Raw genomic sequence first — 55,679 nt, forward strand, 5'->3', positions numbered from 1 at the left:
TTCCACGCAGTTGCGAATTCGCATTGCACAATGGTGGTTTTGATAATTTAACATTTTTCTTTCCCGCATCCATCAGCCATGCTAGAGGTCGCCGGCGATGAAAGCGGAGGAGGAGGCCGCCGACATGTTCGAGCCGGACGGCGACATGCAGCACCTGTCCAAGGCCGACCAGCGCCGCGCCGAGATCATAAGGCTGCTGATGGAAAGCCCGTCGGTGCAGATAAAGGATCTGGCGACGCGCCTCGACGTCAGCCTGATGACCATCCACCGCGACTTGAACGACCTACAGAACCAGGGGCTGGTACGGCGGCTGCGCGGTTCGGTGTCGGCGGAAAAATCGATGCTGTTCGAAAGCAGCTATCTCTATCGCGCCCGCCAGCACGTCAGCGAGAAGCGAAAGCTGGCGCGCGCCGCGATTGCCCATATCGAACCCGGCAACGCCATCGTCTGGGACGACAGTTCCACCACGTTCCATGTCACCGAATTCATCGAGCAGGTGGCGCCGGTGACGATCATCACCAATGCGCTTCCCGTGCTGGAAAAGCTGCGCGAAGCGGCCGAGATCGACCTGATCGCGCTCGGCGGCAAATATCATCGCGCCTATAACGGCTTCTTCGGCCTAGCCTGCGAGCGCTCGATCCGCTCCTACCGGGTGGATGTGGCGCTGATGTCGACCACCACCATCCAGGGCCTGTCGATGTTTACGCAGGACGAGCAGGTGCTGCGCGCAAAACAGGCGATGATCGAGATTGCCCGAAAACGCATCCTGCTGGTCGACGAGAGCAAATTCCATTTCTCCGCGCTCAACCACGTCGCCGACCTGTCGGCCTTCGACGTGGTGCTGATCTCAAGCTCCGTCGAACAGTCGATCATCGCACAGCTGCGTGATGGCGGCGTCAAACTGCAACTGGTCTAGGCCCGGCTCTTGGCGGGCGGCAATCGAAGGAAACACCATGTCGGAAACCGGTAAGGCGCGCCGCCTAGCGCGCATGTTCAACGCGCGGTCGGGACGTATGCTCTGCCTGGCCTTCGACCATGGCATGCAGGTCGGCACCGTTCCAGGCACGGAGGATCCGGCGCGGGTGCTCGATGCGGCGGCGGAGGCCGGCGTCGACGCGGTGATCCTCAATCCCGGCATGATGGTCCGCCACGGCCATCGGCTCGCCGGCGGGCCGGCGGTCATCCTGCGCATTGACCAGACGACCATGTGGCGGCACGGCACGCCGAGCGGCTATCCCGACACGCACAACCGGCTCGTCTCCTCGGTCGAGGAGGCAGTGTCGATGGGCGCCGAGGCTGTCATCACCTACCTCTTCACCTGCAACAACCGGCCGGAAGAGGAAACGCGCACGTTCGAGATCTGCGGCGCGGTCGCTGCTGCCTGCCGCAGATGGGGCATGGTCCATGTCATCGAGGCGATGGCCGCCAAGGGCGGCTTCGCGCGTCACGACGATCCGGACGTCATCTCGCTCAACTGCCGCATGGCAGGCGAGATCGGCGCCGACATTATCAAGACCGACTGGTGCGCCGATAAAACGCGTTTCTCGGCGATCGCCACGCAGTCGCTGGCGCCGATCGCCATCGCCGGCGGGCCGGCCCGCGCCGGGATCGAAGCGGTCGCGGACTATGCGCGCGCCGTCATCGCCTCCGGCGCGAAAGGCCTGATGTTCGGCCGCAATGTCTTCGAGCAGGACGATATGAAGGCGACGCTACGCCTGCTGCGCGAGATCGTTCACGGCTAGGGCAGGCGAGCGCTTCGGTTCAAATACCAATGTAGCGGCTTCGCGCCGGTTTCTGATCCGGCCCATTCCGGCCTGATTCTCGACTGACCTCGGACCGCTTCACCACCGTTTCCACCGACGCCGATCCAAACGCTCAGCCTTCTGGTCACGCGCCGGACAGGCCGGCTCCTGTTTTTCGGCTGTCATCCATGACCGGCATATTGCCGACCGGTTCCCACCCATGGGCAGTCGGCGAGGTCGGATCGGCATGAAGAAGCAGATCATCTGCATCAACTGGGGCACAAAATACGGCCCGGTCTACATCAATCGCCTCTACGGCATGGTGGCGCGCAACATAACGCCTCCCTTCACCTTCACATGCTTCACCGACAACGACCAAGGCGTGCGTCCAGAAGTGCGCTGCGAGCCGTTGCCACCGCTGAACGCCGAACTGCCAAAACATTCGCGCGGCATCTGGGGCAAGGCAAGATTGTGGAATGCCGAACTGGCCGATCTCGAGGGTCCGGTGCTTTTCCTCGACCTCGACCTTCTGGTGACGGGTTCGCTCGACGACTTCTTCAGCCGGGGTGACCCAGACGACGTCATCCTCGCGGTCAATCCGGTGCGCCCGCTTGAGCGGCTCGGCCAGACCTCCATATACCGCTTCCCCGTCGGCAAACTGCTGCCGCTGCTCAAGGCATTCGAGGCGGATTCGCTCGGGATCGCCGCGCGTTATGAATTCGAGCAACGCTTCGTGACCCGCAATGCGCCCGGCGGCATCAAATTCTGGCCGCGCGCCTGGGTAAGATTGTTCCGGCATGACCTGATCCCGGCATTTCCCCGCAACTATTTCGAAGCGCCGCGCCTGCCGCGCGATGCGAAGGTCGTACTGTTTGCCGGACATCTCAATCCGCCGGAGGCGGTATCAGGCCGATGGACGAAAAGAAGCGAGGCCAGGAGCCCGGCTCAGCACATCGCCGCGACTTTTTCCGGGCAACGCCGTGAAAGCGTGGTCAGGCACCTCGGCCACTACTTCCGGCCGGCCGGCTGGATCGCTGAGCACTGGCGCGAATAAGGATTCGTCCGGAGCCTTGCTTCCGAGGCAGAGGCGCTAAGTTCAACCCGCTCCGGCCCGGATAGCGGCAGCCCTACAGCAATCCCGCCTTCTCGGCCTCAATGCGAAGATTCTGGCGCGGGCGCGGGCCGATCTGCTGGATGACGAGGCCCGCGGCCAGCGAACCAAGGTCGCCACAGTGCTGCAGGTCGCGGCCGGTCGTATAGCCGTAGAGGAAACCGGCGGCGTAGAGGTCGCCAGCGCCGGTGGTGTCCACGATCTCGCGGACGGGAATAGGCTTCACGACAACCGTCTCGTCGCCGCGCACTATCACCGAGCCTTTTTCCGAGCGGGTGACCGCCGCGATCCGGCAATCCCGGCGGATCAAGTCCAGGGCTGTCTCGAAGGAGCTCGTCTGGTACAGCGACTTGATCTCATGGCTGTTGGCGAAAACGATGTCGACCGTGCCCGACCGCATCAGGTCGAGGAATTCGCCGCGATAGCGGTCGACGCAGAAGGAATCGGACAAGGTCATCGACACCTCGCGTCCCGCCTCGTGCGCCAGCCGCGCGGTCATGCGGATCGCGTCCTTGGCACGCGGCGGGTCCCACAGATAACCTTCGAAATAGGTGACCAGCGCGCCCTTGGCCTTTTCCGGCTCGACGTCCTCGGGTCCGAGTTCGACGCAGGCGCCGAGATAGGTGTTCATCGAGCGCTCGCCGTCGGGCGTCACGAAGATCATCGAGCGCGCGGTCGGCGGCGGTCCCTGGAGAGGTTTTGTGTCGAAGGCGACGCCCTGGGCGCGGATGTCGTGGTAGTAGATCTCGCCAAGTGTGTCTTCCGCCACCTTGCCGAAGAACGCCGCGCGGCCGCCAAAACTGGCGATGCCGGCGGCCGTGTTGCCGGCGCTGCCGCCCGACGCCTCGATCGCCGGCCCCATGCGCTCATAGAGCAGGTTGGCGCGGTCGGTGTCGATGAGATTCATCGCCGCCTTGATGATGCCGTTCTCCGCGAGGAACGCCTCGTCGGCTTGCGCTATGATGTCGACGATCGCGTTGCCGATGCACAGCACATCGTATTGGCTCATGAAGGAACTCCGGCGGGCAAATCCTCGGCGTTCTTGCACAGGCAGCGCGGCCCGGTCCAGAGAAGGAGTGCCGCGCTGCGCAAGTTTCTTGCCGGCGCGGCCTGCAATCCCCATGTCGATCGCACTATGACGCCGAACATCATGGAGACCGGCACAGCATGATCCTCGATTCCGCCCGCGCCGCTGCGGGCCATCTGTTCAGTGCGCCATTCCGCGGGGTGTTCCTGAAGACGCTCGGGTTGACGTTGCTTGCGCTCGTCGCGCTGTGGTTCGGCATGGCCGCATTGTTCGAATGGCTGGCCTGGCCTTGGCTGGACGCCCTGTTGCCTGGCCTGCCCAGTTGGGCCGGTTGGCTGGGCGTGGTCGCGGCAATCGTCGCCGGCATCGGGCTGGCGCTGGGGCTCGCCCTGCTGATCGCGCCGGTGACGGCTGTTGTCGCCGGTTTCTTCCTCGACGATGTCGCCGAACTGGTGGAGCGCAGCGAATATCCATCGGACCCGCCAGGCCGCCCGATACCCGCGCTTGCCAGCATAGTGCTGTCGCTCAAGTTTTTCGGCATCGTGATCGTCGGCAACCTGCTGGCGCTGTTGCTGCTGCTGGTGCCGGGGGTCAACATCGGCGCCTTCTTCGTCGTCAACGGCTACCTGATCGGCCGCGAGTTCTTCGAATTCGCCGCCATGCGCTTCCGTTCCGAAGCCGAGGCGAAGGCGTTGAGGCGGCGCAACGCCGGCACGGTTTTTCTCGCCGGCCTGGTCATCGCCGCCTTCATGGCCGTGCCGTTGCTCAACCTCCTGTCGCCGTTGTTCGCCTGCGCCATGATGGTGCATCTGCACAAGGCGGTGGCTGCCGAGGAACGGCGGCGGGGCTGAGCAGGCCGGCTTCGCCAGCGGACGGGCAACGGTATTGTCTGACGGCACGGAACAGGGCAAACGCCGGGGACAGTTTACTTTTTCCGTCTGCGCCAGCCTTGAAGCGGCTGCGCCGTTCTGCGGAAAAAGTAAACTGTCCCCTGCATGTAGCCGCCCGCGCCGCCGGGCCGCGAAAAAGTCCGCGCCGGCAATCGACCTTCGCTTTTCGTCCGTCAGGCCGCCGTCAAGACGTATTCCGCCGCGGCGGCTGCAGCGCGTAGTAGGCCATCGCGTTGGCATGCGCCAGAATCTCGTCGACCTCGCGGATGTTTTTGCGTTTCGGAACATCCGGATCGAAACGCGGCAATCTTCCGCCGGGCGGACGGCCGCGCCGCAGCGGCGAAAAACGCCGGAAGCGGACCGGACCCGGCTTGCCGCCTGCCGCCGCCGCGTCGCGGGCCGCTTTGTCGCGTGCAAGGCCTGCGTCGTTGCGCGCCTTCCAGCGGGCGAAACGCTGCGCCTGGCCGGGCAGATCGTCGAGTGCCTGACCCAGCGCATCCAGCCTGAGCGTCAGCTTTGCCGCATTCATCGGATCGTTCTGCGATGGCGGCGGCGGCAGGGGGATGCGTGGCGCATCGTCGTCGAGTGACCGGATGCGCGGCACGGCACGCGCCGGCACATAGTTGCGGCGGATGCGGAAGGGATATTTCAGAGGATCGAGCAGCGAAAGGTTTTGTCCGCGCGGGCGAGATGCGCGCCGTTCGGCAGCTTTCCGCTCGGCTTCATAGCGGGCAAAGTCTGCCTTCGACAGATTGACGGCGAGGCCGAGGCGGCGCATGGCGGCCACCGTGTCGGAAATTTTTGGCTTGAGCTTTCGCGGACGAAACGGCGGCAAGGTGACCACGATGCCTTGCGCCGCCGCGATGATGAGGCGCCGGGCGGCGGATTCGGCCGGGCGCAGCAGCAGAAGAATGGCGCGATAGAGGTGGCGCGGCAGGCAGAGCGCCGCGGACGGTTTTTTCCGCCCCGCCCGTCCCTGCCTTGGGGCGACGGCGGCCTCCCCGAGCACCAGGGACAGCGGCCTGCCGTACCCCATCTCGGCCATGCCGACCAGCGTCAGCACGATGTGCTTCAGCGCTCCCCGGTATCGCTCGATTGTCGCACTCGCGTCTCCAAACTCCACCGCCGCCTCCTTCGGATAAGGCCGACATTCAATATAGAACATATCAGGAACAAACGCAAAGGTCCTAAGAAAATAATCCTTGATGGCGGGCGAATGACGAGCCTGCCATCGCCGCCGACACAACACATTGAAAAGGCTTGATTTTTCGAGAGGCGGCGGCCTGCGTCAGGGGCTTCACGGCCAGGGCGTAAGGCCGTTCGAAAGGAATGTCATGCTTGTAAAGCCAAGCAGAAACAGATGGTTAGCTGCAACCCGCGTGGATTTTCGCGAAACAAGCATGACCAAGCGGGCTGACAAAAGCCGCGATCGGGACAACCCGTGGCGCCGGGCATCGTATGACAAGCGGCGGCTTCCGTCGCCTCTTACCATCCCTGCCCTTGCCCCGGTCATGTTCACGTATCCTGGATTTTGGCTGCGGCTCGCCGGTCATACGGCGCAGCAGATTCCGCACCGGCTTTGTAGCTTCGAATCCGAGGCATGGATTCCCGACACTCTCCGCTCGCTGCGCTCGCTCACGAGGTCGGGAATGACGACAGTCATGGTCTGCCTTAGCTAATCTCCGACGTTGACGCTTCGCTGAAACGGAAGACATCGACGATTAGCTGAAACGGCCCGTGAGTGTCGTCATTCCCGACCTCGTGAGCGAGCGAAGCGAGCGGAGAGTGTCGGGAATCCATGCCTCGATGGTGGCCGAATCAGAGCCGATGCAGAAAGTCTTCCTCCGTACGCCGGTTGAAACCCGATCGTGAAATGTGTGAATCCGATAGCCGTAAAGGACGGGGAGAAGGGACAAGCGGCCACGTTGCGGCCAGCCTCCTTCTTCCCGTCCTTCACGGGGAGAAGGTGCCCGAAGGGCGGGTCCGAAGGACGGGCGGCGCGACGGTCAAGGCAAGCACCCACTGGTACAATTGCCTCGGCCGTGCCGTCCGTCGGCGAAACCGGCACCACCCGATCAGCTTCTGCTGGAAAACAGCGTCACCAGCTCGGCAAAGGACATGCCGTCGCGAGAAAATTCGAACGAGCCTTTTTCGAGGATTTCCGTTGCCGCCCGCCGGACCGCGCCGAAGGCGTGGTTGGTGAGCTTCGAGCCCAGCGAGATGCGCTTGACGCCGGCTTCCGCCAGTTCAGCCACGGTGAGCCCCGGCACGGCGAGAAAGTTGACCGGGCGTGGTACCGCCGAACAGATCGTCCGCACCGTCTCTATGTCAGAAATGCCGGGCGCATAGACCACGTCCGCTCCGGCCGTGGCGAAGGCCTGCAGGCGCTTGATGGTGTCGTCGAGGTCTTTTCGGCCCCAGAGGAAATTCTCCGCCCGCGCCGTGAAGACAAAACCGTGCTTGACCGCCCGCGCCGCCTCGGCCGCGGCGGCGACCCGCTCGACGGCAAGCGAGAATTCGTAGATCGGATCGCCGGCGTCGCTGGTATGGTCCTCGATCGAACAGCCGGCCAGCCCGGCCGCCTCGGCGGCAAAAATGGTCTCGGCCGCGCTGTCCGGGCTGTCGCCCTTGCCCTTTTCGAGATCGGCGTTGACCGGCAGGGACACCGATCCGACGATGTCGCGGCAATGCGCGATCATCGCCTCGAAGCCGACCGCGCCGTCAACCAGGCCGCGCGAGAAGGCGAAGCCGGCACTAGTGGTCGCCAGCGCCTTGAAGCCCAGCGATTCCAGCAGTTTCGCCGTGCCGGGGTCCCACGGATTGGGCATCACGAAGGCGCCAGCCGCCTGATGAAGGTCCCGGAAAATTCTGCCTTTGTCCATGATCGCACCTGTTGTGCCGGAAAACCGACCGTCGGGCGATCCTACCGCGTGTCGGCGGCGGGGCAAAGCAGGATCGACGGAAGGAACGTGGCTCGGCCTATTCAGAGAGTCGGCCCGTTCATGCAAGACGACCGTGGCTCAAGCCGTTCCCGTCGAACCGAAGCCGCCAGCGCCGCGCAGCGTGTCGCCGGCGAGGTCGCGTTCCTCTATCGCGGCGCGCGTCACCGGCGCTATGACCAGTTGCGCAATGCGCATGCCGCGCGTCACGGTGAAATCATAGTCGCCGAGATTGATCAGCAGCACCTTCACCTCGCCGCGATAATCCCAGTCGATGGTGCCCGGCGTGTTGAGGCAGGTGATGCCGTGCTTGAACGCCAATCCGGATCGAGGCCGTACCTGACCCTCGAAATTTTCGGGAATCTCCAGGATCAGGCCGGTCGGCACCAGCGCCCGCTTGCCCGGCAGGATGAGGATCGGCCGGTCGTCAGCGACCGCGGCGCGCAGGTCCATGCCGGCGGCGCCGGCGCTCTCATAGGCCGGCAGGTCGAGGCCATGGGCGTGCGGCAGGCGGACAACGCCGACAAGCGGGGCAGGCTGGGATGTGGTCATGAGCGCGATCTATCGGGCGGACGTGCCGGGCGTCAATCGCCAGCAACGGCGTTCACCTGATTTCCACCGGCACGACAGTCGTCTCACGGATCTCCTCCATGACGAAGGAGGCCGAGACGTCGTTGAGCGGCACCTTGGCGATCAGCCGCTGGTAGAGCCGGTCATAGGCTTTCACGTCGGCGACGCGCGCCCGCAGCACATAATCGAGGTCGCCTGACATACGGTAGACGCCGGTGATCTCCGGCAGGCTGGTCACGGCGGCACGGAAGCGCGTCAGCCATTCGGGATCGTGGTGCGAAGTGCGCACCAGGATGAAAACGGAGAGACCGAGGCCGAGTTTTTCCGCATCGACCAGGGCCACGCGGCCGGTGATGACGCCTTCGTCCTCCAGCCGGCGGATGCGCCGCCAGCAGGCATTGCGCGACAGGTTCACGCGTTCCGAAACATCGTCGACCGACAGCATGGCGTCGCGCTGCAGCTCGGCGAGGATGCGGCGGTCGATGGCGTCGAGTTCAGTCGTCATTTTTGGGATGATTGTCCCAATGCGAGCGCGTTGCAAGGGACGGATTGGGACAAAATCTCCTGGAGATGAGGTAAGATTGGGATAATCGGACAACAATGAGGGAACCGCAGCCATGACCACCCGCATCGCCAGACTGTTCGTCGAGCACCCCGCCTCGGTCGACGAGACCTATTTCGGCCACATGGCCTTCGCCGCGTGGTTCTCGTCAAGACTGTTCATGGCCGCAGGCGCGGCGATCGTTCATGCTTTCTTACCCTTCCTTTTCGAAACTACGGCGAGCCGAATCGTCCGCGAGCTTGCCGAACGGACGCATAACAGGCGCGCCAAGGCTTGAGCACGAGCCTCAGCCCGCGAGAGGGGATATTCAGATGTGCCGCTGGGCGGCCTATATCGGGCCGGAACTGTTTCTCGAGGACATCGTCACCGCGCCCTGCCATTCGCTGATCGCGCAGAGCCACAATGCGCTGGAGGCCAAGACGCCGACCAATGGCGACGGTTTCGGCATCGCCTGGTACGGCGAGCGCGACGAGCCCGGCCTCTATCGCGACATCCTGCCCGCCTGGTCCGATCCCAATCTGAAAAGCCTGTGCCGGCAGATTCGCTCCGGCCTTTTTCTCGCGCATGTGCGGGCATCCACCGGCGGCTCGACCAGCCGCACCAACTGCCATCCCTTCGCGGTCGGACGTTGGGCCTTCATGCACAACGGCCAGATCGGCGGGTTCGAGCAGTTGCGGCGCCGGCTGGAGGCAAGCCTGCCCGACACGCTCTATGAGCGGATCGACGGCACGACCGATTCCGAGTTGTTCTTCCTGATGATGATCGAGGAAGGCCTCGACGCCGACCCGCAACGCGCGGCCGAGCGCGCAGCCATGCGGGTGATCGGAGCGGCGCGCGCCGCCGGCATCGAGCCGCATCTGCGGCTGACGGCGGCCTTCAGCGACGGCACGGCGCTGCATGCCATTCGCTATGCCACCGACGCCTTCGCACCGACGCTCTACACGGCCGAGTTCAAGAAATCGGGTGGGCGCTGCGTGGTCTCCGAACCGTTCGACCGCGAGGGGCCGAACTGGCAGGCGATCCCGCCGTCGAGTTTTGTCACCATCACTGATGCGGGAGTCGCCATCCGCCCCTTCGCGCCGGCCGAACCGGCAAGGCTGGCGCTGGCCGTCTGACCAGCTATTCGGTTTTCGCGGCGGGCTTGTAAAGCAGTTCCGGCCCGGCGTCGGTAATCAAACGCTTGCCGCACAGCGCCAGCGTCACGTCCAGTTCCTTGCGGATGATGCTGAGCGCCAGCGTCACGCCATCCTTGCCGCCGGCCCCGAGGCCGTAGAGGAAAGGCCGGCCGATATGGGTGCCCTTGGCGCCGAGGCAGAGCGCCTTCAGCACATCCTGGCCGGAGCGGATGCCGCCGTCGACATGCACCTCGATCCGGTCGCCGACCGCCTCGACGATCTCCGGCAACACCGAGATGCTTGACGGCGCGCCGTCAAGCTGGCGGCCGCCGTGGTTGGAGACGATGATGGCGTCCGCCCCGGTCGCCGCCGCCAGGCGGGCGTCCTCGGCATCAAGGATGCCCTTCAGGATCAGCTTGCCGCCCCAGCGCTGCTTGATCCACTCCACATCTTTCCAGGACAGTTGCGGGTCGAACTGCTCGGCCGTCCAGGACGAAAGCGACGACATGTCGCCGACGCCCTTGGCATGGCCGACGATGTTGCCGAAGGTGCGGCGTTTGGTGCCCAGCATGGCAAAACACCAGCGCGGGCGGATCGCCATGTCGAGCATGTTGAGCAAGGTCAGCTTCGGCGGGGCCGACAGGCCGTTGCGGATGTCCTTGTGGCGCTGGCCGAGGATCTGCAGGTCCAGCGTCAGCACCAGCGCGGAGCACTTCGCCGCCTTGGCGCGGTCGATGAGGTTGAGCACGAAATCCTTGTCGCGCATGACGTAGAGCTGGAACCAGAACGGCTTTTTCGTCACCGAGGCGACGTCCTCGATCGAGCAGATGCTCATGGTCGACAGCGTGAACGGCACGCCGAATTCCTCCGCCGCTTGCGCGGCCAGCATCTCGCCGTCGGCGTGCTGCATGCCGGTCAGTCCGGTCGGGGCCAGCGCCACCGGCATCGACACTTTTTCGCCGATCATGGTTGATTCCAGCGAGCGGTTGGTCATGTCGACCAGCACACGCTGGCGGAATTTTATCTTGGCGAAATCCTCCTCGTTGGCGCGGTAGGTGCTCTCCGTCCAGGCGCCAGAATCGGCGTAGTCGAAGAACATGCGCGGCACGCGGCGGCGGGCGACTTCCTTGAGATCGGCGATTTCGAGCGACGGCTTCATCGGCAGGCCTTGAGCATTCGGATTTCGGACGGCGTTCCCGGCAAGGTGAGCGGCGACCGACGTAACGCTCTTCGCTCGGGAAGTCGATGCCGGAATGTCGGACTCGGCGGCCGGCCGCCGAGGCTTGACAGAAGGTGTCGCACGATTTATTTAACCAAAGAGATAAATAACCATCCGGTTCAATAATGGCCACCGACCGATTGAGCACCACGTTGCAGGCACTCGCCGACCCGACGCGGCGGGCGATCCTGGCGCGGCTGGCGCTTGGCGAGGCGACGGTGACCGAACTGGCGGAACCGTTCGACATGAGTTTTCCCGCGGTTTCCAAGCACCTGAAAGTGCTGGAGCGCGCCGGACTGATCGAGCAGGGCCGCGAGGCGCAGTTCCGGCCGCGGCGGTTGCGGCCCGAGCCGCTGCGCGACCTCGCCGGCTGGCTGGAAAACTACCGGCGTTTCTGGGACGAAAGTTTTGACCGGCTCGACGCCTATCTGAAGGAACTTCAGCAGGCAGACGCGGCCAACGACGGCAAGGGAGAAAAGAAATGAACGTTCGTGCCGAGACCCGCCCCGAACTGACGATCCGGCGCAGTTTTGACGCGCCGCGCGATCTGGTGTTCCGCTGCTGGACCGAGCCGGAACGGCTGAACCGCTGGTGCTGTCCGAAAGGGTTTACGCTGCCCTTCTCCGAGGGCGACATCCGCCCCGGCGGCTTCTTCAAGACCTGTATGCGCGCGCCCGACGGCACCGACCATTGGCTGTCCGGCACGTATCAGGAGATCGTGCCGCCGGAGCGGCTGGTGTTCTCGCACCGCTGGCTCAACGACAAGGGCGAACACGAGCACGAAACCGTCGTCACCATCACGCTCAGGGAACAGGACGGCAAGACGCAACTTACCCTTCACCAGGCGTTCTTCCTGTCCGAAGCCTCGCGCGACGGCCATGGCTTGGGCTGGAGCGAAACCCTCGACAACCTTGCGGAGTATCTTGCGAAATGAAGCTCTATCATGCCCCCGGTTCCTGCAGCCAGGCACCGCACATCGCGCTCAACGAGGCCGGCCTGTCCTTCGACCGCGTCAAGGTCGATGTCCCGACGCGCACCACCGAAACCGGCGGCGATTTCACCGAAATCAATCCGAAGGGCTACGTGCCGGCATTGGTGTTCGACAATGGCGAGGTGCTGACCGAAAACGTCGCGATCATCACCTGGATCGCCGAGCAGGCGCCGCACCTGATCCCCTCAGGCCCGCTCGGCCGCATCCGCATGATCGAGGCGCTCGGTTTCATGACCGAGGAGCTTCACAAGCCCTTCCTCACCTACATGTTCCTGCCGGGAGACGAGATGAAGGCGATCAACCGACGGGTGATCGGCGAGCGTTTCGATTATCTTGCCGGCCAATTGAAGGGCGCCTACCTGTTCGGCGACGATTTCAGCGCGGCTGACGCCCTTCTCTTCGTCATGGTGAGCTGGGGGCGCGGTTTCTTCGATGTGAAGCCGCCGGGGGCGCTCGAAGCCTACCACGCGCGCGTGGCCGAGCGGCCCGCGGTGCAGGCGACGCTGAAGGCCGAAGGATTTGCCTGAGCGCTGCTACCAGACGCCCGGCAGCAGCCGATAGCGGATCTTTGCCGCGAATTCGCTGTAGCCGGGCAATTCCCGGTGCAGCGTCTCGTCTTCCCAGGCTGTGCGCAGCACCAGCAGCGCCGTCGTCGCCGCGGCCGGGACCAGCGCCACCAGCGAACCCAGCGACAGCGCCATGCCGAAGAACATGGCGATTGCTCCGACATAACCGGGATGCCGGACATACGCATACGGGCCCGTGTCGATGACACGATGCCCGCGCTCGCTCTGGATGCGGACGCCCGGCTCGAAGAAGCGGTTGACCGCCTGCGCCCAAGTGACCAGCGCGAAGCCGGCGAGCATCAGGGCATAGCCAAGCGCCACCAGCCATGATGGCGCCGGCAGCCAGCGAAGACGTCCGGCGTCGAGCACCGCGATGGGCAGGATCGCCATGAGAAGCGGCATGAACACCGCGAGCAGCACGCGGTCCCATCGCTTCGTGCCTTCCTGCACCCGGCTGCGGGCGGCGAAGATCACCGGGTTGACCCGCCACAGAACCAGGGCGGCAACCACCGTCGCCGCGCCGAACACTATGAGGAACAGCCAGCCCGGCGCCCAGCGCAGCGTGCCGGCCGGCCAGAACAGGAGCACAGCCATCACCAGCGGAATGCTCACCGAATAGGCCACCCATTGCAGCGGCGTCAGCGGTTTCGGATCGTGGAATTCGCTCATCCGCCCGGTCCTCGATAGCCATGCCTGCTAAAGTTAGGGCGCCTGCACACAAACAGGCATGGAATCCGGACACGAAAGCGTCATCTTCCTCCTGAAAGGCGTTCGGTATATTACCGTTGCAAGGATGCACGGGAAAGAAATGCTGGGCGCGATCGGTCGGAGTTCGAACATGTCGAAGAGTTTTGCGGGACGCGTCTTCCGGCGAACCGCACAGGACGGCGCTCCCGGCCGCTTTGCAACAGCGGCGTTGGCAAGCACCTTGCTTGCCGCCTGTCTCGCCGCGCTGGCGCCGGTGCCCGCCCATGCTGCAAGCTGCAAGTCGGACCCGGCGCCCTCGATAGACTGGCAGGACTGCAACAAGGCCAGTCTCGTGTTGCAGGAAAGCCAGCTCGAAAACGCCAATCTGTTCAGCACGGATTTCAGCTACACCGACCTGCGCAATTCGACCCTCTCCGGCGCGAATTTCGAGAAGGCCACGCTGATCCGCTCCTCGCTTGCCGGCTCCAAGGCGGAGAAGGCGAATTTCACCCGTGTCGAAGGCTACCGCACGGTGTTCTCGCAGATTTCGGCGCCGGGCGCTTCCTTCAACAGCGCCGAGTTGCAGCGCGCCGATTTCACCGCCGCCAATCTTACCGGTGCGGACTTCGAGAAGGCCGAACTCGGCCGCGCCAATTTCACCGATGCGACGATAACGGGCGCCGGTTTCCCGATGGCCAATCTGGCGCGCGCGCAGTTGTATCTGGCGAAGTTCGAAGGGCCGCTCGCCTTCGACGGCGCTTTCCTCTTCCTTACCCATATCGAGGGTATGGATTTGAGCCAGGCGACCGGCCTGCAGCAGTGGCAGATCGACCAGGCCTGCGGCGACCAGAACACCAAATTGCCGGCTGATCTGAAGGCGCCGGCCGACTGGCCCTGCGCCAGCAACTGATCCGCCCTGTCTTTCCGTTCGACACGCGGTTTTCGCGCGGTTATAAGCCGCCGCATCCAACGGACCCCTCGACATGACCGAGACTATTGAACAGGCGGTGGCGCGCCGCCGCACTTTTGCGATCATCGCCCACCCCGATGCCGGCAAGACGACGCTGACCGAGAAGCTGCTGCTGTTCGGCGGCGCCATCCAGCTCGCCGGCGAGGTGAAGGCCAAGAAGGACCGCATGAACACGCGCTCCGACTGGATGAAGATCGAGCGCGAGCGCGGCATTTCGGTCGTCACCTCGGTGATGACCTTTGAATATGGCGACAACGTCTTCAACCTCCTGGACACGCCGGGTCACGAGGATTTCGCCGACGACACCTATCGCACGCTCTCGGCGGTCGACTCTGCGGTGATGGTGATCGACGCCGCGAAAGGCATCGAGCCGCGGACGCTGAAACTGTTCGAGGTCTGCCGGCTGCGGGACATCCCGATCGTCACCTTCGTCAACAAGATGGACCGCGAAGCACGCGACACATTCGAGATCCTCGACGAGATCGAGCAGAAGCTGGCGCTCGACACCGCGCCGATCACCTGGCCGATCGGCCAGGGCAAGACCTTTGCCGGCACCTACCATCTCGCCGAAAACGCCGTGCGCCGCAGCGATGCTGAGACCGAGCGCACCAAGGTCAACGGCCCGGATTCCAACCGGGTTGCCGGGCTCTTGCCCGACAACGACCGCGAAACCTTCATCGAGGAACTGGACCTCGCCCGCGAAGCCTGCCGTCCGTTCGATCTCGCCGCATTCCGTGAGGGGCATCTCACGCCGGTCTATTTCGGCTCGGCGCTGCGCAATTTCGGCGTGCGCGACCTGATCGAGGGGCTCGGCGCCTTCGCGCCGCCGCCGCGCGACCAGGAGGCCGACATCCGCACCATCCATGCGACCGAGCCGGAGATGAGCGCTTTCGTCTTCAAGATCCAGGCCAACATGGACCCGAATCACCGCGACCGCATCGCCTTCGTGCGGGTCTGTTCCGGCACGCTGGAGCGCGGCATGAAGGCAAAACTGGTGCGCACCGGCAAGCCGATGAGCCTTTCGGCGCCGCAGTTCTTCTTCGCGCGCAGCCGCATCACCGCCGACGAAGCCTATGCCGGCGACGTGGTCGGCATTCCCAACCATGGCACGCTGCGCATCGGCGATACGCTGACCGAGGGCGAGAACATCATTTTCCGAGGTGTTCCCAACTTCGCGCCGGAAATCCTGCGCCGCGTACGGCTCGGCGACGCCATGAAGGCGAAAAAACTGAAGGAAGCGCTGCAGCAGATGGCCGAGGAAGGCGTCGTCCAGCTTTTCCAGCCCGAGGACGGGTCGCCGGCCATCGTCGGCGTGGTCGGTGCGCTGCAGCTCGATGTGCTCAAGGAGCGGCTCGCCTTCGAATATTCGCTGCCGGTCGATTTCGAGATGTCGCGTTTCTCCGTCTGCCGCTGGATTTCGGCGGCGGATCGGACCGAAGTGCAGCGCTTCATCGACGCCCATCGCGGCGACATCGCCCGCGACCTCGACGGCGACCCGGTGTTTTTGGCCCAGCACGGCTTCTCGCTGAACTACGAGGCCGAGCGCTGGAAGGCGATCACGTTCGACGCGATCAAGGATTATCAGGTGCGGGAAGCGGCATAAAACCGCTTCGGAGGCCCCCGCCTGGCAGGACTGCGCAAGCCGTTCTATTCGACGGTAAAATCCTGCTTCTGCTGGAGCACGGGCTGCATGTTTTCCAAAACCTCGATCGTCAGTTCGTAGTTGCCGGGTCTTGGCTTGCCGCGCTTGCCGGCAAAGGTGGAGTACGACGCCTTGCTGCGGTCGAGCGGCGGCGACATGTTCTCGGCAAAAATGTCGCCGTCCGGGCCGACCACGGAAATATAGATGCGGTCGCCTTTACGCAGGTTGATGAACCAACCCCAGCCGACGAGATTTGCCGATGCCGCGTTGGCGGCCGGCGGCGCGCCCGAGACCACCAGCGCGTCGTAATCGACGGGCTGGCCGGCCAGTCCGAGGCCAAGCAGGGTCGGGCCGCCCTTGCTTGATTCCTTGGCGATATCCGGTTCGAACAGCGTGGCGGCCTGCGTGCCATCCTTCAGGCAGCCATCCGCGAGCGACCGCCCGGTCATCGGATCGACGGGTTTTCCTTGCCTGCGGACGGTCAGGTGGACATGCGGAAATGTCGCGAAGCCGGATGCGCCGATCTCGCCGAGCTTGTCGCCGCGCCTGACCCGGTCTCCTTTCTTCACGGTCACGCTGCTCTGCCGCATATGGCAATACTGGGTCTGCATGCCGTTGCCATGGTCGAGCAGCACGCCGTTGCCGCATTCCATGTCGGCCACTGCTGCCTGATCCGCCTCAGTCGCGACAAGCCGGTCCGGTACGCCGTCGCGAAGGCCCTCCACGGTGCCATCAGCCGCAGCGATGACCGCCACGCCGCGTTCGGCATCGGCCATCGAGCGGACGCGCAGGTCGAGGCCGTCGTGGCCGTCATAGCTGGCGGTTCCGCAGAATGGGTCGGACACGCCGGAACCGGCGTCCATGTCGACGAAATTCTGCACGAAACAATCCTTGCCGGGCGTGCACTCTGCCGGCAGCCCCAATTGCTGTGCGAAAGAAACAGTTGGAAAGACAAGCGCGGCGAGCATCGCGAGCGCAAGATTTCGGACCCAGGCGGGCGGCGTGAGAACCATCATCGACCTTTCCTGCATCACGGCTGTCCGGCACTCTCATGAAACCGGCGCCTCCGCCCTGGCCCGCAGGCAATGAAACGCCGCCGTCCGCCCCGGTCAAGGCATGGATCGGCAAAAAGGCGCCGGCCCGGCCTTGGTGGCGGAGCAACCATCGGCGCATTTCATTTATCGGCGCCTGTGCTATGCCGCAGTCGCGGCACGGCCGGCGGGCAAGATGAACCTTTGTCCGCATGGGCGCGCCGTCATCCGAACCGCGAACGGTCCGGCAGTTGCATTGCACGGAGATCGACATGCCTCCTTTCACCTTCAACACCGTCGGCAGCATTGTCTTCGGCGACGGCGCGGTTTCCCGGATCGGTGAGCTGGCCGCGGCGCGCGGCTGGTCGCGCGTGCTGCTGGTGACCGATCCCGGGCTTGTCCGACTGAGGCTGATCGAGCCATCGATTCAAGCACTTGAAGCCGCCGGTATTGCCGTGACAGTCTATTCGGATGTCCAGGCAGACCCGCCGGAAAGCGTCGTGCTAGCGGCAGCTAAGGCGGCAGCCGATTTCGCCGCCGACGCGGTGATCGGGCTGGGCGGCGGCTCGTCGCTGGATGTCGCGAAACTCGCGGCGCTGCTGGCGAAGGGACAGGAAAAGCTCAAGGAGATCTATGGCGTCGGCAACGCCAAGGGCCCGCGCCTGCCGCTGATGCTGGTGCCAACCACCGCCGGCACCGGCTCGGAAGTGACGCCGATCTCGATCGTCACCACCGGCGCCAGCGAGAAGATGGGCGTGGTTTCGCCGATACTGCTGCCGGACATTGCGCTGCTCGATCCCGAGCTGACGCTTGGCCTGCCGCCGGCAGTGACCGCGGCCACCGGCATCGACGCCATGGTGCATGCGATCGAGGCCCATGCCTCGGCCAGTGCCAACAACAATCCGGTGTCGCGGGCTCTGGCGAAGGAAGCACTCAGACTGATGGGAGCGGCGCTCGAACAGGCAGTCAGCGACGGCTCGGACCGGGCGGCGCGCGCCGACATGCTGCTCGGTTCGATGCTGGCGGGGCAGGCTTTTGCCAATTCGCCAGTGGCGGCGGTGCATGCGCTGGCCTATCCGGTCGGTGGGCATTTCCACATACCGCACGGCCTGTCCAACGCATTGGTTTTGCCGCATGTTCTGCGCTTCAACGCCGAGACGGCCGGCGAGCTCTATGCGGAGATCGCGCCGATCGTTTTCCCGGAGATCGCCGGTTTGCCGGCAAAGCAACGCGGCACGGCCTTTGCCGACGATCTGGCGGAACTGTCGAAGCGCTGCGGTCTGCAGCCAAGATTACGGGATGTCGGCATTCCCGAGGATGCGATCGAACTGCTCGCCACCGATGCGATGAAGCAGACGCGGCTCTTGGTGAACAATCCCCGGCCGCTTGCACTTGAAGACGCCCGCGCCATCTACCGGGCGGCGTGGTAGTGGTCGTCGGCAAGAGGCAGTGCCAAGTGCGCAGGCTCTCAGATTGCCTGGCGATCCACTGCGTCGATTGGGAGTCGCCTTTCTGGCAAGCATTTGAAAATCAATAGAAAAGCGGCCTTTCCGCTCAGGAACAACCATGACCGACAAGCCAGATCCCGCCCGCTTCGCCCATATCAGGGACTGGGTGTTCGACCTCGACAACACGCTCTATCCGCACCATTCCAACCTGTTCTCGCAGATCGACGTGAAGATGACGGCCTACGTCTCCGAGCTTCTGCAGATGAACAAGGAAGACGCGCGGAAATTGCAGAAAGAGCTTTATCTTCAATATGGTACGACATTGTCCGGCCTGATGGCGCGGCACAATATCGATTCCGACGATTTCCTCCAGAAGGTCCATGACATAGACTATTCCTGGCTGGCGCCCGACCCGGCGCTTGGCGAGGCGATCAAGGCGCTGCCCGGCCGCAAATTCATCTTCACCAACGGCAATCGCGGCCATGCCGAGCGGACAGCGCAACAGCTTGGAATCCTTGATCATTTCGACGACATTTTCGACATCGTCGCGGCCGACCTGACACCCAAACCGGCGCAGCGGACCTATGACCGTTTCGTCGAACTGCATGAGATCGTGGGGTCGGATGCTGTGATGTTCGAAGATCTTGCGCGCAATCTGGTGGTGCCGAAGGCGCTGGGCATGACCACCGTGCTGATCGTCCCGCGCAATTTCGAGCCGACCTTTTCCGAGATATGGGAGAAGGATCCGGCCTTCGACGACGCGGTCGACTACGTCACCGACGACCTGGCGGGTTTTTTGGCGGCGCTTTTGCCAAACGGTTGATTCCAAACGCCACCGCTGAACTAACGGCCTTTTTTGAACCGTCACCGCAACTCATAGAAGCGGGCGACGATGCTCCAGGCGTCTTCGGCGGTGTCGACGAAGTCGATGATGTCCTGGTCGCCCGGCGAGATGGTGCCCTGCTCGGCGAGGTAGTCGAGGTCGATGGCGCGCTTCCAGAATTCGGTGCCGAACAGGATGATCGGCACCCGCTCCATGCGGCCGGTCTGGATCAGGGTCAGTGTCTCGAAGAACTCGTCCAGCGTGCCGAAGCCACCGGGAAACACGGCAACCGCCTTGGCGCGCATGACGAAATGCATTTTGCGGATCGCGAAATAGTGGAAGTTGAAGCAGAGTTCCGGGGTCACGTAGGGGTTGGGCGCCTGTTCGTGCGGCAAAACGATGTTGAGCCCGATCGACGGCGCGCCGACATCGTCGGCGCCGCGGTTTCCAGCTTCCATGACGCCCGGCCCGCCGCCGGTGACCACCACGAATTCGCGATAATAGGAAAGTGCGGACTGCTGCGAGCAGAGCCGCGCGAATTTCCGCGCCTCGTCGTAGTAGACGCTGTTCTTGAGAAGATTCCGCTTCTGCGTCTCGTTCTTGGCGGCCCAGGCCTCGCCGCCGGGCTCGGGCAGGCGGGCGCCGCCGAACAGGATGACGGTGGAGCGGATGCCGCGCTCGGCCAGCGTCATTTCGGGTTTCAAGAGTTCGAGCTGCAGCCGCACGGCGCGCAGCTCGCGCCTTGTCATGAAATCCTCGTCCGCCCAGGCGAGCTTGTAGGTCGCGGCGCGGGTCTGCGCGGTGTCGGGCACATCCTTCGCCCGCTCAAGATCCTGATCGGCGTGTGAGAGCGGCGTCCAGCCGGTGTTTTCGTTGGCATTCATGTGCACATAGTTCCGTTTCGTCCTGTCCGCCTGCGACGTAGAGCGCCGCCCGGCGCGATTGACCCGATCCCAGGCCTGAAATAGGGTCCGCCCGCCCGAAAGCCCGATCCAAAGTCGCCATTCCGGGCCGCAAATGGCTATTTTCGAGCCTTCCGTACATGCCTGCTCAGGCATCGCTCCGGTCTGGTTTCGAAATCGCCCTTTCTCCGCGGCCCGCCGACTCTTGATTCAGGCTCTTGCGGAGAGCATGGAAGCCCAGCCTTTAACAGCGCGTATAGCGGAGCACCAGATGGCCAGACCAGACCTCACGAGCCTTGAAAAGACCATCGAGGAGGCTTTCGAGGCCCGCGACGGGATCACGACATCGACGCGCGGCGAGGTCCGCGAGGCGATCGAGGAAGCGCTGGTGCTGCTCGACCATGGCGAGGCGCGCGTCGCCGAACGCCAGGCCGACGGACAGTGGAAGGTCAACCAGTGGCTGAAGAAAGCCGTGCTGCTGTCCTTCCGGCTCAACCCGATGGAGGAGATCGGCGGCGGTCCGGGCGACTCGGTCTGGTGGGACAAGGTGCCGTCGAAATTTTCCGGCTGGAGCGGCGTCGATTTCGAGAAGGCCGGTTTCCGCGCCGTTCCGTCGGCGATCGTGCGGCGCTCGGCCTATATCGCGCCGGGCGTCGTGCTGATGCCGTCCTTCGTCAATCTCGGCGCTTATGTCGACAGCGGCACCATGGTCGACACCTGGGCGTCGGTGGGGTCCTGCGCACAGATCGGCAAGAACGTGCATCTTTCCGGCGGCGTCGGCATCGGCGGCGTGCTGGAACCGATGCAGGCCGGCCCGACCATCATCGAGGACAATTGCTTCATCGGCGCGCGCTCGGAAGTGGTCGAGGGCTGCATCGTGCGCGAGGGTTCCGTGCTCGGCATGGGCGTGTTCATCGGCAAGTCGACCAAAATCGTCGATCGCGCCACCGGCGAGATTTCCTACGGCGAGGTTCCGGCCAATTCGGTCGTCGTCGCCGGCTCGCTGCCCGGAAAACCGTTCCCGAACGGCGAGCCGGGTCCGAGCCTTTACTGCGCCGTCATCGTCAAGCGCGTGGACGAGAAGACCAGGTCGAAGACGTCGATCAACGAGTTGCTGAGGGATTGAGGAGGGTCGGCAGAACGCCGTGAGGCCGCCAGCCTCCGCTTTCGGTCGATTGCTCGTAGTTCCGACCTGAGTGGTGAAAATCCGACGCTTGATACCGGCGCCAATTCCCATTTTCGAGCTTCAGCCGCCGCTCGACGGTACCGCTCGGCCAGTCTTGCGTTGACCCAAACCAGTCATTCCGGCAGGCGAGCTCGAATGTCTCGAATGTGGTGCCTACGACATTGGCTACACCTCGCCATATCAGCCGTCCATGAAACGCGCGGAAAGAGGGATTTGCTGGTAAGGTCGGTTTCCTTTCAGAACAACCAATACTATGATCCGCTGGGGCTAGGCCGACAATGGATCGCAAGCTTTCCGCGATTTTAGCCGCAGATGTGGTGGGCTATTCGGCTCTGATGGAGCGCGATGAGGCCGGTACATTCGAACGCCTTCGTGCCGGACGCAAGGAACTGTTCGAACCCGAAATTGCCCGCCACCACGGCCATATCTTCAAGCTGATGGGCGATGGGATGCTGGCCGAATTCGGCAGTGTCGTCGATGCCGTCGAATGTGCGGTGTCGCTGCAGCGCGGTCTGTCCGAGCGCAACGCCTCGGTTCCCGAAGCGGAACAGATTCAGGTGCGGATCGGGATCAACCTCGGCGAGGTGATCGTCGACGGCGACGACCGATATGGCGATGGAGTCAACATCGCGGCCAGACTTCAGCAGTTGGCGGAACCGGGCGGCATCTGCGTCTCGGGAAAAGTAGCCAAGGAGGTAGAGAAAAAACTGGCGTTCGCCTTTGAACCAATGGGCGAGCAAAAGGTGAAGAACATTTCCGAACCGGTGCAAACCTACCGGGTCGTGCTCGACCCTCAGGCAGCGGGCAAGGCCCTCCATGTGCGCCGCCAGCCACGCGCCTGGCGTTTTTCGGTCGCGGCGGGAATTCTCGTCCCGGCCCTCGGCCTTGCAGCGGCATGGTGGCAGCCATGGGAGAGGCCCGCGCAGCCTGCCGCTCGGGCCGCCGGCGAGTCGGCCGAAACCCGGCCCTCGCTCGTTGTGCTGCCCTTCGACAATCTCGGCGACGACAAGGAACAGGAGTATCTCGCCAACGGCTTCACCGAGGATCTGACGACGGAACTGGCGCGCGTGCCGGGCCTTTTCGTTGTCTCCCGCAACGCGGCCTTCGCCTACAAGGACAAGGACCCGAAGCCGGAGGAGGTCGCGGCGGCACTGGGCGTCCGATACCTGCTGGAAGGCTCGATCCGCCGCATCGGCGACGACATGCGCATCAATGCGCAGTTGATCGACAGCTCTACGTCCGGACATCTCTGGGCGGAGCGTTTCGACGGCCGGTGGGCGGACGTGTTCGCGCTGCAGGACAGGGTTGTGGGCAGCATCGCGGGTGCGCTTCAACTCCGCCTTGTCAGCGGCGCGCAGCCGGCCCGCGCCGGAGGCACAAGCAATCCTGCAGCCTATGATGCTTATCTGAAGGCACTGGACATCTACAATCGCGAAAACACCCCGGCAGAGTTTGCCGAGGCTGTCAAACTCCTCCAAAAAGCCATCGAAATCGATCCGAATTTCGGCGCGGCTCATGCCCAACTCGCCTGGGCCTACTGGGAGGCGGATATCACCCGGGCCGTGGTAATGGGGCTTTCGATCGACGCGGCCCATGCCAAGGTCCATGAGACCCTCAAAGCCGCGGCCAGGCATCCTTCGCCAACCTACTATCAGCTCGTCGCCGATTTGATGGTCCGCGAGCACAACTCGGACGAGGCGGTTACCGTTCTTCTGAAGTCGGTGGCACTCGATCCCAGCGATACCTGGAATTATCTCTCGCTGGCCAATGCCCTGAATTTCAACGGCAGGCCGAAGGAAGCGCTGAGCTATCTCGACGCGGCCGCGCGCGTCGACCCGATCTCGTGGACGGACTACAGGCTCTACCAGGCCGGGCTGGCCGAGTTCGGCCAGGAGAACTTCGAAGGCGCCGTTCGCACTATCGAGAAGATGGACCTTGAATCACCCGATCCATGGGCGAAATTCTTTGCCCTGCAAGTCCTTCTTTCTGCCTATGGGCATCTTGGGCGCACCGACCAGGCCGCGGCTGCCCTGGAAAGGTTCAGGAAGGTCGTTACGCAAAGGCAAATGTGGGATCCAAACCAACTGATCACCCAAGACTTCATGGTCTTCAAGAATACGGCCGATATCGAACGCCTTTTGGCCGGCCTGACCAAGGCAGGTGTGCCCGATCTGCCGGCATTTGCGAAGGCAGGCATGAATCCGAAGGACCGGCTCACAGGAGCGGAAATAAGGTCTCTCATGTTCGGCCACGAAACGCGCGGAAAATTGGTGTTTGACAAGTTCCTGCCGATGCAGCGCGCGACCTCCGTCGACGGCACCGTCATCGAAACCATTGGCCAGAGGACCCGCTCAGGAACCTCCTGGGTGCAAGGCAATTTCCTGTGCAATGCCTTCCCCGGAGAGCTGACAAGCTGTGGAGCAATTTTTCGCAATGTGTTCAGGACACCGGGGCGCGACGACGAATACAAGGCAGTTTATCGCTGGGAGCATTTCGAGTTTGCGGTGGTCAAGTGAACTCCCGAATGCGCAAAGGCCGAAAGTCTGCTTGCGAATATACATGCGAACTTGTTCGCAATAACCGCAAACGACCGGTATCTCTTTCGTGTACGTCGGCCCATGCCACGATGGTAGCGATGACAACGTCACATCAGAAAGCACGGTTTCCTCAACCCGCGCCAACCCGCCGCCGCAGCGGATACCAGAACTGCTTCCACTAGCCGGCGGCGATCTTGCGGAAATTCTTGAGGTTTGCATGGCGGCGAGCTTTTGCCCCAGGCAAGGGAACGGCATTTTCTGCGTCCGGCGGATCACCCTAGACTTGAAATCGCCAACAAAGGATGAAACGGCGCCCGGCTTGGCCGAGCATGGCTCCAGCCGCACTAAGCTTTTGTTTTCAGGCTGCATTCGTCGCAGGCCGTTTCGCGCCTTCCGGTCCGGCGCCGGAGATGGTAGGCGTGCCCGCCAGATTGGGAGAGCATCGCTTGCAGGGCCAACCGACATTGCCATGGCTGTTTTTCAGCTTCTCCGGAAGGCTCGGGCGAAAGCCCTACGCGCTGGCCGGCGTGCTTTGTTATCTGGCGCGGATGTTTCCGATCTATAAGGCCATCGTAGCGCCGGACGAGGCGACCATGACCTATTGGACCAGCATCTTCGCCCTTGTAGTGCTGGGCTCGTTCGTGGTGCTGATCCCACTGGCCGCCAAGCGCCTGCAGGATTTCGGCAAGCCGACCGCACTGGCGTTCCTGTGCATTGTGCTCGACATATTCATGTACCTGCCGCTCTGTTTCATTCCGAGCGACCCCGGCCCGAACCGTTATGGCGCGGCGACCAACCAGCCGAAATAGGCGCAGAGCAGGGGCCGGGATCGGACAATGTCTTACCGCTCGCTCGATCCAAGGCTGATCATCGAGACCGCCGAACGGCTGGAGGCGCGCATCGCCGACCGTTTTCCGGAATCCGAACTGCGCAAGGTGGGCAGGGAACTGGTGTCGCTGGCGCGCGACACGCGCGACGCCGCGACCGAATTGCAGCGTCCCATCCTGTGGCTGCGCGTGCTGGTTGGCGTGGTCTTCGCCGCCGGGGCCGGCGTCTTCCTGTTCGTCGGCACGGTCCTGCCGTTCGACCGCTTCTCCAGCGGAGGCGACGTGGTCGAATCGGTGCAGGGCATCGAGGCGTCGATCAATACCGTGGTGCTCGCGGTACTCGGCATATTGGCGCTGGTGCACGCCGAGGACCGGATCAAGCGCCGGCGCGTGTTCCGGCAGTTGCACGGGCTGCGCTCGCTGATCCATGTCATCGACATGCATCAATTGACCAAGGACCCCTCGGCGCTGTCGCCCGGCTTCATCCCGGCGCCGCACTCACCCAAGCGCACGATGAGCAAGAGCGACCTGCTGCGCTATCTCGATTATTGCTCCGAAATGCTGTCGATCACCGGCAAGTTGGCGGCGCTGTTCGCGCAGTCGGTCAACGACGAGGTGGTGATCGAGGCGGTCAACGATGTCGAAAACCTCGGCTCCAACCTGTCGCGAAAGATCTGGCAGAAGATCACCATGCTCGACGCTGAGGGCAGAACCGCCAGGTGACCGCCGGCAGGGGAATGGCGAATGTCATTCGAGACGACTGTTCTCACGGCTGCACTTACAGATTTCTTCGGATTATCTAATTAGATCTTGCTACTGCCTTCTCAACTTCCGATAATACCGGATTTATCTTTATCTACGCCGTCGCCTTCGTTGGGCGACATTCCGCTATGACCGCAGGTGGTTCCTTTGGATTGTTGCTAAGTGGCTCTTTATAAAGAACCGGCCATCGTTTAGATTTTGACTGCGGCCTTTGTGCGCTTAGCACCGATGTTCGTTTCATAACAATAAGTTGGAAGATGCCGACCGCCGATTTCGCGGCCATGGAAGCATGGCCTGGAAGTCGGTTGGCGCGCGCCGGCGGCCAGCGCAGGCGACGGACACCTGCCGGATGCATTCGACCGATGCCGGCGACACGATACTGTTACACGAGCAGTCCAACTTGCCGTCCCGAAGCCCGGCGCAAGCATTTTTCAACGCTGGGCCAATTCTGCGTCATCTATTCACCCAAAATCATCAACCAATCGACAGTCGCTCTGTCGAAAATCTTCTGACGGGATGGAAGAACCAATGACCGACTTCACTCTCACCAACAAAGCAAACATTTTCACCGGCGGCGCCGGCACCGACACGTTCAGCGGGCTGGGCGGCGGCAATGACGTGCTCGACGGCGCCGGCGGCGCCGATACCTTCAGCATCGACAGCAACCAGACCGGCTCGATCAACGGCGGAAGCGGCACCGACACGGTCGTCGCTACCGACAACCAGTTCAACCAGGCGCTGGTGTTCTCCAACGTCGAAGTGCTCAAGACCACGACCTCCAATCTCTATTCGACGGTCGCGCAGATGAACCAGTTCGCCACGATCCAGGCCGAGGGGACGGATTTCTACTCGTTCCTGCAAGGCGTGGGCGGCACCATCGACTACTCGACGCGTCTCGCGTCGCCGGTCCTGCTGCATGTCGAGGCGGCGCTGTGCGACTCGGCCGTGCAGATCACCGGCACCAGCCGCGCCGACTTCCTGCTGGGCTCGAATTTCAACGACACGATCAACGGCGGCGCCGACAACGACACGATCTACGGATTGGACGGCAACGACACGCTGAACGGCGGGGCCGGCGCCGACGCTATGGACGGCTCCACCGGTAACGACACCTATTATGTCGACAATGCCGGCGACACCATCGCCGAATTCGTCGGCAAAGGCGTGCTCGACAAGGTGGCCACCACCGTCAGCTACACGCTGGCCGCCGGCGTCGAGGTCGAGCAGATGCAGACGACCAGCGCGTCCGGAACCAAGGCGATCAACCTTTCCGGCAACGAGTTCGCCCAGAAAATCTACGGCAATGACGGCGACAACGACATTTTTGGCGGCAATGGCGACGACACCATGATCGGCAATGGCGGCGCCGACGATTTCAACGGCGGCGCCGGCAGCGACACCGCCTCCTATGTGGGCGCGACTACGGGCGTGATCGCCAGCCTTTCCAATGCCGCCATCAATAGCGGCGATGCGAAGGGCGACACCTACCTGTCGGTCGAAAACCTGATCGGAACCGGATTTGACGACGCGCTGAACGGTCAGCAGAACGCCAACGACATCAATGGCGGGGCAGGCAACGACACCATCAAGGGCTATGCCGGCTTCGACACGCTGACCGGCGGGCTGGGCAAGGACAATTTCGTCTTCAACAGCGCGCTCGCCACCGCCGGCCCCGACGACATCACCGACTTCAACGTCGCCGACGACACGATCCAGCTCGACGACCTGTACTTCACCCAGGTCGGCGGGCCGGGCGTGCTCGCGGCGGGCGCGTTCTATGCCGGCGCGGCCGCTCACGACGCGGACGACCGCATCATGTACTACGCCAGCACCGGCCAGGTGTTCTACGACGCCGACGGTGATGGCGCCGGTGCCGCGATCCAGATCGCGTCGCTCGACACCGGACTGTCGCTGACCAACGCCGACTTCCTTATCATCTGATATCGAAGGCTGCGTTTCGGCCGGCCGAGCCGCCCCGTCCGCCTGCCGGCATCCAGCCGACGGATGGGCGAGAGGCGGCTGGCCCAGACCCTCCCGTTTGCGCGGGAGGGGACCGTGGTGGACGGTATCGTCGGTTCTCCTCGCCGGGTTGCCGGCAAGGCGACGTGTCGCTCATCACACGAGGCTTACCGCCCGTCTCCGTAGGACAGGCGCAGGCCGGGATCGGGCCAGTCCATGGCGGTCAGTTGGCCCCAGCCCGACAGCGTGATGTAGGCTGTCTTCATGTCGGGGCCGCCGAAGCAGATGTTGGTGGTCAGCGGATCGCCGGTCGTGACCTGCCGGAGCAACTGGCCGGACGGGCTGACCACGCTGATGCAGGCACTCGCCAGCGTGGCGACACAGATGTTGCCGAAAGCGTCGACGGCAAGGCTATCGAGACGCTGGTAACCTTCCAGCCCGATGACAATGCGCCCGCCATGCGGCGACGGATAGGGGAAGCGTTTTGCCTTGCCCGGTTCCTCGAGGTCGAAGGCCCAGAGGCGGCCGGTTTCGGTCTCGGCGACGTAGACGGTTTCTCCGTCCGGCGACAGGCCGACGCCGTTTGGCGTGATCAGCGGATAAGCCACCTCGATGATCGAGGAGCCGTCGGCCTTGGCGTAATAGAGCCCGCCATTGATGCGGTAGCGCGGATAGAATTTTCCGTAGTCGGTGAAATAGAAACCGCCATGGCGGTCGAAGACGATGTCGTTGGGGCCGACGAGGCGATGGTCGCCGCAGCGGTCGTAGAGCACCTCGCTCCTGCCGGACGCCGGGTCGAGTTTTTCGATCCAGCCGCCGGCATAACCCTCGGGCGTTCCGGGCCTTACGCGATTGATGCCGTCCTGCCGGACGAACAGGAAGCCGCCATTGTTGCAGACGTAGAGCGAGCCGTCCGGTCCGGTGGCCAGTCCGTTCGGCCCGCCGCCGAGATCGGCGACGATTTCGACCCATCCGTTGGGCAGGCAGCGGCTGACCGTCCTGCGCTCGATCTCGACGACATAGACGGACCCGTCGGCACAGGCGACAGGCCCCTCGGGGAAGAGCAGGCCCTCGGTGATAATTTTTCGACCCTCACCCGAGGCTGCGGCAGACGGCATTGGAGGTTCCTTGTCGACGTGACCGCAGGTGAGAGGTTTTTTGCTCGCCGCGCAAGGCCGGCCGGAGTCGAAAGCAACCTGTCGCCGATGATCGGCGGACGTGCGGATATGAGGATCGACTATTTCCTGTGTCCCGAACCGAGATGCTCGGCCAGATAGCGCGTCGCCAGAGCTATATGGCGAGGGATGGGCGTATCCTTGCGGTATCTGGCAACCAGCCGCCGCGAAATTTCCAATTGGGCGGCCATACCGTCCAAGCTCATGTCGAGTTCGTCCATGATACTGCGAAAGTCAGCGTTGTCGAATTCGACAGGCGGCAGCCGGGATAGCCAATCGGCCGGGAAATCAACTCCGCCCTCCCATTCGATCGAATCGCCATACTCGCTGACTTTCAGCTTCCGAAACAACGCGTCGTCTGCCCGAAGCGGAATGAACACCCTCCGGCTGGCGATGACGGGTGCAAGATCAACCGTCGTGCATGAGCCGTCCGCCCAGACAAGCGACACTTTCCTGTCCGTCAAGGCGTGAGCCTCGACAAGACGGGGAAGCGGATCGCCGAGGGCGATGATGTCATTGTCAATCATTGAGGCGATTCCATTCGATTTCAAGAATTTCGCGGTTCGCGGCCGCCCATTCAAGCGCTGTCTCCCAGCTTCGCCGATCCATGCTGCCTCTCATGAGTTCCAGCGTCTCAATAGAGACAAGAGCCTGATGATCCGGCGTGACGACATGGAAATGCGGTGGATTGTGATCCTTGGCGAACATGCGGATCGCGATGTTTCCGAGTTTCACAATCGTGGGCATATCCGTTCAATCTCAAGTCTCAATAGTGCCATCTTGGCACTTCGTCAAAAAATAGTGTCCTAACGGCACTATTCCAGACCGCATACAACGAGAGCTTTTGTCGCGGCCAGCCACGCCGTCGGCTCAATCCAGCGTCCGCCGAAACCGCAGCAGCGCCATGCCAGCGAAGACGACAACGAATACCGAGAGCGCCACGATCTCGCCGCCGATGGCCGGCAGTTCGGCGCCCTTCAGCATCACCGCGCGGGTGACGCGCAGGAAATGCGTCAGCGGCAGGATCTCGCCCAGCGTCTGCGCCCATTGCGGCATGCCGCGATAGGGGAACATGAAACCCGACAGCAGGATCGACGGCAGGAAGAAGAAGAAGGTCAGCTGCAGCGCCTGCATCTGCGTTCGCGCCACCGTTGAGATGGTGTAGCCGAGCAGAACCAGCGCCATGACGAAGACGAAGATGGCGCCCGTCAGCAGCCAGATCGAGCCGACGAAGGGCACGGAAAACAGAAGTTTCGCTGCGGCGAGCACGACGACCACCTGCACTGCGCCGACGACCAGGTAGGGCAGCACTTTTCCCAGCATGATCTCGACCGGCGAAGCGGGCATGGCAAGCAGGTTTTCCATGGTGCCGCGCTCGGTTTCGCGGGTCAGCGCGATCGACGTCATCATCACCAGGGTCATCTGCAGGATGACGCCGAGCAGGCCGGGCACGATGTTGTATTGCGAGATGCCTTCCGGATTGTAGCGGCGGTGGACGACCACCTCGAGCTGGCCCAAGGCATTCTCGGCGGCGACCGCATCCATGCCTTGCTCGCGCAGCAGCGCCTGGCTGGCGACGGTGCCCAGCGTCGAGATGGCGTTGCCGGCGGCGGAGGGATCGGTGGCGTCGGCTTCGATCAGTATTTGCGGATGGTCGCCGCGGTCGACCCGGCGGCGGAAGTCCGACGGGATGGTGACGACGAAGGAGACGTCACCCTTGGCCATCAGCTCTTCCGCCTCGGCCGCACTCGCCGCTATGGTGACGAAACGGTAGTAGCCGGTGGTCTCCAGCGCCGACACCATGGCGCGCGTGTACTGGTCCTGGCTGGTGGCGACCAGGGCAGCCGGCAGCGTCTTCGGGTCGCTGTTGATGGCGTAGCCGAACAGGACGAGCTGGATAAGCGGCACGCCGAGCATCATGGCGAAGGTGATGCGGTCGCGTCGCATCTGGATGAATTCCTTGGTGAGCAGCGCGCCGAGACGGGCGAGGGAGAAGATGGCGTTCATTTCATATTGTCCTGCGAGCCGGACATGAATTTGATGAAGACGTCCTCCAGGCTGGTTTCGCCGGGGCTGACGGTGACGTTTTCGCGCTTGGTGAGGGCCGCCAGCGACTTTTCCAGAAGCGCGCCATCGGAGCCGACGACATGCAGCGTCGTGCCGAACGGGGCGATCTGCTCGACGCCGGGTTTTCCCTCAAGCTCGGCGGCGACCTCGTTGAGGCGCTCGCCCTCTATCACGAAAGTGGTCAGCGCGGCGTTGTCGACCACCTCGGCGACGGTGCCGGAAGCCAGCATCTTGCCATAGGCGATGTAGCTGATGCGGTGGCACCGCTCGGCCTCGTCCATATAGTGGGTGGATACCAGCACGGTCAGCCCGCCGCGTGCCAGATGGTGGATCTCGTCCCAGAACTCGCGCCTTGCCTTGGGGTCGACGCCGGCGGTCGGTTCGTCGAGCAGCAGCAGCTTCGGCTTGTGCATGATGCAGGCGGCCAGCGCCAGCCGCTGCTTCCAGCCGCCTGACAATGTGCCGGCTAACTGATCGCGGCGCGAGCTCAGGCCGAGATCCTCCAGTGTGCGGCCGACATGTTCCGAAACGGGCTTCAGCCGATAGAGTCGCGCCACGAATTCCAGGTTTTCGGCAATCGTGAGATCCTCGTAAAACGAGAACTTCTGGGTCATGTAGCCGACTTCGCGCTTGATCTGCAGGGCCTCGGTTCGGAGGTTGTAACCCAGCACCTCCCCTTCCCCCTCGTCCGGTGTCAGCAGCCCGCACATGATGCGGATGGTGGTGGTCTTGCCGGATCCGTTGGGCCCGAGAAAGCCGACGATCTCGCCTTCGGCGACGTCCATGGAGACATGGTCGACGACGGTCTTCGTGCCGAAACGCTTGACCAAGTTGCGGACGGAAATGGCGAGGGGGGTGGGCATGGTGTTTCCTTCGGAAACGGCAATAGGCAGTAGGCAGTCGGCAGTCGGGAAAGAAAGGGGCCAAAGACAGGTTCGAAACCGATCCGGCCCCTACTGCCTATTGCCCACCGCCGACTGCCTCCTTTTTCAAATCCACATCGACGATCTGCCCCGGCTGCAGCTTGCTTGCGTCGCCGTCCGGGCGGGCCTCGACGAGGTAGACGAGCTTCTGGCGGGTCTCCAGCGAGTAGATGACCGGCGGGGTGAACTCCGGATCGGGCGAGACGTAGCTCACGCGCGCCGTTAGGCCTGGCGGGCAGCCATCGCAGCGTACCGCCAGCTCAGAGCCGATCCTGACCGACGAGAAGGAGGCTTCCGGCACATAGACTTTCAGCTTTACCGCGCCGTCGGGCAGCATGGAGATAACCGGCGCGGTCGGGCCGGCGACATCGCCCGGCGTGCGGATGATATCGTCGACGCGGCCCGCCGCGGGCGCCTGTATGTGGCGCTTGCCGAGCCGCCAATTGGCCTGGTCGAGCTCCGCCCGGGCCTGCTTCACCTGATGCTCGGCGGCCTTGATCTCTTCCGGCCTGGCAGGCAGGCCACCGACCGCCAGATTGGCCTTGGCCTGGCCGACGGCGGCTTCGGCAGTTTGCAAGGCCGTCGCCGCCCTGTCGTATTCTGCCTTGGAGGTGATGGCTCTTTCCAAAAGACCACTGGCGCGGTCGAGCACACGTTTGGCCTCCGCGGCTTCAGCCTCCGCCGACGTGACCGCCGCCTCCAGAACGGCCATCTCTTCCGGGCGCTTGCCGAGCTGAAGGTTGGCTAGCTGCGCCTCGGCCTGGGCGAGCGCAGCTTCCGCCTGGGCGACGGCGATCTTTGCGTCGCCGCTCTCCAGCGTGGCAATCGGCTTGCCGGGTTCCACCCGGTCGCCGCGCCGGACCAGCACGGTCTCCACCTCGGCTACCTCGATCGGCGCCAGAAGAACGAACTCTCCCTCGACATAGCCGACCGCGAGCGGCGGCGGACTGCCGCAAGACGCCAGCAGCGAGGCGGCGAAAGGAATGGAGCAGAGAAAACTCATGACTGGCCGCCTTTCCGGGCCGTAAGGATTGCGTCGAGATTGCTTTTGACCACGTCGACGAGCAGTGGCGCTTCCCGCGGGCCGATGTCGCTCCAGCCCATGCGGCGCATGACCGGCTCGCGGGCGATGCGAAAGTAGATGACCTGGCCGATCAGGGTGAAGATCGTGAGCTTGGTGCGGTCGCTTTCAGCCGGCTCGCCGGTCGCCACCTCCCAGATCCGGCAGAGGCGCCTGTGCGTGGGCTCGAACACGCCGGCATAGATGCGGTCGAGCGCCTCGGTGGGATGGGCGAGTTCGCGCAGCATGAACTGCACGATCTCGCCGGCCTCGGGTCTCGCCACGATGAAACCGACCATGCGTTCGACCGCCGCCGCGAGCTGGCGGTGCGCCACCTCGCGGTCCATGCCGGCGTCGAGCGACTGGTCGACATGCCCAAGCACCGAACCGGCGACGGTCTGGATGGTGCTGACGATGTGGTCGGCGGCGGCCATGCGCAGCCCGTCCTTGCCGCCGAAGTGGTAGGCAATGGAGCCGATATTGGCGTTGGCGGCCGCCGCGATCTCGCGTGTCGAGGTTCCGTCGAAGCCCTGGCGGCCGAACAGGCGAAGGGCGGCGAGCACCAGGGCCTCGCGAGTCTGGTCGGCCGGAGAAGCGGGTCGGGAGGGCTTTTTCGTGTCCATAAGCGGTATTTAATCAATCGAATGATTAAAGTCAAGCATTGCGAGACGGCGGAAGCTGGCTTACAGACTTCGGCCGAGTGGGTGCGGCGGAAGGAAGAATGGACGCTTTGGCGACCACGAATTTATTTTGCGCAGGACAAGGGCTTGCAAGCACAAGCTCCGAGGCGGGCGGAATTGCCAGACCGCGCGACGGCGGCCGGCCTCCTGGCCTGTTCGGGCGGCGGGATGGATAGCCGCATGGCCAAGGAGATCGAGCGCAAATTCAGGGTCCGGGACGATTCATGGCGAGTGGAAGCCGAGCCATCGAAAACGTTCCGGCAATTCTATCTGGCGGTCGGACCGGAGCGCAGCATCCGCATCCGGATCATCGGCGACAACGTCGCGTGGCTCACCGCCAAGTTCGGTACGACGCCGGTGCGCGACGAATTCGAATATCAGATCCCGCTCGCCGACGCGCGCGAGATGGAACATTTTGCGGTCGGCGCGGTGATCCTCAAGCAACGCCATATCGTCCGTCACGGCGGCTACGGCTACGAAGTCGATGTGTTTTGCGGCGGGCTGGAAGGGCTCATCGTGGCCGAGCTGGAGACGCCCGACACGGTGGCCGACGACAGCCTGCCCGGCTGGCTCGGACCGGAGATCACCGGCGACAGCCGCTACTCCAACGCCATGCTCGCTTTCAACGGGATGCCCGACGCGACATGACCGCCCGGCTCGACCCCAGCCAACCCTTTTCCGCCGAAATCCGGCGGATCGTCTCGCACGAGACCAGCAATGCGGTCGCAGCATTGGAGACCGCGCGCAGCGATCCCGGGGAAGGCTTTCACGAGTGTCGGAAAGCGATCAAGCGGCTGAGGGCGCTGTGGCGGCTGATCCGCAGCGGTGATGAGCCCTATTGCCGGGCACAGGACGCGCGCCTGCGCCAGACCGCGCGCCTGCTCGCCGGCCCGCGCGAGGCCACCGCGCTGATCGAAACCGCCGAGAGGCTGGCGAAAGCCGCCAATGGCGAGACGGAAGCCCGTGCGATTGCCTCGCTTCACGCCGCTCTTGAGGCGCGGCGGAGCGTCCTCCTTGAAACCGGCCTGCATATCGGCCCGACGATCGCCGACGCGACCGCGGCTTTCTCGCGGCTCGATTTCACTGCGATGCGCCTGCCGGATGCGTTCGAAGGCGCCGCGGATATCCTTGAAAGCGGTACGCGAAAGAGCATGCGCCGCGCCACCCGCGCGCTGAAGGCGGCGCGCGAGACAGGTGAAGCGGAGGCGTTCCACGATCTGCGCAAGGCGGTCAAGGCGCTCGACATGCAGTCCCGGTTGCTCAAATCGGTGTGGCCGGACATGGACAAGCGCGACCGCAAGGCGATGGATGCGTTCGGCGAGAGGCTGGGCGAACTCAACGACCTGCATGTGATGGACGTTCTGCTGCTGGCCGAAGGTTCCGACCTGGTCGGAGAGGAGGCCTCCGTCCTGCTGCGCAGCCTGATCGCGGCAGACGCACAAAAGCTCAAGCGCCGCTGCTTGCGGGACGGCGGCAAGCTGCTGGAGCAGCACCCTGCTCCGGTGGCGCGCAAGATTGCCGCGCGCTATGCCCGCCGTGCCGAAAAGGCCCTCCAGCAGCGCGACGTCGCAGCCTGACGACATGCTGCTCGACGGTTCGGCAGCGCTCCCGGACGGTGGGAAAACAGCTTTCGGATCGTGACGAACGCCACGCTGGCATTATCTGCCTCCGGCAGCGGAGTGCCAAGTCGCGCGCTTCCGGTTGAGCAATTGCGCGGTAGGCAGAGGTGGCGACAGCAAAGGCCCCTGCATCTCGTGGCAACCAAGAGCCTCCAGCAGCGCCTGCTGCTCGGCGGTCTCGACGCCCTCGGCGGCGACGCGCATGCCGAGGGCGATGGCCAGTTCGGCAACCGCCTTGACGATCGCCGCCGCCGGGTCCGTGCCGCCCAGCAGCCGCACGAAAGAACGGTCGATCTTGAGCTTGTCGACGGGATGGCGTCGCAGCGTCGTCAGCGACGAGGCGCCGGTGCCGAAATCGTCGAGAGATATACGAATGCCAGCCTTGCGCATGGTGGTCAGGGCGGCGAGCGCGGCGTCGCCGCCATCCACAAACAGGTTCTCGCCGATCTCAACCTGGAAGCGTGAAGGCTGCACGCCAGCTTCCGCGAGGATCGACAAGACGCGTTGCGCCGCCGTTTCCCGACGGAGGAAGGCTGGCGAAAGCGCCATGGCGATCCAAGGCAACTCGGACTCGGCTGCGGAGCCGGCCGCGGCGCGCAGCATCCTTTCGGTCAGCGCACCGATCAGTCCGCGCTCGGCGGCGATGGCGACGAGTTGCCCGCCCGGCAATTTACCGCCGCCCGCCCGGCTCCAGTCGAGCGTCGCCTCGGCGCCGACAACGGTCCGCCCGTCCATGGCAAAGACAGGCTGATAGGCGAGATCGATGCCGCCGTCGTCCTCCAGCGCCTGCCGCAGTTCCCGCTCGATCAGCAGCTTGTGCTTGAGGATGTCGTCCATGTCGCCGGCGAACACCTGATAGCATCCCCGGCCGCGGCGCTTCGCCTCGTAGAGAGCGATGTCCGCCTTGCGCAGCAACTCTTCCGGCTCGGCGCCGAATTCCGGCGCGATGGCGATGCCGATACTGGCGCTGATGAATGCCTGGTCGCCCATCAATTCAAAAGGCTCACGCAGATCGGCAAGGATCTGCTCGCTGACGTCTTCGGCCGTCCGCAGGTCGCGGATGTCGACGAGGATGATGGCGAACTCGTCGCCACCGACCCGCGCCACTGTGTCGACCTCGCGAATAGCGTCGCCGAGCCGCGTCGCGGCCTGCTTGACCAGAAGGTCGCCCGCCTGATGGCCGAGCGTGTCGTTGACATGCTTGAAACGGTCGAGGTCGACGCAGAGCAGCGCCATCCGTCCGCGTCCGCGCCGCACTGTCGCCAATGCGCGGCTCAGCCGGTCCTCGAACAAAGCGCGGTTCGGCAGGCCGGTCAGCGTGTCGTGGAATGCCAGATACTGGGCATCGTTCTCGCTGGTGTGAAGCTGCTGCGAGGTGCGCCGCAGCCTGCGCAGCAGAAAGGCGAGCAGCGCCACGCCGAGCAACCCGGCAGCGATGAGGGCCGGCGCGGCTTGCTTCACCAGCATGAAGCCGGGGCGGACCGGTTGCCAGGTGAGATAGCCAAGCGTCCTGCCGGCGGAATCCACGAGCGGCACGCTGGCCGCAATTTGGGGATCGGCAGGGGAGAACACTGCGCCTTCGACCAGGAAGTGCTGGCCGATCCAGCCAATCAACTGGGCGTCAATCAGTTGCACCGAAACGTCTACATATTCGGCGCCGGCCTCCTGGGCGACACGATCGGTACTGGGGACGATGGGCTGGACGGAAACGATGGCCGGCGTCTTGCCGATCAGCACGAGATCCTCGGCGACCGCCGATGTGACAGAGCCGCCAGCGTTCGACGCGGCGCGGTCGAGCTGACCGCGCAATTTCAGGACCAGCGGCATGACAGCCGCGGCTTCTTCGCCGAAGGCCGCAGGGGGAAGGGTGCGCCCGTCCTTCATGACGTGGACGGGGCGGTTCCTGTCGTCGAGAATATAGACGCGGTCGTGGCCGTAGTAGGAATGCATCCACTCGCCAAGATTCTCGGCCATCCAGTCCTGGTTGCCCGCCTTGGCATTTACCACCGCGTCGTCCCAGACCGTGACGCTCTGCTGCTCGCGGATGAGATTGTCGACCTGCTCGGCAAGACCGCTGCGCACGAAGGTCTTCTGGCGTTCGACCGCGGTGCGGTCGACACTGATCACGGCGTACACGCCGAAGGCAAGGACCAACACGAAAGAGAATGCGGCGGCCGTGATCACCGCGAGGGTGACCTGAAACGTCAATGGCCGATGCTTGCCCTGCAGCGCATCCCTCCCGATGCCGGAACTGTCCGTCAAATCGTTTAATACCAATGGATTAACATCGAGTTAGAGGTTGTTCGCGTCCAGGCTGCAACAGCCTGCGGAATCACTTGGCGTTTACCGGTATACGTTCATGCCGCGCTTCGGTCCTCCAAAAATACCGTTCTGGCCGACAAACGGTCATCTTCGTTCCGAGTTCCTCACGACCCGAATCTCAGCAGAACCCCAGCAGGATGCAGGGGTTCTATGGACGATTTTCGGGTCGGCGGCTGAGCACCCATTGCGCCACCAGCCAGCAGGCCATCGCCCAGGCGGCGCCCGCACACCAGCCGGCGAGCACGTCGGACGGCCAGTGGACGCCGAGATAGACGCGGCTGGCTCCAACCAGGAAGGTGGCCAGCATCGCCAGAACCAGCAAGTAGATGCCCGCCGCGCGGTTCGGCGCGACACGGGCGGCGAGCGCGCCCAATGTCAGATAAGTGACCGCCGACAGCATGGCATGGCCACTTGGAAAACTCAGCGTGTAGACATCGGCCAGATGCGGCACCAGGTCCGGACGCGGCCGGTCGATGCCGAGTTTCAACAGGCTGCTGAGCAATTGGCCTCCGGCCACGGCAACCAGCACGAAAAGTGCGGCGGCGCGCCGGCCGGTGAGCAGCAGGTAGAAAATCGTCGCCGCGGTCACGAAGATCAGCACGCTGGCGCTGCCCAGCGCGGTCATGTCGCGGACGGCGTCTGGCAGCCATAGCGGGCCGATCGGGACCGATGGGTCGCCCGGCTGCCGGAATGCCAGCAGGATTGCCGTGTCGAAACCGTGTGGTTCGGTGTCGCGGGCGATTTCCGCCATCTCGACGAAACCATACAGGCCTCCCGCAATCGTGATCACCGCGAGGAGCACCGAGAATTCGACCTTGCTTGCAATGGCTGCGATGGGCGGCATGCCCGAATTCCTCGTCCACGGCCGGGATTGGCTGAGGCTCACCTATGGCCACCCGCCGCCGACCGCAAGCCGGCGGAAGATTTTTGTCATCAAACTGTCAGACGGCAAGCTTAGCTGCGACGGCGCATCTCAAGCCAATTTTCGCAGCCAGAGGTCGTCGCGATGAACAATGAACTCCCCGAGAACCAATTCCGAACCAGCCTGCTCGAAGAGAATGACGGGCCGGGCCGCAACCCCACCGACAACCGCACCATGGGCGACATCATCGCCGCGCGTTTCTCGCGCCGCGGTTTTCTGCGCGGTTCGCTCGCCGTCTCGGCGATCGCCGCCACCGTCAGCCCCCTTGCACTGATCACCGCCGACAACGCCCGCGCCGCAAGCGGCTCGGCTTTCAACTTCGATGAGGTCGAGGCCGGCGTCGACGAGACGCACCACGTCGCCGCGGGTTATGACGCCGACATCCTGCTGCGCTGGGGCGACGCGCTGTTTGCCGACGCGCCCGAGTTCAACCCGACCGCCCAGACCGCGGCCGCGCAGGCAAAACAATTCGGCTACAACAACGACTATGTCGGCTTCATCCCTATCGATGGTTCGTCCGAGCATGGGCTCCTGGTCGTCAACCACGAATACACCAACCCGCATCTGATGTTCCCCGGCCTGGTGACGATCGAGGAAAAGGACGGCAAGAAGGCGATCAAGCAGGCTCCGCTCAGCAAGGAGCAGGTCGACGTCGAAATGGCCGCGCATGGCGGCACGATCGTCGAGATCAAGAAGGTTGACGGCAAGTGGCAGGTCGTCAAGGACGGCAAGCTCAACCGCCGCATCACCTCCAACACCGAGATGCAGCTCACCGGCCCGGCCGCCGGCAACGACCGCCTGAAGACAAATGCCGATGCGACGGGCACGAAAGTGTTCGGCACCGTCAACAACTGCGCCGGCGGCGTGACGCCCTGGGGCACCTACATCATGGCCGAAGAGAACATCCACGGCTATTTCTCCGGCGAACTGCCGGCCGACCACAAGGAAACCGCCAACTACAAGCGCATGGGCATTCCGGAAGGCGCCTATGAATGGGCCGCCCACTACGACCGCTTCGATCTCGCCAAGGAGCCGAACGAGGCCAACCGCTTCGGCTGGATCGTCGAGGTCGACGTAAACGACCCGGCCTTGCTGCCGAAGAAGCGCACCGCGATGGGCCGCTTCAAGCATGAAGGCGCCGAGTCGATCGTCAACAAGGACGGCCGCGTTGTGTTCTATCTCGGCGACGACGAGCGTTTTGACTATGTCTACAAATTCGTCACCGCCGGCACCTTCAACGCCGCTGATCGCGCCGCCAACATGGACCTGCTCGACGACGGCACGCTCTATGTGGCGAAATTCTCCGAGGACGGCTCGGTCGAATGGTTGCCGGTCGTCTTCGGCCAGGGTCCGCTGACCGCCGAGAACGGCTTCTCGAACCAGGCTGACGTGCTGATCGAGACCCGTCGCGCCGCCGACCTGCTCGGCGCCACCAAGATGGACCGTCCGGAGGACGTCCAGCCGAACGGTGTCAACGGCAAGGTCTATGTCATGCTGACCAACAACACCAAGCGCAAGGCCGAGCAGATCGACGCCGCCAACCCGCGCGCGGAAAACGCCTTCGGCCACATCATCGAGATCGCCGAGGACGGTGGCGACTTCGCCGCCACCAAGGGCAAGTGGGAAGTGCTGCTGAAATGCGGGGACCCGTCTGTCGCCGATGTCGGCGCTACCTTCTCGACGTCGACCACCGCCAATGGCTGGTTCGGCATGCCGGACAACTGCGCAGTCGATTCGGCGGGCCGCCTCTGGGTCGCTACAGACGGCCAGGGTCCGAAGGCCACCGGCCGCACCGACGGCCTTTGGGCGGTCGACACCGAAGGCGAAGCGCGCGCCACCTCAAAGCTGTTCTTCCGGGTGCCGGTGGGCGCCGAAATGTGCGGCCCGCTGTTCACACCGGACGACCAGACCGGTTTCGTCGCCGTCCAGCATCCTGCCGACGGCGGCGACGACTGGAAGCCGTTCGGCCGCCCGTCCTATTATGAGGACCTGTCGACCCGCTGGCCGGACTTCAAGCCGGACATGCCGGTGCGCCCGTCCGTGGTGGTCATCACCAAACAGGGCGGCGGCAAGATCGCGGTTTGATATTTTGTTCCCGGGCGCCGGTTCTGCCGGCGCCCCTGCTCTATCTGGCGAGGGCTGGTCCGAGCGTGATCAGCCCGACGGCAACGATTGCCAGCACGATGCCGACATGCTGCACCAAGGTGAGGTGCTCGCCGAACCAGAAGAGTGCGATGACGTTGACGGCGACGAGTTGGATGACGGCCGACAGGCTGAAGGCCGAGGCCATGCCGAACTCACGCACCAGTCTCAGCATGATCAGATTGCCGCCGGAATAGAGCGCCAGCGTCAGCAGCAGCTTGCCGAGGCCCGGCGCCAGTGCCCAGGATTTTGCCACGGTCGCCGCGATCAGGAAGACCACGGTCGACGCGGCGAGTTGCAAGAATCCTGACAAAGTCACGCGGTTTTCCCCTTTTTGCCCCCGGCGCAGTGCCGCAGCTTTTGCGCGATCTCTCTGTCAAGGTTGCGAAGCCGTCAAGATGCGAGGCGAGGCTTGTCGTGGGCCACGCGGCCTTCCTGCCTGCTCCAGCCGCTAGCCGAGCTTGCCTTTCGGCGCTACAGCGATGGGAACGACAATGGAGGCCGGCATGGCGGATACAAAGGTCGCGATCATCACTGCAGGCGGCAGCGGCATGGGCGCTGATGCGGCGCACAAGCTTGCCGAGGACGGCTTCAAGATCGCAGTGCTTTCCTCATCGGGCAAGGGCAAGGCGCTGGCCGAAAAGCTCGGCGGCATCGGCGTCACCGGCTCGAACCGGTCGAACGACGACCTGAAGCGGCTAGTCGACATGACGGTGGACAAATGGGGCAGGATCGACGCGGCGGTGAACAGCGCCGCCCACGGGCCGCGCGCGCCAGTGCTGGAGCTTACCGACGAAGACTGGCACACGGGGATGGAAATCTATTTCCTCAACGCTGTGCGCGTGGCGCGGCTGGTGACGCCGGTGATGCAGGCGCAGAAATCCGGGTCGATCCTCAACATCTCGACCTATGCCGCCTTCGAACCGGAGGCGCTGTTCCCGACGTCGGGCGTCTTCCGTTCAGGGCTCGCCGCCTTCACGAAACTGTTCGCCGACAAATATGCGGCCGACAATGTCCGCATGAACAATGTGCTGCCGGGCTTCATCGATAGCCTGCCGGAGACCGGCGAGCGGCGACAGCGCATCCCGATGGGCCGCTACGGGCGGATGGAGGAAGTGTCGGAACTGATCGCATTCCTGGCCGGAGATAAGTCGAGCTACATCACCGGACAGAATATCCGCGTCGACGGCGGCATCACACGTTCTGTGTGACGCCGCGGCGAATGCCTTACGCGGTGGCCTTGCGGCGGCCACGCTTGGGCGCGGGGGCCGGCGGCGCCTTGGGCTTGCGGCCAAGCCCCATCGTCTTGGCGAGTTCCGAGCGGCGGGCAGCATAGTTGGGCGCCACCATCGGATAGTCGGCGGGAAGGCTCCACTTCTTCCGGTATTCCTCCGGCGAAAGACCGAAAGCCGTAGAAAGATGGCGCTTCAGCGACGTGAACTTCTTGCCGTCCTCGAGGCAGATGATGAAATCACCTTGGATGGACTTCTTGATCGGAACCGCGGGTACGAGAACTTCTGGAACCGAAGGCACTTCCACTGGCGAAAGCCGATTGAGCGCGTTATGAACGTCGTCGATGAGGCCCGCGAGTTGCGGGACGGGTACCGCGTTATTGGAAACATAAGCCGATACGATTTCGGCGGTCATGCTGACCAAATATCCGCGTTCGCTTTGTTCTGACATATAAATATCCCCAACTTTGTGATCCGCATTTAGCGGTCCACCCGCGATAGACCGGGAGTAGAGCCGGCGCAATACACGATTTGCGATCGGCTTTCGCAGCGCAGCAATCTGCGCGTGCTATGGTATCTCATCGGTAAATGCCTGAAACTGTTGAACGATCGCGGCGTGCGCGAAACGCGCCGGCTTCGAAACAGGCACGGCATAGCCGGATGCTCCGGACGAAGTAGTCACGGTTGAAAGTACTGATATCGGGGAACGGGATTCAGAACGCCGGATGGTTCGCGGAATAGGTCTCGCAATCCATTTGGGTTGCGCGTCAGCCAGTTCGGCAGCATGTCGCCGCCGCGAATGACTTGAGGCATCACGAGGGCTGGTTCGATTCAGCCGGCACGCCGGCTTCGAAACCGCGTGGGCGAATTGCCCGCATCGCGCCTGCACATCCAGCCGGTTCCTCAGCCCGGCCAGACGGTCTCACCGCCGTCGACCACCAGCACCTGGCCGTTGACGAAACGGCTGCCGTTGCCGAGCAGGAACGCCACGGCGTCGGCGATCTCGTCCGGTTCGGCATAACGCTGCAGCGACTTCTGCGCGGAATCCATCTTGACAGGGTCGACCGTGCGCGTCGCCTCGAAGCGGGCGGTCTTGGTCGGGCCAGGGCTCACCGCGTTGACGCGCACGCCATCCGCCTGCACCTCGCGGGCGAGGCAGCGCGAATAGTGGACGACCGCGGCCTTCAGCGTCGCGTAGATGGCGCCGTGCGAGTAGCCCGCATGCGCGGCGGTCGAGCCGATATTGACCACCGCCCCCCTGCCGGCGTCGACCATGGGAGGCACGAAGGTCTGGCACATCAGCATCGTGCCGATCAGATTGTTGTTGGTCAGCGCCTGGATGTCTTCCAGCGGGATGCCGAGCACATTGTTGGGCACCGGCTTGCCGCCCGAGGCGCCGATGTCGCCGCCGGCGCAGTTGACCAGCAGTTCGACCGGGCCGAGTTTCGCCTCGATGTCGGCTTTCATCTTCTCGACGGCCGCCTTGTCGCCGATGTTGCCGGTGACGGCGGCGGTGCGCACGCCGAGCGCCTCGATCTCCTTCGCGACCGCGCCGAGGTCCGGGGCCTCGCCATATTTGGCCGGTCCGCTCCAGTCGAGATCGTGGATCGCGACATCGGCGCCGAGGCCGGCGAGTTTCAGGGCAATGGCATGGCCGATGCCGCGTCCCGAACCCGTGACGAAGGCGATCTTGCCGCTCAGTTCCTTGGTCATGCCAATGCCTTTCCTTGCATCAATCCGGCTTTTCTCATGTTCGCGGCGCTGCGCCGGATCATGTCGAGTTCGTAGCCGACGAGTTCATGGTCCGCCTGGTGCTCCCAAGGCGTGCGATAGTCCGCGTCATCGGGCAGCCGGTTGCGGCGCGCCGCGAGAAGACAGGCGGCCAGCGCCTCGGCGTCGCACGGCGCATAACCGCGCCACCAGTCCGGCGTGAACAGGCGCACGTGCCGCACTTCCAGCGCGCCCGGCTCCAGCACCGCCGGCAGCGTCTTGTGATATTCGGAAAGGATGGCGACCAGTTCCCGGAAGGGCACCGCGCCATCGCCGATCGCGCAGCGCACCAGGCGCAACCCCTCGTCGGTCCATTGCACGCGATAGTCCTTGAGATGCACATGCGCCACATAGGGCGCGACGACGCGGGTAAAATCGAGCGGGCTTTCCGCGACGGGAAAGCTGTTGCCGGTGTCGTAGACGATGCGGACGCCCGGTCCGAATTCGTCGCAGAAGGCGACCAGTTCGCGGCTGGTGAAATCCTGGTGGTTCTCGATGACGATGGTCAAATTTTCCGCCGCAGCGCGCGACGCATAGTCGGCTAATTTTTTTCGGACGCCCGCGACCAGCTCGTGCCATTTCTCGCCGGCGGCTGCACGATCGCCGCAGAGGATGGGCGTCAGCGCAAAGCGGATCAATTTTGCGTCGAGCGCCCTGGCCGCGCGCAGGCAGGTGTCGAAGTCGCCATGATGCAGGCCGGAACTGACCACCGGCGTCATGCGGAGCGTGCGGAGCCGGTCGCGCAAGGCGGACAGTGCGGCATCGTCCAGAGGCCCCAGCCAGGTCTCGGCGATCTCCAGCGTCCTGGCGCCAAGTTCTTCGGCAAGCTGGATGAACCCTTCGAGGCCGCGGCCTTGCGGATTGGCGCGCGGCGTCCCCCGGCCCTGCAGCCCGAGATAATAAGTCAGACCGTAAGGGTTAAGTCCGACTTGCAGCATGGTTTTCGATTTTCCGAAGGACGACTGGGGCATGCTGGCTCAGCGCAGCCCTCCATCGACAACGATGTATTGCTTGGTGATCATTTCGCTGTCGTCGGCGGCGAGGAACAGCGCCGTCCTCGCGATATCCCTGGGTAGCAGCCGCCGCTTGATCGCCTGACGCCCGACCATCTCGTCGGCCTGCTCGGGCGTGTACCAGAGACGCAATTGCTTGTCGGTGACGACCGCGCCGGGCGCGATCGCGTTGACGCGAATATTGTCCGGCCCGAATTCGCGGCCGAGCGACTTGGTGAGGCCGACAATCGCGGATTTCGCCGTCGTGTAGGCGACCATGCCGGCCGCGCCGACCATCCAGGAGATCGAGGACAGATTGACGATCGAGCCGTATCCCAGCTCCTTCATGTGAGGGCGTACGGCCTGCGCGGCAAAGAACTGGTGCCTGAGATTGACGTTCATCATCCGGTCCCAGTAGTCGGGGGTCACGTCGTCGAGGACGTGCCGCTCGTCATTGGCGGCATTGTTGATCAGCACGGCGACCGGTCCCAGAGCATGCCGGGTCTCGGCGATCGAAGCGCGCAGCGCATCGATGTCGACAAGATCCGCTTGCAGGAAAAGCGGACGATGCGGCGCTTCGCGGAGTTCGTCGGCAAGTGCGGCGCCGGCCTCGGCCTGGATGTCGACAAAGGCCACCTTGGCGCCGTTGAGCGTAAAGGCGCGCACGAGTTCCGCGCCGATTCCGGAGGCCCCGCCGGTCACGAATACCACGCGACCCGTCAGGCTGGGGTAGTTTGCGAAAGTCATGAAAAATCTGTCCCTGGCGGTCTGCTAGATCAGTCTCTTGGTTTGCGGGTCGAACAGGCAGGCGCGGCCCATGTCGATGCCAAGCTGGATTTCCTCGCCCAAGTAAGGGGCCTGGTCGCGGTCGAAACGCCCGACGATCTCCAGCCCGCCGAGCCGCATGACGGCGATGGTCTCGGCGCCGGTCGGCTCGACCAGTTCGACCGGCGCTGCAATCGACGCGATGCCGGGCTTGCGGGCCGCTGATTGTGGGTCGAAACGCGTGATATGCTCGGGCCTCACGCCGAGGATCACGTCCTTCGAGCGAATGTTCGCCGCGACGTCACCGGACAGTTTCAGGAACGCGCTGCCGCTGGCCGTCCGCACGGACAGCGCGGGATGGCCGTTCTCCGCACCGACCTCCGCCGGGATAAAATTCATCGCCGGAGAACCCATGAAGCTGGCGACGAACATATTGGCGGGCCGGTCGTAGACCGTCTGCGGTACATCGAACTGCTGGAGGTTGCCCTGGTGCATCACGGCGATGCGGGAAGCCAGCGTCATCGCCTCGACCTGATCGTGGGTGACGTAGACGGTGGTCTTGCCGAGCTTCTGGTGCAGCTTCTTGATCTCGGTGCGCATCTCGATGCGCAGTTTTGCGTCGAGGTTCGACAGCGGCTCGTCGAAGAGGAAGAGCAGTGGGTCGCGCACCAGCGCCCTGCCCATGGCGACGCGCTGGCGCTGGCCGCCGGAAAGCTGGCCGGGCTTGCGTTTCAGCAGCGGCTCGATCTGCAACAGCTTGACCACCCGCGCCAGCGCCTCGGCTTGCTCGGCTTTCGGCACCTTGCGGCTCTCCATGCCGAAGGTGATATTCTCCTTGACGGTCATGGTCGGATAAAGCGCATAGGACTGGAACACCATGGCGATGTCGCGATCCTTTGGCGGCACGTCGTTGACGACGCGCCCGCCAATCTGGATTGTGCCGGCTGATACGGATTCCAGTCCGGCGATCATCGCGAGCAGGGTGGACTTGCCGCAGCCGGACGGGCCGACCAGCACCACGAACTCGCCGGTCTCCACATCGAGATTGATGTCCTTCAGGACCTGGACGGCCCCATAGCTCTTGTGGATCTGGCGGACGCTGAGTGAGGCCATGATATCCCGCTACTTTATCGCGCCATGGGTAAGGCCGCGGACGAAGTAGCGGCCGCCGAAGAAATAGATGAGCAGCGGCGGCAGCGCGCCGATCAGCACCGCGGCGCTCATGACGTCGTAGTTGCGCACATTGGTGCCATTGGTGGAGAGCGCGATCAGCGCAGCGGTGATCGGCTGTTGCTGTCCCGAGGAGAAAACCACGGCGTAGAGGAACTCGTTCCAGATGCCGGTGAACTGCCAGATCACCGTGACGATCAGGATCGGCGGCGAGAGCGGCAGGATGATCTTGTAGAAGATCCGCCAGAAGCCCGCGCCGTCGATACGCGCCGCCTTGATCAGGTCCTCGGGGATGTTGACGTAATAGTTGCGGCAGAACAGCGTGGTGAACGAAAGACCCTGCACCGTGTGGACGAGCACCAGGCCCCAGGTCGTATTCGTAAGACCCAACTTACCCAGAATGAACGCCCACGGCATCAGCGCGATCTGGCCCGGCATGAAGACGCCGAGCATCATCGCCGTGAAAAGGAGTTCCGACCCGCGAAAACGCCATTTCGAGAGGATGTATCCGTTTATCGCCCCGATCGCGGTGGAGATGATCGTCGCGGGGATGGTCATCTTCAGCGAGTTGTAGAAATTGCCCTTCATCCCGGCGCAGGTGCCGCCGACGCAGAAACTGTCCCAGGCCTCGCCCCAGGCGTGGAAGGAGAAGCTTTTCGGAAAGGCGATCAAGCCGTTTTCCGCGATCTCGGGGAGGCTGCGGAAGGAGTTGAGGATGACGACGATGAGAGGCAGCAGGTACCAGGCGGCGAAAAGGCCGAGCAGGAGATAGACGCCGGCCTTGGCGCGCGAGCGGCGCCATGTGCCGGAACTCGCCAGCGGATCGTAGGCGGTCATCACTGTCTCAGCCATGGCCACTCTCCCGGCGACGGCGCCAGACGCTCCACAGCGAATAGGGGATCAGCACCGCCGAAAGCGCGAGCAGGATCATGATCGCGGCGGCGGCGCCCTCGGCGATCTGGCCGCGCTGGAACATCAGATCGTACACATAGATGGCGGGGAAGGTCGTGGCGATGCCAGGCCCGCCATTGGTCAGCGCGATCGCGAGGTCGAAGGTCTTGATGGCGAATTGCAGCAATACGACCAGCACCGCAACAAAGATCGGGCCGATTGCCGGGATGACGACGCGCCGGTAGATACGCGCCATGCCGGCGCCGTCGATCTGCGCGGCCTTGACCAGATCCTGGTCGACCGACCGTAGCCCGGCGAGAAACAGCGCCATGGCGAAACCCGACGCCTGCCAGACGCCGGTGATGACGATGGCGTAGATGGCAAGCTGACGGTTGGTCGTCCAACTGAAGCTGAAATCCGTCCAGCCGAAGCCGCGCACGAAAAACTCGATGCCGGAGGTCGGGTTGAAGAGCCAGCTCCACACCGTGCCGGTGACGACGAAGGAGACGGCGAGGGGATAGAGATAGATCGTGCGCCAGGCCGCCTCACCGCGCACCCGCTGGTCTATGAGGATGGCAAGCAGAAGGCCGATCGCCATCGTGCCCAGCACGTAGAGCACGCCGAAGATGAAGAGGTTGGTGTAGGCGATGTTCCAGCGCCGGCTCTGCCAGAGCGAGACATAATGCTCGAAGCCGACATAGTCATAGCTCGGCAGCAGCGAGGAGTTGGACAGCGAGACGTAGAAGGTCCAGGCGGTGAAGCCGAAGACGTAGATGAAGGTGGCCAGCAGCGAAGGCGCGAGCACGATCTGCGGCAGCCACAGCGACAGCCGCTCGCGCAGCCGCTTTCCTGTTGAGACCGTTGCGGTCCGGTCGATGGCCGATGCCGAGCTCACGTGCGTTCTTTCAACGTTGCCGAGCGTAGGGAAAGCCGAGGCGCGTCAATTGCCGCGCCTCGGCCGGGAGGATGCCTACATCTGCGCTTCGACGTTGTCCGCCATGGCGTTGGCAGCGTCCTCGGGCGTCATGGTCGGCGTGTTCACGAATTCGGTGATCACTTCCATCATGGCGCCGCGATATTTCTGCAGCACGGTCATGTTGTGAGCCATCGAGCGCACCAGTGTGCCGGCCGCGATCGAGGCTTCCAGGTCCTTCTGCGAAATCTGCTGGCAGGCGTTCCAGCCTTCGCCGGAGAGATCGACATCGAGGCGTGCGGGAATGGAGCCCTTGGCCTTGTTGAAAGTCGCCTGGAATTCCGGCGACAGGATCAAATGCGCGAGCAGCTTCTGGCCCTCGATATAGTCGGGATCCTTCTGCGTGAAGAACACCACCGAGTCGGAGTTCAGGATGAAGCCCGGCTTACCCCAGTCGGTCGGCGCCTGGCCGCACAGGATTTCCGAGCCGGGTTTGAAGCCGGCGGCATTCAGCATGCCGATCTCCCAGTCGCCCATGATGAAGAAAGCGGCCTTGCCCTGACCGAGCATGATGTTGGCGGAGTCATAGTCGCGGCCCGCGATGCCGGGGTCCATGTATTTCGTGACCATGGTGCGCATCTGCGTGAAGGCTTTCACCATGCCCTCGCTGCGCAGCGCATCGACATCGCCTTCCACGAAGGCCTTCCTGAAGAGGTCGATGTCCTGGCCGTAGACGATCACCTCGAAAGTCGTGGCGTCGGTCCAGTCGGCCGAGAGATGCGACAGGCAGATGAAGCCAGCGGCGACGATCTTGTCGCAGGCGGCGTTGAATTCGTCCCAGGTCTTGGGCAGTTCGGTAACGCCGGCCTTGTCCATGACCGCCTTGTTGCCCCACAGCCAATTGATGCGGTGGATGTTCATGGGAGCCGCGACCCAACTCCCCTTGGGCTTCATGACCGGCAGCAACTCCGTCGCCACGACCTTGTCCCAGCCTTCCGCATTGGCAAGCTCGTCCATGTTGGCGGCGCCGCCAGTCTCGTTCCACTCGGCGATCTCGGGGCCTTTCAGTTGGACCGCCGGAGGCGCGTTGCCGGCGACGACATCTGCACGAAGTTTTGCGAGCGTGTTTGCCGTATGGCCGGCGATCGCGGTCTGCTGCCATTCGCCGCCGGCGGCGGTGAACATCTCGCCAAGCTTGGCGATCGCGGCGGCGTCCGAACCCGTCGACCATTGATGCAGCAGATTGGTCTTGGGCTCGGCGTTCGCCGATCCAATCGCCGCAAGAACGGCGGCCGCGGCCACCGCGCATGTCAATTTCAGCATTTCCTTCCTCCCAGGTTCGGCGCGGTTGCCGCGCTCGTTTCGCGATCGGGCCGTCGTGGCGTGGTTGCCGCGCGACCGCCTTGCCGTTTTCATCGCCGGGCCAGACTCAGACTTCGTCATCGGCGCCATCGAAATGCACCAAGACGGCCGAGACCGGCCCTTCAGAGGCTTTTTCGACGTTCCTCCCAATTCGAGCCGCCCCGGCGCTTGCGTCCGCGCCCGGCTTGGTGTTTTGCGGCGAGTGGCTAAGTTTCCTCTAACTCAGCCTGAATTAATTCTGTTATGAACTTATTCCGAAGTCAATCTGCTAATTGACCATGAAAATGTACAAACCTGAACTAAAGTCGCTTTTGACCGAAGTGCCGGGCGGCACGCCATCCAGCCGTATCGTCCGCGTGCTCAGCGAGCGCGGCGCGCTTAGCGGAACGCAGATCGCGAATATCCTCGGGCTGGCGAAGTCGACCGTGTCGACGACGCTGACCGAACTGCGGAAATCGGGCGTGGTGGTAGATGGGGTGGCGCCGGTGGCAAGCCGCAGCACGGGCGCCGGGCGTCCCGCCTCGGCGGTGATGCTCAACCCCGAGGCCGGCACCGTGGTGGGGCTGCTCATCGGGCTCGAGCATATCCAGCTCATCGTGGCCGACGTCTCGCATGCCGTGCTCGCCGACAAGAAGGTCGAGCTGGACGCGGACTTTTCGCCCGACGAGGCAATGGCGATCGTCCAGCGCCTCATCCGGGAAGCCTATGCGGAACTCGGCATTTCCAGCGACACCATGCTTGGCATCGGCGTCGCCGTCGGCGGGCCGATCAATCCGACCAATGGCCGCATCATGCGCGCCGGCGCCATCCCCACCTGGGAGGGCGTCGACGTCCACCGCCTGTTCGAAACGGCGCTCGGGCGGCCGATCTACGCCGACAATGTCAGCAAGTGCTGGGCAATCGCCGAAATGATGTGGGGCGCGGCGCGCGGCGTCGAGGATTTCGTCTACGTGCTGATCGATTTCGGCGTCGGCGGCGCGATCGTCAGCCGCGGGCATCTCATCGACGGCGTCGCCGGCGCCGCCGGAGAATTCGGGCACATGACGATCGACCCGAAGGGCGATCTTTGCCGCTGCGGCAACCGCGGCTGCTGGGAACTCTATGCCGGCTTCAAGGGCGCGACGGCGCTGGCCTCGAAGCGCTTCGGCAGGCCCATGGGCATCGTCGACGTGATAAATCTCGCAAAAAAGGGCGATGTCGGCTGCCGACGGCTGATCGAGGACACCGCCGAGGCGGCGGGCCGGGGTCTTGCCATGGTCGGCGCGGCCATCAATCCGGGCCTGATCCTGATCGGCGGCCGGCTGGCAATGGCCGGGCCGATCTTCTTCGATCCGCTGGAATCCAGCTTCGACAAATATGCGTTGGTGAAACGCCACGATGTCGAACCGGAGGCGCGTACCCGCATCGTGCCCGCCAGCATGCTCGAAAACGGCGCCTGCATGGGGGCCGTGGGCCTTGTGCTGCGTCATTACGGAAAGCGGCTTTAGGAGCCGCAATCGGACATCGGGAGCGCCCACACCTTGGTCGACCAAGGGGATGACACTTCGTTCAGATCAGACCAACGATCCGATCTCTAACCGCTGCGCTCCCAAAATACCCCTTATTCGACCCTGTATCAGCCTTAGCGCCATCGGATTTGGCGGACTCGGGACACGCTGCCGGCAACCTTTCAAGACCGTCACACCATACGTCGTATCTCGCCATTCGCCGGCGCTTGACGGAGTGTGTTTTTGGTGCATGATATATCGTATATGTAACGGCCGAGATCAATAACGGTCGAGAGGTGGAAGCAGCATGGCTGGCGAAGCCGGCGATCCGGCGCGGCCGCGGCGTGTCTTGCTTGTCGAAGACAGAGTGGAACCCGAAGTGGAGACCCAACCATGAAATTGCGCCAGACCCTTGCCTCAGCGCTCGCGCTTGCCGCGACGCTGTCCATCGCCCTTCCCGCCCAGGCCGCCGACTGGTGGCCGTTCACCATCGTTCCGGACGGGCCGGACAAGAAGCCGATGGAACCCATCCAATACGTTCCGCTGGAGAAGGCTTCAAAGAAGTGGAATCTCTGCGTGCTGTTCCCGCATCTGAAGGACAGCTACTGGGTCGCCTCCAACTACGGTATCGTCGACGAAGCCCGGCGCCTCGGCGTGCGCGCCTACACCTTCCAGGCCGGCGGCTACGACCAGCTACCGAAGCAGCTATCGCAGTTCGACGATTGCCTTGCCTCGAACCCCGACGCCATCCTCGTCGGCGCGATCAGCGAGGGCGGCATCGCCGGCCGTCTCAAGGCCGGCATGGACAAGGGCATCCCGATCATCGCCGTCGCCAATCCGATCTACGACACGCCGATCACCGCGCTGATCACCACCGACCACCGCCAGAAAGGGTTTCTCTCCGGCAAATATCTGGTCGAGGCGCTCGGACCTGACGGCGGCAAGGTCGTCGCCTTCCCCGGCCCGCAGAATTCCGGCTGGGCCGAGACCTATCAGAAGGGTTTCGAGGAAGCGATCAAGGATACCAAGGTCGAGTTGCTGGAAACCAAATACGGCGAGGCCGGCGTCGCCGAACAGCTAACCCTGATCGAGGACGCGCTGCAGACCTATCCGGAAATGACCGCCATCTGGGGCGGCGCGCCGACGGCGGAAGCAGCACTCGGCGCGGTGGCCGAGGCCGGTCGCGACGACATCAAGATCGTGTCCTCCTGGGAAGACCAGAAGATGCCCGACCGCATCAAGGAAGGACAGATTCTCGGCTTCTCCGCAGAGTATCCAGTGATCCTGGCGCGCATCGGCGTCGATCTCGCGGTGCGCGCGCTGGAGAAGAAGCCGATCGACTTCCTCGCCGCCAATCCCGACGTGCGTGTGCTGCGCGCCACGCCGGGCATGGTCAGCAAGGACAATATCGACAAGGTCGACCTGACGCAGATCTACGCCCCCCAGGACTGGCAGCCGGTGTTCGACACCAACTGAGCTGACCTTTCACGGCCGCGCCGGACGGGCGCGGCCGTGCCGACAGACAGCAGCGCCGGAGACGATCGGAGGAGCGGCGCGCTCGATTGCCTTTCTTTGGATGATGCCTTCATCCTTTTGCGCCGGCCCAAGACAGGATTTTTCTCCCACCCGATGGCGACCGACCAAAAGCTTATCGACCTGACTGGGATCACAAAGCGCTACGGCCCGTCGCTGGCGCTCGATGGTGTCGATTTCGATCTGGTGCCGGGCGAAATCCACGTTCTGTTCGGCGAGAACGGCGCCGGAAAATCGACGCTGATCAACGTCATCACCGGCAATGTCCAGCGGGACAGCGGCACCTACCGCCTTGCCGGCGAGCCCGTCGAAGGCATGACGCCTCAGGGCGCCCGCCAGTCAGGCATCGCAGCGGTCTTCCAGGAGTTCAGCCTTATCCCCGACCTCACGGTCGAGCAGAATCTTTTTCTCGGTCGCGAGCGAAAAGTGCGCGGGTTCCTGAAGCATGCCGAGATGCGCCGGGAAGCACGCACCTTCATCGAGGGCCTTGGCTTCGACGTGCCCCTAGACCGCTTGGTCGAGGACCTGCCGCGCGCGCAGCGCCAGATGGTCGAGATCGCCAAGGCGCTGTTCGACAGGGCACGAATCCTGATCCTCGACGAGCCGACCGCCTCGCTCACCGACACCGATGCCGACACGCTGTTCAAGCTGCTTGCAGGTTTGAAGGCCGAGGGCGTCGGCATCGTCTACGTTTCGCACCGCATGCGCGAAATCCGCCAGCTCGCCGACCGCGTCACGGTGCTGCGCGGCGGCAAAAAGGTCGCCACCGTGGCGGGGTCAGGCGTCACCGAGGCGCAGCTTGTCGAGATGATGGTCGGACGCCCCGTCGGTGATCTCTATCCGAAGATCGCCCATGCGCCGGGCAAGGTGATGCTGGAAGTAGCGGGCCTCTCCAGTGCTGACGCGCGCGTGCGCGACGTGTCGCTGAAGGTGCGGGCCGGCGAGATCGTCGGCCTCGCCGGCCTCGTCGGCTGCGGCAAGGGTGAGGTCGGCAGGCTGGTTTTCGGCCTCGATGCAGTTTCCGGCGGGCGCGTCTTCATCGACGGCGTCGAGACAAGGGCGGCCAATCCGGCCGCCATGCTGCGCGAAGGCGTCTGCTATTTCCCGGCCGACCGCGGCACCGACGGCCTGGCGCCGAACCGGCCAATCCGTGAAAACGCTTCCGCAGCGGCGCTCGACCTTGCCGAGATCGCCGGCGGCGGCTGGCTGCGCCGCAATGTCGAGGCGGCGAAGGTGCGTAAGGTGCTGGAAAAACTGCGCGTGCGGCCGCTTCTGCCCGAACAGACGGTCTCACAGTTTTCCGGCGGCAACCGGCAGAAGATAATGCTGGCGCGCGGCCTGATGCGCGACATAAAGATTTTTCTGTTCGACGAACCGACGGTCGGCATCGACGTCGGCGCCAAGGCGGAAATCTACGAGCTGCTGCGCGACCTGACCCAGGCCGGCGCGGCTATCCTGCTCGTCTCCTCCGAGCTTCCGGAAATCCTCAACCTGTCCAACCGCATCTATGTGATGCACGAAGGCGAGATCGTCACGCATCTGGAAGGCGAGCGCCGCACCGAGGCGGAAATACTGTCGGGCTTCTTCGGCAAAAGCCGAACGGATGCTGCGGCATGAGCGCTGCGCCAAAACCTTCGCGCCTGACGAATTTCCTCGCCAATGGCGGGTTGGTGCTGATCCTGATCGCCATCATCGCGGTGGTTACCACGATCATCCAGCCGCGCTTCCTCTCCCCGCAGAACATCATCAACGTGCTGCGCAACACCGCCATCCTGTCGATCATCTCGATGGGCCAGATGATGGTGATGATCGCCGGCGGCTTCGACCTGTCGGTCGGCGTCATTGTCGCCTTCGCCTCGATCGAGACGGCGCTGGTGATGAGCTATCTGCTCCAGCTCATGCCCGATATGGCAATGCTGGCTGTTGCGCTCGCTGTTCTGATCTCGGTGGGGACAGGAGCGCTGATCGGCGCAGCGAACGGCATCCTTGTTAGCCGGCTATCCCTGTCGCCCTTCATGGTGACGCTCGCCATGAGTTCGGTGGTCGCCGGCGCGACCTTCTATATTACCAAGGGCATACCGGTCTACGGCATGCCGGATTCCTTCACCATGGGCGTCGGCCGCGGTTTTGTGCTCGGAATCCCGGTCGTGATCCTCATCGGCCTCAGTGTCGTGCTGCTCACGGTCGGCATCCAGCGCCTGACCAGCTTCGGCCGATACGTCTATGCGGTCGGCAGCAATCCCGTCGCCTCGCGCCAGTCCGGCGTGTCGGTCGGCACGGTGCTGGTGCTGATCTATGCGGCAAGCGGCCTTACGGCGGCAATCACCGGCGTGTTGCTGACCGCCCGCATCGGTTCCGGCCAGTCGACACTCGGCGCTTCCTTCGTGCTGGAATCGATCGCGGCGGCAGTGGTCGGCGGCGTCTCGCTGATGGGCGGCTCAGGGCGCGCCGAGCGCGTGATGGCGGGCGCGCTGTTCCTGTCGATCGTCTCCAACGCGATGAACCTGCTCAAGATCGACAGCAAGTACCAAACGCTAGTGCTGGGCGTCGTGCTGATCGCGGCACTTTGCAGCGAGCTCATCCTCAAGGGGCGGCGCAAGCATGGCTGACGCCGCGATCTCCTTGCGCTCCTCGATGATCGGCCGCCTCGGCCTACTGCAGCGCATTCTGCCGACTTTGCTGATTTTCGCCGGCTTCGCCGCCTATGAGCCGAACGTGGCGTCCGCTGGCAATCTCTGGAACATCGCGGTGCAGACCAGCTATCTCGCGCTGTTCACGCTCGGCCAGGTGGTGGTGCTGCTCACCGCCGGGCTCGACCTGTCGATCGGCCTGACGGTGTCCTATGTCAGCGTCGCCTCGGCGCTGACCATGACGCAATTCATCGACAATCCGGCGCTGGCGCTTGCCGTCTTCCTAGTCTCCGGGCTGCTTATCGGCATCGTCATCGGCGCTTTCAACGGCTTCTTCGTCGCGGTCGTCAACATCAACCCCTTCGTGGTGACGCTCGCGTCCTTCAATATCCTGCTGGCGCTTAGCTCGACCATCACCGACGGCTTTCCGGTCAGCGGCTTTCCGCCGAACTTCAGTCGGCTTCTGGTGGATGCGGAAATCCTCGGCATTCCGGTCCCGATCGTCATCATCGCGATCC

Annotated in this window: 54 protein-coding genes (1 of these 54 running past the window's edge); 27 read left to right on the forward strand and 27 right to left on the reverse strand. The window is 63.7% G+C overall.

Going from position 1 to position 55,679, the window contains the following annotated elements; genetic code table 11:
- Positions 1-97 precede the first annotated feature (97 nt).
- The 3 genes from ACH196_RS14820 to ACH196_RS14830 all read left to right on the forward strand — a co-directional run bounded on the left by ACH196_RS14820 (position 98) and on the right by ACH196_RS14830 (position 2,796).
- On the forward strand, positions 98-916 hold the full coding sequence (locus ACH196_RS14820) for a DeoR/GlpR family DNA-binding transcription regulator (protein WP_396647671.1): 819 nt from the start codon (positions 98-100) through the stop codon (positions 914-916).
- Positions 917-953: 37 nt separating this feature from the next.
- On the forward strand, positions 954-1,742 hold the full coding sequence (locus ACH196_RS14825; protein WP_396647672.1) for a class I fructose-bisphosphate aldolase: 789 nt from the start codon (positions 954-956) through the stop codon (positions 1,740-1,742).
- Between the two features lie 220 nt (positions 1,743-1,962).
- Entirely contained in the window at positions 1,963-2,796 is an 834-nt protein-coding gene (locus tag ACH196_RS14830; protein WP_396647673.1) for a glycosyl transferase, read from the forward strand.
- A 73-nt stretch (positions 2,797-2,869) separates the two neighbouring features.
- Here the strand turns inward: ACH196_RS14830 and ACH196_RS14835 are convergent, their stop codons facing one another.
- Positions 2,870-3,862, reverse strand: a complete 993-nt coding sequence (locus tag ACH196_RS14835; protein ID WP_396647674.1) for an adenosine kinase — start codon at positions 3,860-3,862, stop codon at positions 2,870-2,872.
- Between the two features lie 158 nt (positions 3,863-4,020).
- Between ACH196_RS14835 and ACH196_RS14840 the strand changes: the two genes are divergently transcribed.
- Complete coding sequence (locus ACH196_RS14840; RefSeq protein WP_396647675.1) at positions 4,021-4,731, forward strand: sulfate transporter family protein; 711 nt, start codon at positions 4,021-4,023, stop codon at positions 4,729-4,731.
- A gap of 223 nt (positions 4,732-4,954) precedes the next feature.
- On the opposite strand, the gene ACH196_RS14845 is transcribed toward ACH196_RS14840, so the two are convergent.
- The 4 genes from ACH196_RS14845 to ACH196_RS14860 form a co-directional block, all read right to left on the reverse strand.
- The gene (locus ACH196_RS14845) at positions 4,955-5,893 is read right to left on the reverse strand and encodes a hypothetical protein (protein WP_396647676.1); all 939 of its coding nucleotides are present in this window, start codon (positions 5,891-5,893) and stop codon (positions 4,955-4,957) included.
- 952 nt (positions 5,894-6,845) lie between these two features.
- Positions 6,846-7,652 (reverse strand): oxaloacetate decarboxylase, encoded by an 807-nt coding sequence (locus ACH196_RS14850; protein WP_396647677.1) that lies wholly within the window; start codon positions 7,650-7,652, stop codon positions 6,846-6,848.
- A gap of 138 nt (positions 7,653-7,790) precedes the next feature.
- On the reverse strand, positions 7,791-8,261 hold the full coding sequence (gene dut / locus ACH196_RS14855) for a dUTP diphosphatase (RefSeq protein WP_396647678.1): 471 nt from the start codon (positions 8,259-8,261) through the stop codon (positions 7,791-7,793).
- 52 nt (positions 8,262-8,313) lie between these two features.
- The gene (locus ACH196_RS14860) at positions 8,314-8,784 is read right to left on the reverse strand and encodes an Lrp/AsnC family transcriptional regulator (RefSeq protein WP_396647679.1); all 471 of its coding nucleotides are present in this window, start codon (positions 8,782-8,784) and stop codon (positions 8,314-8,316) included.
- 112 nt (positions 8,785-8,896) lie between these two features.
- Between ACH196_RS14860 and ACH196_RS14865 the strand changes: the two genes are divergently transcribed.
- A complete protein-coding gene (locus ACH196_RS14865) occupies positions 8,897-9,118 on the forward strand; it encodes a DUF6356 family protein (protein ID WP_396647680.1) in 222 nt (73 codons plus the stop codon).
- Positions 9,119-9,152: 34 nt separating this feature from the next.
- Positions 9,153-9,956 (forward strand): class II glutamine amidotransferase, encoded by an 804-nt coding sequence (locus ACH196_RS14870; RefSeq protein ID WP_396647681.1) that lies wholly within the window; start codon positions 9,153-9,155, stop codon positions 9,954-9,956.
- A gap of 4 nt (positions 9,957-9,960) precedes the next feature.
- On the opposite strand, the gene ACH196_RS14875 is transcribed toward ACH196_RS14870, so the two are convergent.
- The gene (locus ACH196_RS14875; protein WP_396647682.1) at positions 9,961-11,115 is read right to left on the reverse strand and encodes an L-lactate dehydrogenase; all 1,155 of its coding nucleotides are present in this window, start codon (positions 11,113-11,115) and stop codon (positions 9,961-9,963) included.
- Positions 11,116-11,300: 185 nt separating this feature from the next.
- Here ACH196_RS14875 and ACH196_RS14880 point away from each other — a divergent pair, with 185 nt between their 5' ends.
- From ACH196_RS14880 to ACH196_RS14890, 3 genes are read left to right on the forward strand one after another with little or no spacing between them, the layout of a single operon-like run.
- Positions 11,301-11,660: an ArsR/SmtB family transcription factor gene (locus tag ACH196_RS14880; protein ID WP_396647683.1), complete on the forward strand. Its 360-nt coding sequence runs from the start codon at positions 11,301-11,303 to the stop codon at positions 11,658-11,660.
- Complete coding sequence (locus ACH196_RS14885) at positions 11,657-12,109, forward strand: SRPBCC domain-containing protein (protein WP_396647684.1); 453 nt, start codon at positions 11,657-11,659, stop codon at positions 12,107-12,109. The genes ACH196_RS14880 and ACH196_RS14885 overlap by 4 nt, the downstream gene beginning before the upstream one ends.
- Complete coding sequence (locus ACH196_RS14890) at positions 12,106-12,693, forward strand: glutathione S-transferase N-terminal domain-containing protein (protein ID WP_396647685.1); 588 nt, start codon at positions 12,106-12,108, stop codon at positions 12,691-12,693. Before ACH196_RS14885 ends, ACH196_RS14890 begins: the two co-directional genes overlap by 4 nt.
- Before the next feature lie 6 nt (positions 12,694-12,699).
- Here ACH196_RS14890 and ACH196_RS14895 read toward each other — a convergent pair whose 3' ends face one another.
- A complete protein-coding gene (locus ACH196_RS14895) occupies positions 12,700-13,401 on the reverse strand; it encodes a methyltransferase family protein (RefSeq protein WP_396647686.1) in 702 nt (233 codons plus the stop codon).
- Positions 13,402-13,570: 169 nt separating this feature from the next.
- On the opposite strand from ACH196_RS14895, the gene ACH196_RS14900 reads away from it, so the two are divergent.
- Positions 13,571-14,329: a pentapeptide repeat-containing protein gene (locus ACH196_RS14900; RefSeq protein ID WP_396647687.1), complete on the forward strand. Its 759-nt coding sequence runs from the start codon at positions 13,571-13,573 to the stop codon at positions 14,327-14,329.
- A 73-nt stretch (positions 14,330-14,402) separates the two neighbouring features.
- The gene (locus ACH196_RS14905; protein ID WP_396647688.1) at positions 14,403-15,992 is read left to right on the forward strand and encodes a peptide chain release factor 3; all 1,590 of its coding nucleotides are present in this window, start codon (positions 14,403-14,405) and stop codon (positions 15,990-15,992) included.
- A gap of 44 nt (positions 15,993-16,036) precedes the next feature.
- On the opposite strand, the gene ACH196_RS14910 is transcribed toward ACH196_RS14905, so the two are convergent.
- Positions 16,037-17,047 (reverse strand): M23 family metallopeptidase, encoded by a 1,011-nt coding sequence (locus ACH196_RS14910; protein ID WP_396647689.1) that lies wholly within the window; start codon positions 17,045-17,047, stop codon positions 16,037-16,039.
- Positions 17,048-17,334: 287 nt separating this feature from the next.
- Between ACH196_RS14910 and ACH196_RS14915 the strand changes: the two genes are divergently transcribed.
- Positions 17,335-18,492, forward strand: a complete 1,158-nt coding sequence (locus tag ACH196_RS14915) for an iron-containing alcohol dehydrogenase (protein ID WP_396647690.1) — start codon at positions 17,335-17,337, stop codon at positions 18,490-18,492.
- Between the two features lie 136 nt (positions 18,493-18,628).
- The gene (locus tag ACH196_RS14920) at positions 18,629-19,333 is read left to right on the forward strand and encodes a pyrimidine 5'-nucleotidase (protein WP_396647691.1); all 705 of its coding nucleotides are present in this window, start codon (positions 18,629-18,631) and stop codon (positions 19,331-19,333) included.
- Between the two features lie 41 nt (positions 19,334-19,374).
- Here ACH196_RS14920 and ACH196_RS14925 read toward each other — a convergent pair whose 3' ends face one another.
- Positions 19,375-20,217: an LOG family protein gene (locus ACH196_RS14925; protein ID WP_396647692.1), complete on the reverse strand. Its 843-nt coding sequence runs from the start codon at positions 20,215-20,217 to the stop codon at positions 19,375-19,377.
- A gap of 289 nt (positions 20,218-20,506) precedes the next feature.
- On the opposite strand from ACH196_RS14925, the gene dapD reads away from it, so the two are divergent.
- From dapD to ACH196_RS14950, 5 genes are all read left to right on the forward strand, one after another.
- Positions 20,507-21,361, forward strand: a complete 855-nt coding sequence (gene dapD, locus ACH196_RS14930) for a 2,3,4,5-tetrahydropyridine-2,6-dicarboxylate N-succinyltransferase (RefSeq protein WP_396647693.1) — start codon at positions 20,507-20,509, stop codon at positions 21,359-21,361.
- 338 nt (positions 21,362-21,699) lie between these two features.
- Complete coding sequence (locus ACH196_RS14935; protein ID WP_396647694.1) at positions 21,700-23,937, forward strand: adenylate/guanylate cyclase domain-containing protein; 2,238 nt, start codon at positions 21,700-21,702, stop codon at positions 23,935-23,937.
- A gap of 467 nt (positions 23,938-24,404) precedes the next feature.
- Entirely contained in the window at positions 24,405-24,767 is a 363-nt protein-coding gene (locus tag ACH196_RS14940; protein ID WP_396647695.1) for a DUF805 domain-containing protein, read from the forward strand.
- A gap of 27 nt (positions 24,768-24,794) precedes the next feature.
- A complete protein-coding gene (locus ACH196_RS14945; RefSeq protein WP_396647696.1) occupies positions 24,795-25,508 on the forward strand; it encodes a hypothetical protein in 714 nt (237 codons plus the stop codon).
- A 567-nt stretch (positions 25,509-26,075) separates the two neighbouring features.
- A complete protein-coding gene (locus tag ACH196_RS14950; RefSeq protein ID WP_396647697.1) occupies positions 26,076-27,488 on the forward strand; it encodes a calcium-binding protein in 1,413 nt (470 codons plus the stop codon).
- Between the two features lie 185 nt (positions 27,489-27,673).
- On the opposite strand, the gene ACH196_RS14955 is transcribed toward ACH196_RS14950, so the two are convergent.
- The 7 genes from ACH196_RS14955 to ACH196_RS14985 all read right to left on the reverse strand — a co-directional run bounded on the left by ACH196_RS14955 (position 27,674) and on the right by ACH196_RS14985 (position 33,354).
- Positions 27,674-28,624 carry an SMP-30/gluconolactonase/LRE family protein gene (locus tag ACH196_RS14955; protein WP_396647698.1) on the reverse strand — a complete coding sequence of 317 codons (951 nt, stop codon included), beginning with the start codon at positions 28,622-28,624 and terminating at the stop codon, positions 27,674-27,676.
- A 119-nt stretch (positions 28,625-28,743) separates the two neighbouring features.
- On the reverse strand, positions 28,744-29,208 hold the full coding sequence (locus tag ACH196_RS14960) for a DUF2442 domain-containing protein (protein ID WP_396647699.1): 465 nt from the start codon (positions 29,206-29,208) through the stop codon (positions 28,744-28,746).
- Positions 29,201-29,428, reverse strand: a complete 228-nt coding sequence (locus ACH196_RS14965) for a DUF4160 domain-containing protein (protein ID WP_396647700.1) — start codon at positions 29,426-29,428, stop codon at positions 29,201-29,203. The genes ACH196_RS14960 and ACH196_RS14965 overlap by 8 nt, the downstream gene beginning before the upstream one ends.
- 123 nt (positions 29,429-29,551) lie before the next feature.
- Positions 29,552-30,688 carry an ABC transporter permease gene (locus tag ACH196_RS14970; protein ID WP_396647701.1) on the reverse strand — a complete coding sequence of 379 codons (1,137 nt, stop codon included), beginning with the start codon at positions 30,686-30,688 and terminating at the stop codon, positions 29,552-29,554.
- Positions 30,685-31,611, reverse strand: a complete 927-nt coding sequence (locus tag ACH196_RS14975; protein WP_396647702.1) for an ATP-binding cassette domain-containing protein — start codon at positions 31,609-31,611, stop codon at positions 30,685-30,687. The genes ACH196_RS14970 and ACH196_RS14975 overlap by 4 nt, the downstream gene beginning before the upstream one ends.
- A gap of 97 nt (positions 31,612-31,708) precedes the next feature.
- Complete coding sequence (locus tag ACH196_RS14980) at positions 31,709-32,674, reverse strand: HlyD family secretion protein (protein WP_396647703.1); 966 nt, start codon at positions 32,672-32,674, stop codon at positions 31,709-31,711.
- Positions 32,671-33,354: a CerR family C-terminal domain-containing protein gene (locus ACH196_RS14985; RefSeq protein WP_396647704.1), complete on the reverse strand. Its 684-nt coding sequence runs from the start codon at positions 33,352-33,354 to the stop codon at positions 32,671-32,673. Before ACH196_RS14985 ends, ACH196_RS14980 begins: the two co-directional genes overlap by 4 nt.
- Positions 33,355-33,591: 237 nt before the next feature.
- Here ACH196_RS14985 and ACH196_RS14990 point away from each other — a divergent pair, with 237 nt between their 5' ends.
- Together ACH196_RS14990 and ACH196_RS14995 are read left to right on the forward strand one after the other, a co-directional pair.
- Positions 33,592-34,059 (forward strand): CYTH domain-containing protein, encoded by a 468-nt coding sequence (locus tag ACH196_RS14990; protein WP_396647738.1) that lies wholly within the window; start codon positions 33,592-33,594, stop codon positions 34,057-34,059.
- A complete protein-coding gene (locus ACH196_RS14995; RefSeq protein WP_396647705.1) occupies positions 34,056-34,988 on the forward strand; it encodes a CHAD domain-containing protein in 933 nt (310 codons plus the stop codon). The genes ACH196_RS14990 and ACH196_RS14995 overlap by 4 nt, the downstream gene beginning before the upstream one ends.
- Before the next feature lie 81 nt (positions 34,989-35,069).
- On the opposite strand, the gene ACH196_RS15000 is transcribed toward ACH196_RS14995, so the two are convergent.
- Positions 35,070-37,238, reverse strand: coding sequence for a putative bifunctional diguanylate cyclase/phosphodiesterase (locus ACH196_RS15000; RefSeq protein WP_396647706.1), 2,169 nt, complete (start codon positions 37,236-37,238; stop codon positions 35,070-35,072).
- Between the two features lie 262 nt (positions 37,239-37,500).
- Positions 37,501-38,196, reverse strand: coding sequence for a phosphatase PAP2 family protein (locus ACH196_RS15005; protein WP_396647707.1), 696 nt, complete (start codon positions 38,194-38,196; stop codon positions 37,501-37,503).
- 162 nt (positions 38,197-38,358) lie between these two features.
- On the opposite strand from ACH196_RS15005, the gene ACH196_RS15010 reads away from it, so the two are divergent.
- A complete protein-coding gene (locus tag ACH196_RS15010) occupies positions 38,359-40,359 on the forward strand; it encodes a PhoX family protein (protein ID WP_396647708.1) in 2,001 nt (666 codons plus the stop codon).
- A 40-nt stretch (positions 40,360-40,399) separates the two neighbouring features.
- Here the strand turns inward: ACH196_RS15010 and ACH196_RS15015 are convergent, their stop codons facing one another.
- Positions 40,400-40,735, reverse strand: coding sequence for a hypothetical protein (locus tag ACH196_RS15015; protein WP_396647709.1), 336 nt, complete (start codon positions 40,733-40,735; stop codon positions 40,400-40,402).
- A 187-nt stretch (positions 40,736-40,922) separates the two neighbouring features.
- On the opposite strand from ACH196_RS15015, the gene ACH196_RS15020 reads away from it, so the two are divergent.
- Positions 40,923-41,627 carry an SDR family oxidoreductase gene (locus ACH196_RS15020; protein ID WP_396647710.1) on the forward strand — a complete coding sequence of 235 codons (705 nt, stop codon included), beginning with the start codon at positions 40,923-40,925 and terminating at the stop codon, positions 41,625-41,627.
- 16 nt (positions 41,628-41,643) lie between these two features.
- Here ACH196_RS15020 and ACH196_RS15025 read toward each other — a convergent pair whose 3' ends face one another.
- From ACH196_RS15025 to ACH196_RS15060, 8 genes are all read right to left on the reverse strand, one after another.
- Positions 41,644-42,099 (reverse strand): MucR family transcriptional regulator, encoded by a 456-nt coding sequence (locus tag ACH196_RS15025; protein WP_396647711.1) that lies wholly within the window; start codon positions 42,097-42,099, stop codon positions 41,644-41,646.
- Positions 42,100-42,551: 452 nt separating this feature from the next.
- Positions 42,552-43,361 (reverse strand): SDR family NAD(P)-dependent oxidoreductase, encoded by an 810-nt coding sequence (locus ACH196_RS15030; protein WP_396647712.1) that lies wholly within the window; start codon positions 43,359-43,361, stop codon positions 42,552-42,554.
- Positions 43,358-44,356, reverse strand: coding sequence for a sugar phosphate isomerase/epimerase family protein (locus ACH196_RS15035; protein WP_396647713.1), 999 nt, complete (start codon positions 44,354-44,356; stop codon positions 43,358-43,360). The genes ACH196_RS15030 and ACH196_RS15035 overlap by 4 nt, the downstream gene beginning before the upstream one ends.
- Before the next feature lie 39 nt (positions 44,357-44,395).
- On the reverse strand, positions 44,396-45,157 hold the full coding sequence (locus tag ACH196_RS15040) for an SDR family NAD(P)-dependent oxidoreductase (protein WP_396647714.1): 762 nt from the start codon (positions 45,155-45,157) through the stop codon (positions 44,396-44,398).
- Between the two features lie 24 nt (positions 45,158-45,181).
- On the reverse strand, positions 45,182-46,288 hold the full coding sequence (locus tag ACH196_RS15045; RefSeq protein ID WP_396647715.1) for an ABC transporter ATP-binding protein: 1,107 nt from the start codon (positions 46,286-46,288) through the stop codon (positions 45,182-45,184).
- Between the two features lie 9 nt (positions 46,289-46,297).
- The gene (locus tag ACH196_RS15050; protein ID WP_396647739.1) at positions 46,298-47,182 is read right to left on the reverse strand and encodes a carbohydrate ABC transporter permease; all 885 of its coding nucleotides are present in this window, start codon (positions 47,180-47,182) and stop codon (positions 46,298-46,300) included.
- 7 nt (positions 47,183-47,189) lie between these two features.
- Complete coding sequence (locus tag ACH196_RS15055) at positions 47,190-48,131, reverse strand: carbohydrate ABC transporter permease (protein ID WP_396647716.1); 942 nt, start codon at positions 48,129-48,131, stop codon at positions 47,190-47,192.
- 75 nt (positions 48,132-48,206) lie between these two features.
- On the reverse strand, positions 48,207-49,472 hold the full coding sequence (locus ACH196_RS15060) for an ABC transporter substrate-binding protein (protein ID WP_396647717.1): 1,266 nt from the start codon (positions 49,470-49,472) through the stop codon (positions 48,207-48,209).
- 323 nt (positions 49,473-49,795) lie between these two features.
- Between ACH196_RS15060 and ACH196_RS15065 the strand changes: the two genes are divergently transcribed.
- The 5 genes from ACH196_RS15065 to ACH196_RS15085 all read left to right on the forward strand — a co-directional run.
- Entirely contained in the window at positions 49,796-50,998 is a 1,203-nt protein-coding gene (locus ACH196_RS15065) for an ROK family protein (protein WP_396647718.1), read from the forward strand.
- A gap of 393 nt (positions 50,999-51,391) precedes the next feature.
- Entirely contained in the window at positions 51,392-52,474 is a 1,083-nt protein-coding gene (torT, locus tag ACH196_RS15070) for a TMAO reductase system periplasmic protein TorT (RefSeq protein ID WP_396647719.1), read from the forward strand.
- Between the two features lie 153 nt (positions 52,475-52,627).
- Positions 52,628-54,148 (forward strand): sugar ABC transporter ATP-binding protein, encoded by a 1,521-nt coding sequence (locus tag ACH196_RS15075; RefSeq protein WP_396647720.1) that lies wholly within the window; start codon positions 52,628-52,630, stop codon positions 54,146-54,148.
- On the forward strand, positions 54,145-55,140 hold the full coding sequence (locus ACH196_RS15080) for an ABC transporter permease (RefSeq protein ID WP_396647721.1): 996 nt from the start codon (positions 54,145-54,147) through the stop codon (positions 55,138-55,140). Before ACH196_RS15075 ends, ACH196_RS15080 begins: the two co-directional genes overlap by 4 nt.
- On the forward strand, positions 55,133-55,679 hold the 5' portion of the coding sequence (locus tag ACH196_RS15085; RefSeq protein ID WP_396647722.1) for an ABC transporter permease. 440 nt of this gene lie beyond the right edge of the window; 547 of the gene's 987 nt are visible here — the first part of the coding sequence; the start codon lies at positions 55,133-55,135; the stop codon falls past the right edge of the window. The genes ACH196_RS15080 and ACH196_RS15085 overlap by 8 nt, the downstream gene beginning before the upstream one ends.

The sequence above is a fragment of the Mesorhizobium sp. IMUNJ 23232 genome (genome assembly GCF_044326205.1).
Classification (GTDB): domain Bacteria; phylum Pseudomonadota; class Alphaproteobacteria; order Rhizobiales; family Rhizobiaceae; genus Kumtagia.

What these genes read in the sequence shown, in the direction of transcription:
- ACH196_RS14820 (WP_396647671.1), top strand. Translation starts at nt 98, where the DNA reads ATGAAAGCGGAGGAGGAGGCCGCCGACATGTTCGAGCCGGACGGCGAC.
- ACH196_RS14825 (WP_396647672.1), top strand. Translation starts at nt 954, where the DNA reads ATGTCGGAAACCGGTAAGGCGCGCCGCCTAGCGCGCATGTTCAACGCG.
- ACH196_RS14830 (WP_396647673.1), top strand. Translation starts at nt 1,963, where the DNA reads ATGGGCAGTCGGCGAGGTCGGATCGGCATGAAGAAGCAGATCATCTGC.
- ACH196_RS14835 (WP_396647674.1), bottom strand. Translation starts at nt 3,862, where the DNA reads ATGAGCCAATACGATGTGCTGTGCATCGGCAACGCGATCGTCGACATC.
- ACH196_RS14840 (WP_396647675.1), top strand. Translation starts at nt 4,021, where the DNA reads ATGATCCTCGATTCCGCCCGCGCCGCTGCGGGCCATCTGTTCAGTGCG.
- ACH196_RS14850 (WP_396647677.1), bottom strand. Translation starts at nt 7,652, where the DNA reads ATGGACAAAGGCAGAATTTTCCGGGACCTTCATCAGGCGGCTGGCGCC.
- dut (WP_396647678.1), bottom strand. Translation starts at nt 8,261, where the DNA reads ATGACCACATCCCAGCCTGCCCCGCTTGTCGGCGTTGTCCGCCTGCCG.
- ACH196_RS14860 (WP_396647679.1), bottom strand. Translation starts at nt 8,784, where the DNA reads ATGACGACTGAACTCGACGCCATCGACCGCCGCATCCTCGCCGAGCTG.
- ACH196_RS14865 (WP_396647680.1), top strand. Translation starts at nt 8,897, where the DNA reads ATGACCACCCGCATCGCCAGACTGTTCGTCGAGCACCCCGCCTCGGTC.
- ACH196_RS14870 (WP_396647681.1), top strand. Translation starts at nt 9,153, where the DNA reads ATGTGCCGCTGGGCGGCCTATATCGGGCCGGAACTGTTTCTCGAGGAC.
- ACH196_RS14875 (WP_396647682.1), bottom strand. Translation starts at nt 11,115, where the DNA reads ATGAAGCCGTCGCTCGAAATCGCCGATCTCAAGGAAGTCGCCCGCCGC.
- ACH196_RS14880 (WP_396647683.1), top strand. Translation starts at nt 11,301, where the DNA reads ATGGCCACCGACCGATTGAGCACCACGTTGCAGGCACTCGCCGACCCG.
- ACH196_RS14885 (WP_396647684.1), top strand. Translation starts at nt 11,657, where the DNA reads ATGAACGTTCGTGCCGAGACCCGCCCCGAACTGACGATCCGGCGCAGT.
- ACH196_RS14890 (WP_396647685.1), top strand. Translation starts at nt 12,106, where the DNA reads ATGAAGCTCTATCATGCCCCCGGTTCCTGCAGCCAGGCACCGCACATC.
- ACH196_RS14895 (WP_396647686.1), bottom strand. Translation starts at nt 13,401, where the DNA reads ATGAGCGAATTCCACGATCCGAAACCGCTGACGCCGCTGCAATGGGTG.
- ACH196_RS14900 (WP_396647687.1), top strand. Translation starts at nt 13,571, where the DNA reads ATGTCGAAGAGTTTTGCGGGACGCGTCTTCCGGCGAACCGCACAGGAC.
- ACH196_RS14905 (WP_396647688.1), top strand. Translation starts at nt 14,403, where the DNA reads ATGACCGAGACTATTGAACAGGCGGTGGCGCGCCGCCGCACTTTTGCG.
- ACH196_RS14910 (WP_396647689.1), bottom strand. Translation starts at nt 17,047, where the DNA reads ATGATGGTTCTCACGCCGCCCGCCTGGGTCCGAAATCTTGCGCTCGCG.
- ACH196_RS14915 (WP_396647690.1), top strand. Translation starts at nt 17,335, where the DNA reads ATGCCTCCTTTCACCTTCAACACCGTCGGCAGCATTGTCTTCGGCGAC.
- ACH196_RS14920 (WP_396647691.1), top strand. Translation starts at nt 18,629, where the DNA reads ATGACCGACAAGCCAGATCCCGCCCGCTTCGCCCATATCAGGGACTGG.
- ACH196_RS14925 (WP_396647692.1), bottom strand. Translation starts at nt 20,217, where the DNA reads ATGAATGCCAACGAAAACACCGGCTGGACGCCGCTCTCACACGCCGAT.
- dapD (WP_396647693.1), top strand. Translation starts at nt 20,507, where the DNA reads ATGGCCAGACCAGACCTCACGAGCCTTGAAAAGACCATCGAGGAGGCT.
- ACH196_RS14935 (WP_396647694.1), top strand. Translation starts at nt 21,700, where the DNA reads ATGGATCGCAAGCTTTCCGCGATTTTAGCCGCAGATGTGGTGGGCTAT.
- ACH196_RS14945 (WP_396647696.1), top strand. Translation starts at nt 24,795, where the DNA reads ATGTCTTACCGCTCGCTCGATCCAAGGCTGATCATCGAGACCGCCGAA.
- ACH196_RS14950 (WP_396647697.1), top strand. Translation starts at nt 26,076, where the DNA reads ATGACCGACTTCACTCTCACCAACAAAGCAAACATTTTCACCGGCGGC.
- ACH196_RS14955 (WP_396647698.1), bottom strand. Translation starts at nt 28,624, where the DNA reads ATGCCGTCTGCCGCAGCCTCGGGTGAGGGTCGAAAAATTATCACCGAG.
- ACH196_RS14960 (WP_396647699.1), bottom strand. Translation starts at nt 29,208, where the DNA reads ATGATTGACAATGACATCATCGCCCTCGGCGATCCGCTTCCCCGTCTT.
- ACH196_RS14965 (WP_396647700.1), bottom strand. Translation starts at nt 29,428, where the DNA reads ATGCCCACGATTGTGAAACTCGGAAACATCGCGATCCGCATGTTCGCC.
- ACH196_RS14970 (WP_396647701.1), bottom strand. Translation starts at nt 30,688, where the DNA reads ATGAACGCCATCTTCTCCCTCGCCCGTCTCGGCGCGCTGCTCACCAAG.
- ACH196_RS14975 (WP_396647702.1), bottom strand. Translation starts at nt 31,611, where the DNA reads ATGCCCACCCCCCTCGCCATTTCCGTCCGCAACTTGGTCAAGCGTTTC.
- ACH196_RS14980 (WP_396647703.1), bottom strand. Translation starts at nt 32,674, where the DNA reads ATGAGTTTTCTCTGCTCCATTCCTTTCGCCGCCTCGCTGCTGGCGTCT.
- ACH196_RS14985 (WP_396647704.1), bottom strand. Translation starts at nt 33,354, where the DNA reads ATGGACACGAAAAAGCCCTCCCGACCCGCTTCTCCGGCCGACCAGACT.
- ACH196_RS14990 (WP_396647738.1), top strand. Translation starts at nt 33,592, where the DNA reads ATGGCCAAGGAGATCGAGCGCAAATTCAGGGTCCGGGACGATTCATGG.
- ACH196_RS14995 (WP_396647705.1), top strand. Translation starts at nt 34,056, where the DNA reads ATGACCGCCCGGCTCGACCCCAGCCAACCCTTTTCCGCCGAAATCCGG.
- ACH196_RS15005 (WP_396647707.1), bottom strand. Translation starts at nt 38,196, where the DNA reads ATGCCGCCCATCGCAGCCATTGCAAGCAAGGTCGAATTCTCGGTGCTC.
- ACH196_RS15010 (WP_396647708.1), top strand. Translation starts at nt 38,359, where the DNA reads ATGAACAATGAACTCCCCGAGAACCAATTCCGAACCAGCCTGCTCGAA.
- ACH196_RS15020 (WP_396647710.1), top strand. Translation starts at nt 40,923, where the DNA reads ATGGCGGATACAAAGGTCGCGATCATCACTGCAGGCGGCAGCGGCATG.
- ACH196_RS15025 (WP_396647711.1), bottom strand. Translation starts at nt 42,099, where the DNA reads ATGTCAGAACAAAGCGAACGCGGATATTTGGTCAGCATGACCGCCGAA.
- ACH196_RS15030 (WP_396647712.1), bottom strand. Translation starts at nt 43,361, where the DNA reads ATGACCAAGGAACTGAGCGGCAAGATCGCCTTCGTCACGGGTTCGGGA.
- ACH196_RS15035 (WP_396647713.1), bottom strand. Translation starts at nt 44,356, where the DNA reads ATGCTGCAAGTCGGACTTAACCCTTACGGTCTGACTTATTATCTCGGG.
- ACH196_RS15040 (WP_396647714.1), bottom strand. Translation starts at nt 45,157, where the DNA reads ATGACTTTCGCAAACTACCCCAGCCTGACGGGTCGCGTGGTATTCGTG.
- ACH196_RS15045 (WP_396647715.1), bottom strand. Translation starts at nt 46,288, where the DNA reads ATGGCCTCACTCAGCGTCCGCCAGATCCACAAGAGCTATGGGGCCGTC.
- ACH196_RS15050 (WP_396647739.1), bottom strand. Translation starts at nt 47,182, where the DNA reads ATGACCGCCTACGATCCGCTGGCGAGTTCCGGCACATGGCGCCGCTCG.
- ACH196_RS15060 (WP_396647717.1), bottom strand. Translation starts at nt 49,472, where the DNA reads ATGCTGAAATTGACATGCGCGGTGGCCGCGGCCGCCGTTCTTGCGGCG.
- ACH196_RS15065 (WP_396647718.1), top strand. Translation starts at nt 49,796, where the DNA reads ATGTACAAACCTGAACTAAAGTCGCTTTTGACCGAAGTGCCGGGCGGC.
- torT (WP_396647719.1), top strand. Translation starts at nt 51,392, where the DNA reads ATGAAATTGCGCCAGACCCTTGCCTCAGCGCTCGCGCTTGCCGCGACG.
- ACH196_RS15075 (WP_396647720.1), top strand. Translation starts at nt 52,628, where the DNA reads ATGGCGACCGACCAAAAGCTTATCGACCTGACTGGGATCACAAAGCGC.
- ACH196_RS15080 (WP_396647721.1), top strand. Translation starts at nt 54,145, where the DNA reads ATGAGCGCTGCGCCAAAACCTTCGCGCCTGACGAATTTCCTCGCCAAT.